Raw genomic sequence first — 55632 nt, 5'->3', positions numbered from 1 at the left:
CCGCCACCTCCACCGAGGCGCCCCGCCTCCAGCCGGTCGCCGACGCCGCGCCCGCAGCACCCCGCCTCCGCGCCGTCCCCCAGGGCACCGAGGCCCGCGGCTTCGCCCTCTACGTCGGCATCGACGAGGCCAAGGCCCGTGCCGCCGGAGTCGACCTCGGCCGCCTGGTCGAGGAGCTCAAGCGCGTCACGGCGCAGCTCGCCCCCGACGCCGAGACCTACGCCTCCGTCGCCCTCGCCCCTCAGGGCGCCGGCGGCCGCGACGTGGACGTGGTCCGCCTCGCGCTGCAGGACCCGGCCGCCGTCGCCAAGCGCCGCTCCGACGCCGAGCCCGACCCCGACCGTGCACCCGGCGGCGTCGTCATCGACATCTCCCGCAAGCGCGTCATCCTCGACGAGGAGACCACCCCCCTCACCTACAAGGAGTTCGAGCTCCTCCAGTACCTCGTGCTCCGCGAGGGCCGCACCATCGAGCGCGCCGAGCTCATCGCCTCGCTCTGGGGCGCCGCGGACGACGACGCGCCGAACGAGCGCACCATCGACGTCCACGTCCGCCGCCTCCGCGCCAAGCTCGGCCGCTACGAGGAGATCGTGCGCACCGTCCGCGGAGTCGGCTACCGCTTCGACCGCCACGCCGACGTCGCCATCCGCTACGCGTCGACGCCGTCGCCGGATCTGTTCTGAATTGCGAGGAGAACGCTTGCGTTCTCCTCGCCGCGGTCGGCTTCACCCGTTGTCTCGATTCGGAGAGCGGGTCGCGACCGGCTAGCGGGAAAAGCTGACACGCGTTTCCCGCGTTCGCCTCGAGGGCGGGACGTCCTCTCGGCCTCGACGGATGTGCGCGACCGCTCCTCAGACGTGGAGGGCTCGACGGCCCGCTGCGTGGTCGAAGCCGTGGCGGGGCGGGTCGCGCCTCACGGGGCAGGACGACGGGGCCGGGCCGCGTCGGCGGGGGACGAGGGCAGGGGGTGCTCGTCGTGTCCGTCAACGGTCAGGGATGGGCTGCGGTTCGGTGCGGACGTCGGAGGCAGCAGACGGGGCGTCCTGGGTCAGGAGAGAGTCGTGCGGAGCGCGGGCGGGCGCGGCGACGGGCGGGGCGGGGCGGCTCAGGGAGGATTCAGGAAAGAGAGGGTTGCGTCGTTACCGGGTCGTTATATAGTTCAAGTGCGTCGACCGTTTGCTGTGGCGGGAAGCGCGAGAAGTGATTGCAGGACACTCTTGGTGCAAGGGAATGAAGGCCGGCCGCTCGCCTCAGCGGCCGGCCTTCTGTCGTTCCCCCGGCCCCCTTCCTCCGACTCCCCTCCTCCCAGCACCCCGGCGTAGGCTGTACGGCGTCTGGATGTCAGGGAACCGCTTCCTGAGTGCCGTGAAGGAGGACCAGTGGGGTCGAGAGAGGCCGTCGCCGCCTGGGAGTCGCTCTTCCGCGCCCAGGTCCAGGTGATGCGCACCCTGAGCACCGAGTTCCCCTCGCGGGAGATCTCGATGAACGAGTACGACGTGCTCTTCAACCTCACCCGGCAGCCCGGTCGGCGCGCACGGCTGCGCGACCTGAACCGGCACGTCCTCCTGACGCAGCCCAGCGTCAGCAGGCTGATCGACCGGCTCGCCGCCCGCGGCTGCGTCGAGAAGAGCGAGGATCCGGCGGACGCCCGCGGCACGATCATCGCGATCACCGACGAGGGCTACGCGCTCTTCCGCCGCGTCGCGCTCACCCACATGAGGACCATCTCGGAGCAGGTCGGCGGCGTCCTCGACGAAAACGAGCTGAAGCAGCTGACCGCGCTCTGCGACAAGCTCCGCGACGGCATCGCCTCCGCCTGATCCGTCCCCGCTAGCACGGGCCGCAGCGACCGGCCAGGTCTTCGCCGCGGCGCGGGACTCGCGGATCATGGGGGTCACCATGAGTGACACCTCCCCCACCCTCGTCTGGCTCCGCGACGACCTGCGCCTGGCCGACAACCCCGCTCTGCGCGCCGCGATCGACCGTGGCGGCCCCGTCGCGGTCTGCTACGTGCTCGACGAGGAGTCGGCGGGCATCCGTCCGCTCGGGGGCGCCTCCCGCTGGTGGCTGCACGGCAGCCTCGCAGGCCTCGCCGCCGACCTGCGCGAGCACGGCGCCCCGCTGATCCTGCGCCGTGGGCCGGCCGAGGCCGTCGTCCTCCAGCTCGCCGAGGAGATCGGCGCCGGAGCCGTGCACTGGAACCGCCGCTACGGGAGGGCCGAGCGCACCGTCGACGCGGCGGTGAAGGAATCGCTCCGCAACGGCGGCCTCGAGGCCGAGAGCCACCAGGGCTCGCTGATGTTCGAGCCGTGGACCGTGCAGACCGGCGCCGGCGGCCCCTACTCCGTCTACACGCCCTTCGCCCGCGCCTGCCGCGCCAAGCCGACGCCGCGCGCGCCGCTCCCCCGCCCCCGCTCGCTCGACGGCGTCACGGGAGAGATCGCCTCCGACTCCCTCGACGACTGGGAGCTGCTGCCCACGCGTCCCGACTGGGCGGGAGGGCTGCGCGAGCGCTGGGTCCCCGGCGAGAAGGCGGCGGCCGACCGGCTGCGCGCGTTCCTCGCGGAGCAGCTCGACGACTACGCCGACGGTCGCGACCGGCCGGCGGACGACGCCACCTCGAACCTCTCCCCGCACCTGAGGTGGGGCGAGATCAGCCCCTTCCAGGTGTGGCACGCCCTGGAGGAGGCGCACGCGAAGGGCCTGCACCGCGGCGACGGCAGCGACCGGTTCCTCTCCGAGGTGCTCTGGCGCGAGTTCTGCTACCACCTGCTGTTCCACTGGCCGGATCTGGCGACCGCGAACTTCGACACCCGGTTCGACTCCTTCCCGTGGGGACGCCCCGGCCAGGAGGCGATCGACGCCTGGCACCAGGGGCGCACCGGCTACCCCCTTGTGGACGCAGGCATGCGCGAGCTCTGGAGCACCGGCTACATGCACAACCGGGTCCGGATGGTGACCGCGTCGTTCCTGATCAAGAACCTGCTGGTCGACTGGCGGGTGGGCGAGGAGTGGTTCTGGGACACCCTGGTCGACGCGGACCCGGCGAGCAACGCCGCGAACTGGCAGTGGGTCGCGGGCTCGGGAGCCGATGCGTCGCCGTTCTTCCGGGTCTTCAACCCGGTCACGCAGTCGAGGAAGTTCGACCCGGCCGGCGAGTACATCCGCCACAACGTGCCGGAGCTCGGCGGAGTCGAGGGCGCCGCCGTGCACGAGCCGTGGACGCTCGGGGACACGCTGACCGGAGGCGCGGACGGCTACCCGGCGCCCCTCGTCGACCTCAAGGAGACGCGGGCGCACGCGCTGGACGCCTTCGCGCAGATCAAGAGCGCCCCGCGCGACATCTCGCCGAGGGGCGACGACTGAGCGTCGCCGGCTAGACGCGTCCCGCCGGGCCGGTGGAGCGGCCGGACCCGGCGAGCGGGTCCTCCTCCCCGCCCTGATCGCGCAGATCGCGGGCCGGGATGCCGACGAGCACCGCCCCGTCGGGCGCGTCCTTCACCACGACGGCGTTCGCGCCCACGCTGACGTCCGATCCGAGCACGAGCGGGCCCAGGACGACCGCGCCGGCGCCGACGACCACCCGGTCGCCGAGCGTGGGGTGCCGACGCTCGCGCCGGGCCGACCTCCCGCCCAGCGTGACGGAGTGGTAGAGCATGCAGTCGTCGCCGATCCGCGCGGTCTCGCCGATGACGACGCCCATGCCGTGGTCGATGAACAGGCGTCGGCCGATGGTCGCACCGGGGTGGATCTCCACCCCGGTCGCCGCGCGCGCCGCCTGGCTGAGCAGCCGGGCGGGCAGGCGGAGGCCCCGCCGCCACCAGGCGTGCGCGACGCGGTGCACCCAGACCGCGTGCACTCCCGGGTAGGAGAGGACGACCTCCACCGCGCTCCGGGCGGCGGGGTCGCGCTCCCGGGCGGTGCGGACGTCCTCGCGGAGCAGGGCGAGGAGCTTGGGACGCTCCGGTCCGGACGGGACGCGGCGCTCCGGCCGACCGTCGCGTCCGGAGCGGGGCGTCCCGCCTCGTCTCGAGGGGCTCAGCTGCGGAGGTCCTCGTACAGGACGGTCGAGATGTACCGCTCGCCGAAGTCGCAGACGATGGCGACGATGGTCTTCCCCGCGTTCTCGGGGCGCTTCGCGACCTCGAGCGCGGCCCACATGATCGAGCCGGAGGAGATGCCGCCGAGGATCCCCTCCTGCGCGGCCATCTCGCGGGCCACCCGCACGGAGTCGTCGAGCGTCACGTCGATGATCTCGTCGTAGACCTCGCGGTCGAGGATCGCGGGGACGAAGTTGGCGCCGATGCCCTGGATCTTGTGCGGCCCGGCGGTGCCCTGGGTGAGGAGCGGGGAGTCGATCGGCTCCACTCCGATGATCTGCACGCCGGGCTTGCGCTCCTTGAGCACCTGGCCGACTCCGGTGATGGTGCCGCCGGTGCCGATGCCGGCCACGAAGACGTCGACCTCGCCGTCGGTGTCCTCCCAGACCTCCTCCGCGGTGGTGCGGCGGTGCACCTCGGGGTTGGCGGCGTTCTCGAACTGGCGGGCGAGGATCGCGCCGGGGGTCTCGTCGACGATCGCGCGGGCGCGCTCGACCGCTCCGCGCATGCCCTCGCTGCCGGGGGTGAGCACGATCTCGGCTCCGTAGGCGCGGAGGAGGACCCGTCGCTCGACGGACATCGTCTCGGGCATCGTGAGGACGACCTTGTAGCCGCGGGCGGCACCCACCATCGCGAGCGCGATGCCGGTGTTGCCGCTCGTGCCCTCGACGATCGTCCCGCCGGGGTGCAGCTCGCCGGAGGCCTCGGCCGCGTCGATGATGGCGACGCCGATGCGGTCCTTCACGCTGTTCGCAGGGTTGTAGAACTCGAGCTTGGCGAGGACCGTCGCCTGGTCGGCGCCCTCCAGCCGGTTGATGCGGACGAGAGGGGTCCTGCCGACGAGCTGGGTCACGTCGTCGTGGATGCGTGCCATGGTGTGCGCTTTCTGCCGGGGCCGGCCGCCCGGGGCCCCGGAGCGGTGGGTGGAACGGGTGCTGCAGCGCCCCTCGGAGCGGCGCTCCCCCCACGATACGGATGCATCGACCCGAGGTCAGCACTCCGGACGCGCCCGCTCCTGCGCATCACCCGCCAGCTCCTCATCTCCACCGGGAGGAGGACGCCCCGCGGGCGCACCCGTCACGTACCATGAACTCGGGGGATCGCGCGACTGCTCGCGAGGCTTCTCGCCACCCTCCCTCACATCTCCGCGGCCCGGTGCCGCGTCGAAAGGACGACCGCTCCATGGCACTTCCCACTGCATCCCGCCGCTCCGTCCGGCCGCTCGGGATGTCGCTGCGGGCGGTCATGGGGTTCATCGGGATGAGCGCCGTGGCGGGCGTCCTGATCACCGTCGGCGTCACGCCGGCTCTCGCGCTGACGGGCCTGGCGACGAGCAACACGATCGGCATGTTCCAGAACCTGCCGGGCTACCTTGACGTGGGCCAGCTGATGCAGCGCACCAACGTCTACGCGAGCGACGGGACGACCCTCCTCGCCTCCGTCTACGACCAGAACCGCGTCGAGGTCGGCTGGGACGACGTCGCGCAGTCCGCGAAGGACGCGGCCGTCGCCGGCGAGGACCCGCGCTTCTACGAGCACGGCGGCATCGACCTCCAGGGCACGCTCCGGGCCATCGCCGTCACGCTCACGGGCGACGACCTGCAGGGCGGGTCGTCGATCACGCAGCAGTACGTGAAGAACGTCCTGGTGCAGAAGGCGGAGTCGATCACCGACGAGGCCGCGCGCGACAAGGCCTACCAGGAGGCGACGGACCCGACCCCCGAGCGCAAGCTCAAGGAGATGCGCCTCGCGATCGGCCTCGAGAAGGAGGCGTCGAAGGACGACATCCTGCTCGGCTACCTCAACATCGCCCTCTTCGGGGGCACCGTCTACGGCATCGAGGCCGCGGCGAACTACTACTACGGCATCCCCGCGAGCCAGCTCTCGACCTCGCAGGCGGCCGCGCTGCTGGCGATCGTGAACAACCCGGCGAAGTTCCGCTTCGACAACCCGGGCGACGAGGCGAACGGCGCCGCCAACGGCTACGCCGCCACCAAGGAGCGCCGCGACTACATCCTCTCGGAGGAGCTCAAGCACGGCCGGATCGACCAGGCCGCGCACGACGCCGCCGTCGCCGAGCCGATCACCCCGAACATCACGGAGCCCTCGACCGGCTGCACCACCGCCGGCAACGCCGCGTACTTCTGCGACTACGTGCTGAACGTCCTCCGCAACGACTCCGTCTTCGGGGCGACCGACGACGAGCGCTATCAGCGCATCCGCCAGGGCGGCTTCGACGTCGTGACGACCCTCGACCTCGACATCCAGCAGGTCTCGCAGGCGGCGCTCAACGCCTACATCCCCTCCGTCGACCCGCGCTTCCAGGTCGGCGCGACGGCCGCCTCCGTCGAGGCGAAGACGGGCCGCGTGCTCTCCATGGTGCAGAACACGCAGTACAGCCAGGACGAGCAGTTCCTCGCCGCGAACCCCGGTTACAGCGCGATCAACCTCAACGTCGACCTCAGCATGGGCGGCGGCTCCGGCGTGCAGACCGGATCGACCTACAAGGTGTTCACGCTGGCGCAGTGGCTGAAGGCGGGGCACACCGTCAACGAGTCGTTCGCCTCCCCCACCTCCGGCTTCAGCTCCTACCCCCAGAAGTGCAACGTCGAGGGCGACGGCGGCTACTACGGCAGGTTCTCGCCTCGCAACGACGACCCGTCGGAGGACGCGAGCTCGATGAGCGCGCTCGGCGCGACCACGAACTCGATCAACACCGGCTTCATGGGAATGGCGCAGCAGCTCGACCTCTGCGACATCCGCACCACCGCCGAGTCGTTCGGGATGCACCGCGCCGACGGCCGCGAGCTCGCCAACGGGCCGGCCTCGGTCCTCGGGACGAACGAGATCGCGCCCCTGACGGTGGCCAACGCCTACGCGGGGATCGCGAACGACGGCACGACCTGCTCGGCGATCGTCATCGACCGGATCACCGACAGCGAGGGCAACGCCGTCGCCGCCCCGGCATCGGCGTGCACGCCCTCCGTGTCGCCCGAGGTCGCCCGAGGGATGCAGTACGCGATGCAGCGGGTGATGACCTCCGGAACGGCCTACGCCTCGAACCCCTTCGACGGTATCGAGCACATCGGCAAGACGGGCACCACCGACGAGGCCGCCGACGTGTGGACGGCGGGCGCCAGCAAGGCCGCCTCCCTGGCGGTCTGGGTCGGCAGCATCAACGGCTTCGCCGACAACACCAAGCAGAACCTGCGCTTCATCAGCCTGACGGGCGAGAAGGGCACCATCCGCGCCTCCAACGCCCGGCACGCCATCTGGAAGCCGATCATGACGGCGCTCGACGAGAAGTACGGCGGCGACGACTTCACGGCACCGCCGGCCTCGATGCTCGCGTACTCGCCGCGATCGGCGGCGAATTCCGAGGTCCCCGACGTCACGGGCGAGACGGTCGAGAGCGCCACGGCGATCCTCACCGCCGCCGGTTTCGTCGTCGGGATGCACGAGTCGGTCGACTCCGCGACGATCCCGGAGGGCTCCGTCGTGTCGACGACGCCGAGCGCGGAGGAGACGGCGGTCGCCGGCGGGGTGATCCCCCTCCAGGTGAGCACGGGCAAGGCTCCGGCCAATCCGAACGACATCTCGGACCTGAACGGCGACCTGATCGAGTAGAGACGTCGCCCGTCCCGTGAAGGGGCCGATCCCTCCGGGGTCGGCCCCTTCTGCTGTCGCAGGCGCCGGGCCTGCGCGGGCGCCGTCGCGCCGACTCCGGGCGGACGGGCGTCCGGCGCGGCCGTGGCGCGCCTCGTCGGGGATGTCGCAGGCCTCGCCTAGGGTGCTGGTGCAGCGAGAGGATCCATCCTGAAGCGACCGAACGTCCCCGTCTTCCAGCCCCGTCGAACCGTCCACGGGGCCCTCGGCGCGCTGTTCGGATTCGTGATCGTCAGCGTCCTGGCGGGTCTGCTCGCCTCGCTCGTGGTCGCCCCCGCCGCCGCGCTCACCGGCGCGGCGACCTCCGGCACCATCTCGGCGTTCCAGTCCCTCCCGAGCTACCTCGAGGTCGGGCGCCTGATGCAGAAGAGCGACGTCTACGCGGGCGACCCGGACGATCCGACACTGCTGGCCTCCTTCTACGACCAGAACCGGATCGAGGTGCCGGCCGACCGGATCGCCGACTCCGTGAAGGACGCGCTCGTCGCGAGCGAGGACCCGCGCTTCTACGACCACGGCGGGATCGACCTGCAGGGCACCCTCCGCGCCATCGCCAGCACCTACCTCCTCGACGGCGACACCCAGGGCGGCTCGTCGATCACGCAGCAGTACGTGAAGAACGTGCTGGTGCAGAAGGCCGAGTCGATCCCGGACGAGGCGGACCGCGACCGCGCGTACGCGGAGGCGACGGCGACCACGGCCGAGCGCAAGCTCAAGGAGATGCGGCTCGCGATCGGGCTCGAGAAGGTGTCCTCGAAGGACGACATCCTCCTCGGCTACCTCAACATCGCGCTGTTCGGAGGCACCGTCTACGGCATCGAGGCCGCGGCGGAGTACTACTACGGCATCCCGGCGGCCGACCTCTCCCTCGCGCAGTCCGCCTCGCTCCTGGCCATCGTGAACAACCCCGAGAAGTTCCGCTTCGACCGTCCGGACGACACGGCCAACGGCGAAGCGAACGGCTACGCGCAGACCCGGGAGCGGCGCGACTACATCCTCGACCGGATGCTCGAGACGGGGAGCATCGACCAGGCCGCGCACGACGCCGCGGCCGCCGAGGCGATCACCCCCGACATCACCCCGCCGTCCACCGGCTGCCAGACGGCCGGCAGCGCGGCCTACTTCTGCGACTACGTGACCCACGTCCTCCGCGACGACCCGGCGCTCGGAGCGACCGACGACGAGCGCTACGCGGCGATCAAGCAGGGCGGCATCAAGGTCTACACGACGATCGATCTCGACCTGCAGAGGACCGCGCAGGAGCTGATGGACGAGCAGGTCCCCTCCTCCGATCCGCGCTTCGACGTCGGGGCGACGGCGGTCGCCGTCCAGAACGGCACCGGGCGCATCCTCACGATGGTGCAGAACAAGCGCTACAGCCAGGACCCGGACGTGATCGCGAGCGGGCCGGAGTTCTCGGCGATCAACCTCAACGTCGACGCGTCCGCGGGCGGCGGCAACGGCTTCCAGACCGGCTCCGCCTACAAGGTGTTCACGCTCGCCGAGTGGCTCGACCGCGGGCACACCCTGCTCGAGCAGTTCGACTCGAAGCAGAAGAACTGGACCGGCTTCGCCGACAGCTGCGAGGGCACCTGGGACTACGACTCCTACAACCCCAAGAACGCCGGCGACGGCGGCTACACCGACACCCAGACGGCGCTGTACTCGACGATCTACTCGCTGAACACGGGCTTCACCGGGATGTCGCACCTGCTCGACCAGTGCGAGATCCGCAAGCAGGCCGAGGCCTTCGGAGTGCACCGCGCGGACGGGACCGCGCTCGTGCAGTCGCCGGGAGCGGTCCTCGGCACCAACGAGATCGCACCGCTCACCATGGCGACCGCCTACTCCGGCATCGCCGAGAACGGCACGACCTGCACCCCCGTCGCGATCACGGCGATCGTCGGAGCCGACGGCCGCGAGATCGAGCCGGTGGAGACGACCTGCAGCCGGGCGGTGTCGTCGAGGGTCGCGTCGGCGATGCAGTACACGATGCTCAAGGTGACCGCCGAGGGCACGGGCGTCGAGGACGATCCGAAGAACGGCATCCAGCACATCACCAAGACGGGCACCACCGACAACTCCGCCGACACCTGGGCCATCGGCGCCTCGACCGAGACCTCCCTCGCGGTCTGGGTCGGCAGCATCTCGGCACGCGCGGACGGCTCGAGGGTGAACCTCGACTCGATCGACTTCGACAGCGGCTGGGCGCCCTCGGCACGCCACCGGATCTGGAAGCCGTTGATGACGGCGATCGACTCCCGCTACGGCGGCTCCGACTTCCCGCAGGCCGACCAGTCGCTCATCGCGGCGCCGCAGGTCACCGTGCCGGACCTGTCGGGCCGGACCAGCGACTCCGCCGCACAGGCGCTGACCGCAGCAGGGCTCACTCCCGGAGCGACGTCGCAGGTCGACTCGACGCAGCCGATGAACACCGTGGCCGGCACCGGTCCGGCCGCGGGCACCCGCGTGGACAAGGGATCGGTGGTGGGCGTGCAGCTGAGCACGGGGAAGGCGCCGCCCGCTCCTGCTCCGGGCGGCTGACACCGCTGGACCGGGATGTCGCCGGTCGGCGAGGATCTGCGACGGGAACGGGTCAGGGGGAACGGGTCAGGGAAGCCGGCTCAGGGCCCGACGGCTCCGGCGGGGAGGAGCCCGAACTCGACGAGCTCGTCGTCGGTGAGCAGTCGGCTGCGGATCATGAAGCGCTTGCCCTCGGGTGCTTCGACGCTGAATCCGCTGCCCCGCCCGTCGACGAGGTCGACGGTGAGGTGGGTGTGCTTCCAGTACTCGAACTGGGAGCGGGACATCCAGAAGTCGATCGGGTCCAGGCCGTCGAGCCGGAGCGATTCGACGAGCACGTCCGAGGCGCCGGTGCGGAACATCCCGGTGGGGAAGCACATCGGGGAGCTGCCGTCGCAGCATCCGCCCGACTGGTGGAACATGAGCGGCCCGTGCAGCGCCGTCATCCGGCGGAGCATGCCGGCCGCCTCCGCAGTGACGTCGACCCTCGTGGAGGTCATGGGTGGTGCTCCTTCGCTCGTGGTGCGGAATGTCTGTGTGCGCCCGACCGCTGACGGCGGACGCTCCTCCGGGCGGCGTCTCGATACGCCGCTGCGCGGACTACTCGATCAACATGAGGGGGCGCCCCCCTCGTCCGATGCCTCGCCCGAAGGGCCGAGCACCGTTCTCCCGCGCGCCGTCAGGTGCCTCGCCCGCAGGGCCGAGCACCGTTCTTCCACGCGCCGCCAGGTGCCTCACCCGCAGGGCCGAGCACCGTTCCCCCGCGCGCCGCCAGGTGCCTCACCCGCAGGGCCGAGCACCGTCCTTCCGCGCGCCGCCAGGTGCCTCGCCCGAAGGGCCGAGCACCGAACGGCGGATCCGCGTGCCAGCGGATCCGTCTCGGTGCGAACGCTCCCCGCTCCTCCCCACCCGGCCACGTCGGCGAGCCGACCGCGGCACGGGCGACGAGGAACGAGGAGCCCGTGCGAACCGACTCAGAAGAAGCCCATCGGTCCTTCCGCGTAGGAGACGAGGAGGTTCTTCGTCTGCTGGTAGTGGTCGAGCATCACCTTGTGGTTCTCGCGTCCGATGCCCGACTGCTTGTACCCGCCGAACGCCGCGTGCGCGGGGTACTGGTGGTAGGTGTTCGACCAGACGCGGCCGGCTTCGATGGCCCGGCCGGCGCGGTAGAGCTGGGCGCCGTTGCGGCTCCACACTCCGGCGCCGAGGCCGTAGAGGGTGTCGTTGGCGATGCCGATCGCGTCGTCGAAGTCGTCGAAGGAGGTGAGGGCGAGGACGGGTCGGAAGATCTCCTCCTGGAAGATGCGCATCGAGTTGCGGCCCTCGAACACGGTCGGGTTGACGTAGTAGCCGCCGCTGAGCTCGCCGCCGAGGTCGGCGCGGTCGCCGCCGATGAGCAGCTTCGCTCCCTCCTGCTTGCCGATGTCCATGTAGGAGAGGATCTTCTCGAGCTGGTCGTTCGAGGCCTGGGCGCCGATCATCGTGGCGGTGTCGAGCGGGTTGCCCTGCTTGATCCGCTTGACCCGCTCGAGGCCGTCTCCGACGAAGTCGTCGTAGATCGAGCGCTGCACGAGCGCCCGCGACGGGCAGGTGCAGACCTCGCCCTGGTTGAGGGCGAAGAACGAGAAGCCCTCGAGCGCCTTGTCGTAGAAGGAGTCGCGTTCCGCGGCGACGTCGGCGAAGAACACGTTGGGGCTCTTGCCGCCCAGCTCCAGCGTCACCGGGATGAGGTTCTCGCTGGCGTACTGCATGATCAGGCGGCCGGTGGTCGTCTCGCCGGTGAAGGCGATCTTGCGGATGCGCGGGTGGGAGGCGAGCGGGGCGCCCGCTTCGAACCCGAATCCGTTGACGACGTTGAGCACACCGGCGGGGATGAGGTCGCCGATCAGGTCCAGCAGCACGTGGATGGACGCCGGCGTCTGCTCGGCCGGCTTCAGCACCACGCAGTTGCCTGCGGCGAGCGCCGGCGCGAGCTTCCACACGGCCATCAGGATCGGGAAGTTCCAGGGGATGATCTGCCCGACCACGCCCAGCGGCTCGTGGAAGTGGTATGCGATCGTGTCGTGGTCGATCTCGGAGACGCCTCCCTCCTGCGCGCGGATCGCTCCGGCGAAGTAGCGGAAGTGGTCGATGGCGAGGGGGATGTCGGCGGCGACGGTCTCGCGCACGGGCTTGCCGTTCTCCCACGTCTCGGCGACGGCGAGCAGCTCGAGGTTCGCCTCCATGCGGTCGGCGATCTTCAGGAGCATGTTCGAGCGCTCGGCGGGGCTGGTCTTCCCCCAGCTCGCGAACGCCTTCCAGCCCGCCTCGACGGCGCGGTCGACGTCGGCGGCGGTGCCGCGGGCGATCTCGCAGAAGGGCTTCCCGGTGATCGGGGTGATGTTCTCGAAGTACTGGCCGCTCGCGGGGGCGACGTGCTCGCCTCCGATGTAGTGGTCGTAGCGCGAGCGGAAGGAGGCGACGGATCCCTCCGTGCCTGGATTCGCGTAGACCGTGGAGCCGGGCTCCTGCGGTGCCTGCTCGGCGACCTGGTCGGCGTACAGCGTCATGTGGACCTCCATCGACGTCGTTGTCGTGGGCGCGGGGTGGGCGCCCGGTCCTGACGCTACGTCGCGGGGGGTTGCACGACGTTGCACGGGTCGACGGACCGGCGGGAGCGGCGAGGACGGAGGCCGGACCGGCCGGGCGGAGACGCGGCCGCCCGAGGAGGAGGGCCCCGCGGCCCGGACCTCAGACGCTCGCGAGCAGGCGCTGGGCGATCCGGCTCATGTAGACGCCGTAGGTCACCGTGGCCGCTGCGGCCCCCGCGCCGACCCAGGACCACACCTGCGGCCAGGCGGAGTTGTCGACGAGGACCACGACGACTCCGATCGCTCCGACCAGCGTCGTCCAGGTGGCGAGCCAGAGGTCGAGGGTCCGGCCGAAGATCCTCGCCATCGGGTAGAAGTGCAGGCCCACGATCACGGCGATGGCCGGCACGAGGAACCGCTCGAGCCCGGTGCCGGTGAGGACACCCACCGCGACACCGATCAGCACGCCCTCCGCGGCGAAGACCGCCCCGAACAGCAGACCGTTCGGCTTCGCCGCGCGGTCGGCGTCGGTGAGCTCCACCGCCATCCTCCGCCGGGCGACGAGGAGGCGGACGGCCTGCACGGCGAAGACCACGGCCGCGAGCGCGCAGACGGTCACGGCGGTCGTCGCCGCCGGAGCCGGCCAGCCGACCGTGGTGTCGCTCGCCCACCACATCGTGAAGACCGCCATCAGGAGCAGGCCCCCCGCGACTCCGCTCGCGAGGGCCCGGGGAGGTGGTGCGAGGGTGCTCATGCGTCGAGGCTAGCGAGGCGGCTCCGCGGCCGGACGGCTCCGGCGGCACTCCCGGGAGCGACCGGAACGGCTCAGCGCTGCTCCGCCTCGATCGTCTCGAGGTGCGCGGCGACACCGGCACGCCGGGGCGAGCGGGGCGGGAGGACGCGCAGGAGCTCCCGCCACACCTCCGCGTCGTCGCGGCCGTCAGGGCCCTCCGCCCAGGCGAGGAGGGTCGCGGGCGCCGCATCGGCGAGGACGCTCGCCCGCACCCGCAGGCGCAGCTCGACGGCGATCGCCCGGATCCCCGGCGCCTCGGACGAGGGCAGCGGCGCGCCCCGGTAGGCGTCCAGGGCGAGACGGTGGGAGCCGCGGTCGAGCAGGCCCAGCACCTGGCGGGCGTCGAGGTCGACCGGGCTCGCCAGGCGGTAGGGGCGCGAGAGGGGCACCAGGCGCGGGAGGGTCGGCTCGAGCGCGCGGCGCAGCCGCACCATCTCGGCGCGGACGGTGACCACCGCGTCGTCCCGGCCGTGGAGCAGGAGGGCGAGCTGCTCGGCCGAGAGCCCGGCCCGGTGCCAGGCGAGCAGGGTCAGGATCTCGGCGTGCCGGGTGCTCAGCTCGAGCGTCGCTCCGGCGGCCGTCACCAGGCCCGTCTCGCGCCCGAGGACCCGCAGGCTCGGCGCCCGGGCCGCCGCTGTGCTCCGTGCAGCGGGCCGCCGCGGGCGGAGGAGCCGCTGCACCATCAGCTCGCTCTCGACGGCGGCGGCGGTCGCCTCCATCAGCGGGAGGGTCTGCGGGGCGACGACGTCGGCGCCGCCGGTGATGTCGATCACTCCGAGGATCTCGTGCGTCTCGGGGTCGTGCACGGGGACGGCGGTGCAGCTCCACGGGTGCACGAGCGAGGCGAAGTGCTCGGCGCCGTGGATCTGCACGCCGTGATCGAGCACGAGGGCCGTCCCCGGCGCGGACGTCCCGACGTCGGGCTCGGCCCACGCCGCGCCCTCGACGAACGACATCCCCTCGGCGAGGCTCTTGAGGTGCTGGTCCCCGTCGATCCAGAGCAGCCGCCCGAGCGCATCGCCCACCGCGACCAGCACGCCGCTGTCCTCGTCGGCGTCGCGCACCAGCAGGCGGCGGATGACCGGGAGGACCGAGGCGAGCGGATGCCCGGTGCGGTACTCGCGGAGGTCGTCTCCCGAGAACGAGAGCGGTGCCGTCAGCCGGTCCGGATCGAGGCGCCGCCGCCGCGCGCGCTCCCACGACTCCTCGACCAGCGCGCGCCGCCGACCGCTGCCAGGGCGGGCCAGCCACGGGTTGGTCATGCGCTCCGCCTCGTCGTCGGGTCGGTGGGAGTCGACGCTACTCCGCGGAGCGCGGCGGCGCCTCTCTCCGCGCACCGGAACGGCGGCGCCCCCGCACCGCCAGCAGCAGCACCGCCGCCACCAGCACGGCGACGCCCAGGACGGCTCCCGTGGTCAGCCGCTCGCCCAGCACCGCCACGCCGAGGAGGGTCGCGGTCGCCGGCTCCAGGAGGGTGAGCGTCGAGACGGTCGCCGCGGGCAGCGCTCGCAGGCCGCGCGCGAAGAAGGTGTAGGCCACGGCGACCGTCACCACTCCGAGCCAGAGCACGGCCGGGATCGAGCCGGAGAGCCGCGACGGATCGCCCAGCAGCAGGAACGGGAGCGCCAGCAGCGCCGCGGCTCCGAACTGGGCTCCCATGGCGGCGACGGGGCTGAATCCGCGCTCGAGCAGCAGCTTGCCGCAGACGGCGTAGAGCGCGTAGGAGGCGCCGGCGCCGGCCGACGCGGCGAGGCCGGGGAGCGTCACGCCGCCGGATCCGCCTCCGCTGAGGAGCACCACGCCGACCGCGGCGAGCGCGGTCGAGGCGAACCAGCGCGGGCTCGGCGTCGTCCGCAGGACGAGCCACTCCAGCAGGCCGGTGAAGGCGGGAGCGGAGCCGAGGGCGACGATCGTGCCGACCGCGACTCCGTTCTGCGCGGTGCCGGTGAAGAAGGCGGGCTGGTACGCGGCGACGCCGACCGCTCCGAGCACGACGAGCAGCACGACGGCCCGGGTCGGGCGGGAGCGGCTCCGCCGGCGCAGCGCCTCCACGCCGAGGAGAGCGGCCAGCAGGGCGCCGCCGAGGACGATGCGCGCCGCCCCGAGGAGGAGCGGATCCACGCCCGCCGCTCCGAGGGCCTGGGCGGTCCCCGTCGTGCCGAAGCAGACGGCGGCGAGGAGGACGGCGCCGATCGCCGAGGTCCGGGCCCCGCTCATCCTGCCCCGCTCCCCCGGCCGCCTGACGACCGGCTCCCAGTGTCCCAGGGATGGGCGCGTGCTCTTCCGCCTCTCGCACCGGGGGCCCAGGATGGAGGGACCGGACTAGCGGAGGAGCACGACGTGGGCATCGCGGAACCGTTCGACCTCGAGGACCACCACCGCAGCGCGCACGGCGCCCTGCGCGAGCACTTCTCGGTGCGCGAGTTCGAGGAGGTGCCGCTGGACCGCGAGGCCATCGTCGCCACCGCGTACCTGCGGGCGATCGAGCACGCCACCGTGGCCCGGGTGCTCCCCCTCGCGCGCGCCCACCCCGACGAGCAGGTCCGCGCGTTCGCGTCCGTCTGGGCCGCCGAGCGGCACCGGATCGCCGACGCCCTGGGCGACGTGCTCGCGGCCTCGCCGCAGATCCGCGGCATCGACATCCGCCCGCCGGAGCCGACGGTGAGGTCACGCCCGCTCCTCGACCGCGCCGCGGCCTCCCTCGCCGGCCCCGTCGCGCTGGCCCTCGCGGTGGACGCCCGGGTCGCGGTGCACGGCTACCGCCGGCTCGCCCGGCTCTCGCTGCACCCCGAGATGGAGCGCCTCGCCGAGACGGTCACGGGCATCCTCGAGCGGCAGGCCGACTTCTTCACGGTGCACGCGGCGGGACGCCTCGGACGCCCGCTGCCGCGCCGGGTGCAGGCGGCCGGCCTGCTCGCCGTGCTGCGCCTCCCGATCGGCGAGGCCGACCTGCCGGAGGCTCTCGCCCGCGAGGGTCGGGAGCTCGTCTTCGGCCGGGACGACGGCGGACTCGACGGGATCGACGCGGGCGTCGTCGCGGCGTTCGCGCTGCCCTGCACGGCGGCCCGGCGGCTCGTGCACCCGCACCGGCCGGTGTCGATCCGTGCCGCGCACCGCCTCGGACGGCTCGCCGCCGACACCCGCGCCGCCGTCACGACCCTGCTGGAGCAGGTGCGCGAGTAGCGGCGGCGCTCAGCCCAGCAGCTCGCGCACGTCCTCGGCCGTGATCCCGCCGGTGGCCGCCGCGCCGTCGTCCGACATGACCGCGGCGAAGAGCGCGGCCTTCGCCTCCTTGAGGGCCATCACCTTCTCCTCGATCGTGTCCTTCGCGACCAGGCGGTAGACCATGACCGAGCGGGTCTGGCCGATGCGGTGCGCGCGGTCGACCGCCTGCGACTCGGTGGCGGGGTTCCACCACGGGTCGAGCAGGATGCAGTAGTCGGCCTCGGTGAGGTTGAGCCCGAAGCCGCCGGCCTTGAGCGAGATCAGGAAGACGCCCGCCGCGCCCGAGCGGAACCGCTCGATGACCTCGTCGCGCTTCTTCGTCGCTCCGTCGAGGTAGGCGTACTCGATGCCCGCCGCGTCCAGCCGCCCGCGGACCCGGCCGAGGAACCGCGTGAACTGGCTGAACACCAGCACGCGGTGCCCCTCGCCGAGGGCGTCGCCCAGCAGCTCGTCGAGCAGGTCGAGCTTGGTCGAGGGCACGCTCTCGTGCGCCTCGTCGACCAGTGCCGCGTCGAGCGCGACCTGGCGAAGCACGGTCAGCGCGCGGAAGATCGCGAAGCGGTTCTTCTCGAAGTCGCCGATCAGGCCCAGCACGCGCTGCCGCTCCCGCGCCAGGTACGTGTCGTAGACCTTCCGCTGCTTCGGGCCGAGCTCCACCTCGAGGGTCTGCTCCTGCTTGGGCGGCAGCTCCTTGGCGACGAGCTCCTTGGTGCGCCGCAGCATCAGCGGGCGGATGCGCCGCCGCAGCTGCGAGAGCTTCTCGCTGTCGGCCTCGCGCTCGATCGGCTTCTGGTAGAACTCGACGAACCCGGCGGGCGAGGGGAACAGGCCCGGAGCGACGATCGACAGCAGCGACCAGAGCTCCATCACGTTGTTCTCCATCGGCGTTCCCGTGATGGCGAGCTTGAAGGGCACGTCGAGCCGGCGCGCGAGCTGGTGCGTCGCCGACTGGCGGTTCTTGACGAACTGCGCCTCGTCGAGGAGGAGCCCCGACCACTGGATGCCCGAGTACGACTCGTAGTCGAGCCGGAACAGGGCGTAGGAGGTGACGACCAGCTCGGCCTCGCCGATGACGCTCGAGAGCGCCTTCCGCTTCTTCTTCGACGTCTCGTCGATCCCGACGACGCGGAGGTCCGGGGCGAAGCGCTTGGCCTCGCCGACCCAGTTGGGCACCACGCTGGTGGGCGCGACGACGAGGAACGGGCGCGGCGAGGTGCCCGCCTCCGCGGCCGCGGCGCGCTGCTCCTGCATCACCCGGGTGACCAGGGCGAGGGACTGCACGGTCTTGCCCAGGCCCATGTCGTCGGCGAGCACGCCGCCGAGCTGGTTGTCGTAGAGGAACGAGAGCCAGTCGTAGCCGAGCTGCTGGTAGGGCCGCAGCTCCACGGCGAAGCCCTCGGGCAGGACCCGCGACTCCAGCGCACCGGTCGCGGTGAAGCCGGAGAGCCCCTCAACGGAGCGGCGCCACGCGGCGGCCTGGGCCTCCACGACGCCCAGCTCGACCAGCTCGTCCCAGAGGGAGGACTGGAATCGGCTGATCCGCAGGGTCTCGCCGGGGTCGTCCGAGAGCTCGCGGGCCTCGGCGATCAGCTCGCGGAGGCGGCCGAACCGCTCGTCGTCGAGGGCGAAGTAGACGCCGCTCGGCAGCACCATGTACTCGTCGCCGCGGGCGAGCGCGAGGAAGATCTCGGCCAGCGGGACCGCCTCGTCGTTGACGGTGACGGAGATCTCGAGGTTGAACCAGTCGCGGCTGTCGGGCTGGGCGACGGTCTGCACGGCGACCACGGGGGCGGTCTGCGCCTCGCGGTACTCGACACGCTCGCCGATCTCCTCGATCTCGACGGTGCCGAGCTCGCGGAGCCGCTCGACCTCGCCGGTGAGGAAGCCGACGGTCTGCATGCCGCGCAGGTCGAAGGTGGGGCGCAGGCGCCTGCTCGACGGGGACACCAGGGCGGGCGTCGACTCCGGGTCGAGACCCGCTCCCACGAGGGAGTCGAGGATCCGCTGCTCGGCCTCGGGGTCGCGGTAGCCCGCGTCCTCGCCGACCCGCAGCGGGAGCCGCTCGGCGTCCACGCCGCCGCGCGCTCCCTCCACTCCGTAGCGCCACCACCACGAGCCGCGCAGGCCCGCGCCGTCGGTGTGCTCGAGGGTGAGGCCGAGGCGCGGCTCGGGCACCGCCGGCGCCTCGAAGGAGCCGTCACGGGAGACGATGTCGAACAGCCGGTGCAGCCGCTGGTAGTGCTCGGTGAGGAACGCCGACTCCTCGGCCACCGGGATGCGGATGGCCTCGCGGCTCCAGAGGAACGTGCGCGCGGAGGACAGCAGCGGCGCGGCGAACGGGATGAGCGTGACCGGGCGGGCGCGCATCTCGTCGCCGCCCTCCCACGTGTAGAGGCCGACGGCCGGGTCGCCGATGAAGCCGAACTCCTCGGGCGCCGGGTGGTCGCCGATCGCGACGAGCGAGCGCAGCTCGAGGCCGGCGGCGGTGCGCGTGACGTCGATGGAGGCGGTCGCCGTTGTGTCGAGGATCTTCAGCGGCGTCTGGTCGCGGTCGCCCATCACCAGGCCGATGCCCGCGCGGACGGCGCCGTGCAGGGCCGCCCAGATCGCCTCGCTCCGGCACTGGTCGAGGTAGAGCCAGGTGTCGGGCGAGTAGTAGCTGGAGGCGCTGTGCCCGGAGAGCAGGCCCTGCATCTCGCGGATCACGTCGATCTGGCGCTCGTCGTAGTCGTGGCTGTAGTGCAGGTAGCCGAGGTCGCGCCAGCTGGTGCCGGTGCGGACCCAGCGATCGCGGTCGCCCATCCGCACCGGGCGCACGCCCAGGCGCGGGCGCGGCTCGGGCGGCGGCCGGTAGGAGTTGTAGCGGCCGGGCGGGCGACGCACGGGCTCGCCGGGCAGCAGCTCGAACTGCAGGCCGAGCGGGATGCCGGTGTGCGAGCGCTCCGCGCCGGCGAGGAGCGGGGCGAGCGCGCTGCGCCACTCCGGGACGGCGTCGACAGCGGCCTCGCCCGGGAAGGGACCGGCCACTCCGCCCTCGCGCTCGCGGCGCAGGGCCTCGATCAGGACGGCGGCGACGTGCTTGCACTCGTGCTTGACCGGGCAGCTGCAGGCGCCGCCGAGGAGGGTCCAGTGCTCGCCCTCGTCGCGGAGCTGCACGCTCACGGCGTACGGCGAGCGCCCGGATCCGCGGACCTGGCCGAAGAGGCGGGTGCGGCCGCCGAACCACTGCAGCTCGCGCACGCGGCCCTCGTCCGCGTAAGCGGTGCCCTTCTCGACGGCGGCGGTTCCGACGAGGGCGCGGATGTCCTGCTCGGAGAAGGGCTCGTGGCCGGCGGTCACCGGCCCGGGTGCGGCCGACGGCAGCACCTCACCGGGGGGACTCTGGCGGGCCATGGACCTCACGCTCTCCGCGCTCGAACGAGCGCATCCGTCTATTCAACCCGATTCCGGAGGCGCTGCGAGCCGCGGGCCGGGATCCGTGGAGGACGCACGGCCGTCCCTACGATGGAGGGATGCCCCGTCTGGCCGTCGTCTCGGCGCACACCTCCCCGCTCGAGCAGCCGTCGACGGGCGACGCGGGCGGGATGAACGTGTACCTCGCGGCGGTGCTCCCGGAGCTGGCTGCGCTCGGCTGGGAGATCGAGGTGCTGACCCGCGGCGAGGGCGTCCGCATGCTCGCGCCGGGTGTGCGAGTGGTCGGCGTGCCGGTGCCGGCGGGCGACAAGTACGCGCTGGCGGCCGCGGCGCCGCAGTTCGCGCGCGCCGCGGAGGGGGCCGACGTCGTGCACTCCCACTACTGGGTGTCGGGCCTCGCGGGGGCGCTCACCGGCAGGCCGCACGTGCACTCGATGCACTCGGGCTCGCTCGCGAAGAACGCCCGGCTCGCCCCGGGCGACGTCGCGGAGCCGCAGCAGCGGATCGACGCGGAGCACTCCGTGCTCGCCTCCGCCGACGCGATCGTGGTGGCGGGCGCCTCGGAGCGGGAGGACGTCGTCAGCGGGTACGGCGCGGATCCGGACCGGGTGGTCGTGGTGCCGCCCGGAGTCGACGCGCGGTTCCGCCCGGGCGGCGGCGAGCGCTCCGGAGTCGTCCTGATCGGCCGGGTGCAGCCGCTCAAGGGGCAGCTGCTGGCGGTCGAGGCGCTCGCGGCGATGGCGCCGGCGGAGCGGCCGGTGCTGCGGCTGGTGGGCGGGGCGGCACCGGGCCGGGAGTCGTACCTCGACGCGGTGCGCGCCGTGGCGGCTCCGCTGGGAGACCGCGTGCTGATCGAGGGGGCCGCCGACCGCGACCGGGTGGCGGAGCGGCTCCGGAGTGCGCAGCTGGCGCTCGTGCCCTCGGCGGCCGAGACCTTCGGGCTGATCGCGCTCGAGGCGGCCGGCAGCGGCACTCCCGTGCTCGCGCGCAGGACGACCGGCCTGGTGGACGCGGTGCGCGACGGCGGGAGCGGCGTGCTGCTCGACTCCGACTCCCCCGCGGCGTGGGCCGAGGCGATCCTGACCCTGCTGGGCTCGCCCGGTGAGCTGGCGCGTCTCGGCCGCGGCGGCGTCGACTGGGCGGCCGCCCACTCCTGGCCGGCCGCCGCCGCCCGGCTGGACGCCGTCTACCGCGGCCTATCGGCCCGCTGAGGGAACCCCGGACCGTCGAGGGACCCCGCTCCGCCGGATTACCTCGACGGGTCGGGGCTCCCTCGGTGCAGGGAGGGGGTCAGTCGGCGATGGCGGGGGCCCCGGGGTCGAGGCGGGCGCCGCGGGTGGAGCGGTACCAGGGCGCGAGGCGGTCGGGCGAGACGGCGACCATTGCGGCGCCCGTGAATCCGGCGTCGTTGCCGAAGCGGGCGGGGACGATCTCGGTGCCGATGTCGAGGAAGCGGGCGAACTCGTCGAAGACGTGCGCCGCCGCGCCGCCGATCACGAACAGCTGCGGCGAGAGCAGCATCTCGAGGTGCCGGTAGTAGACGCTGAGGCGACCCGCCCACTCCTCGAGGGTGATGCCCTCGCGGCGGACGGCCGAGAAGCCGACCTTCGGCTCGAAGTCGGGACCGTCGATGTGCAGGTGACCGAGCTCGGAGTTGGGGATCACCACGCCCTCGTGGACGAGCGCCGTCCCGATGCCGGTGCCGAGGGTGGTCAGCAGGAGGAGGCCCTCGCGTCCGCGCATGGCCCCGAACTCGCGCTCGGCGACCCCCGCCGCGTCCGCGTCGTTGACGACGACGACGTCGACCCCGGTCGCCTCCGAGAGGAGGGCCTGCGCGTCGAGCCCGACCCAGCGCTGCGAGACGTGGGTGGTCTGGCGGACGACGCCGCCGCGGACGATCCCGGGGAAGCCGACGCCCACGGGCGTGCCCGCGATCGGCGAGACGTCCCGGACGATGCCGGCGATCGCCTCGGCGAAGTCCTCGGGCTCCTTGCCCAGCGGGTTCGCGACCGCGAAGCGCCGAGCCGCCCGCTCGCCGGTGGTGACGTCGACGAGGGACGCCTTGATCGACGTCCCCCCGATGTCGACGCCGACGGCGAAGCGCGGGAGGAGGCCGTCGTGGGGCTGGGTCACGGATGCTCCGTCTGCAGTGGTGGGCGAGTGCGGGGACTCGCGAAAACGGTCGGCCCGTCGGATCCGGGATCGCGACGAGCCGAAGGCGATTCTACGAGCCGTCAGGTGCGCGCGGGCTCCGAGAGGGCGCGGAGGACGAAGTCGATCACCGGCTCGTAGAGGTGGACGGCCAGCCCGTCGTCGATCGGGACGACCACCTCGATCGAGCCCTGCGCCTCGGCGACGAATACCGCCGGGTCGTTGCAGTCCGCGATCGCGATGACCGGCAGCCCCCGCCGGCCGGCCGCGCCCGCGAAGCCGTGGTCGGCGACGACCAGGTCGGGGCGGACGCCGAGCTCGTCGAGGCGGTCGAGCAGCGCTTCCATCGGCTCCGGCGAGTGCGTGTGCTGCAGCCCTCCCCCGCGGTAGACGCAGGTGACCCCGCCGGTGCACCACAGGGCCTGGTGCTCGTCCGCGAGAGGCACGCGGATGCCGTCGGGGGCGGCGAACGGGAGCGCGTTCACGTCGATCACGCGGGCGCCCCGCTCCGTCGCGGCAGCAGCGAAGCGGCGGTAGACGTCCATCAGGGTCGCGGGGTGCGCGGTGGCGAACAGGAGGAGCGCCCCCTCGCGGACAGCGGCGGCGAACCGCTCGCGGTAGCGGGCGAGCCCCGCGACCGTCAGGCGGGCGTCGATCCGGTCCTGCCCGCTCTCGAAGGAGGGGTCGGTGCTGATCCCCACGCGCTCCCCCATCAGCGCGAGCAGTCTCTCGAACGTCCAGTCCTCGGCCACGTCCACCCCGTAGAGGTGCGCGGGCTCGCGGGCGGCGAGGCCGCGCAGGTTGCCGAGGTTGCTCGCGCGGCCGGTGAGGACGTCCCCGGCGAGGAGGGAGGAGTCGAGGTACGCCTCGAGCTCGGAGTCGGGACGCGGCATGCGGGACCTCTCGATCGACGGGGAGCTCCCAGGCTACGGGCAATTCAGGTGTTGACATCCGATCCGTCACCGATATATCGTTACTCCATCGCCGACAGATCGGGAGCAGCCGCTCCCGACGGGCGACCGGATCCGATCGAAAGGGATCCCCTCACGACAGAGAGCAGCACACCCATGAACTCCAGGACCTTCTTCTCCGACGACCGCCGCGACTCCTGCGACGGCGACCACTCCTCCCGCCACGAGCACCCCGGCCGCGGACAGCGCCGCGGACCCGGCGGTCACGGCCGCGGCTTCGGGCCCGGCTTCGGCTTCGGCCCGGGCTTCGGCCCCGGCTTCGGCGGCCCCTTCGGCCGCGGCGGAGGACGCGCCCGACGCGGTGACGTCCGCGCGGCCCTCCTCTCCCTCCTCTCCGAGAAGTCCTCGAACGGCTACGGCCTGATCAAGGCCATCGCCGAGAAGACGAACGGATCGTGGCGTCCCAGCCCCGGCTCCGTCTACCCCACCCTCCAGCAGCTCGTCGACGAGGGCCTCATCACGGCCGTCGGCGAGGGCCGCGGCACCGAGTACCAGCTCACGGACGCGGGCGGCACCTACGTGCGCGAGCACGCCGACGAGCTCGACGCGGCCTGGGAGGCCACTCCCGGCGCGAGCGACGCCGATCGCGCCTTCATGGAGAACGTCGGCAAGCTGATGGGCGTCGTGCAGCAGTTCCGCGGAGCGACCGAGGCGCAGCGCGCCGCCGCGTCCGCTAAGCTCGACGAGACCCGTCGCGCGCTGTATCTCATCCTCGCCGACTGACCTCGGCTCCCCTCCCGCGATCCGTCGCGGGAGCCCCCGGACGGACGGGACCCCTCGCCTCGGCGACGGGGTCCCGTCCGTTCCTCTGTCTCGGGAGCCGGCGCCTCAGCGGGCGGCGGACAGACGGGCCAGTCCCTCGTCGAGGGTGACCGAAGGGCTCCACTGCAGATCGGCGCGCGTGCGGCGCTGGTCGAACCAGTGCGCGGTCGAGAGCTGCTCGGCGAGGAAGCGGGTCATCGGCGGCTCGTCGGCGCCGGGCCGCACGGCCCACACGCGCTCGACGAGCGAGCCCGCGGCGCGGGCGACGGAGGCGGGGACGGACCAGCGCGGCGGCTCGACGCCCGAGGCGCGGCAGATCCCGGCGAGCAGCTCGGCGACCGGGCGCGGCTCGCCGTTGGTGACGACGTAGGAGCGGCCGTGCACCTCCTCCGCCCGCCCGAGAGCGGCGACGATCGCCGAGGCGGCGTTGTCGATGTAGGTGGAGTCGATCAGCGCCTGGCCGTGCCCGAGGAGCGGCAGACGGCCGGCGCGCGCCCGCTCGACGATGCGGGCGACGAGCTGGGTGTCGCCCGGACCCCAGACCAGGTGCGGGCGCACGGCGACCACCGCGAAGCCGGGGGCGTCGGCAGCGAGGGCCAGCAGCTCGGCGCGGGCCTTGGTGCGCGCGTAGTCGCCGCGGGCCCGGTCCGGATCGGCGGGTTCGGCGTCGTCGCCGGTGATCGAGGAGCCGGAGTGGGCGACGGAGGGCGACGAGATCTGGACGAAGCGGCTCACGCCGGCGCGGGCGGCGGCGGCGAGCAGACGCCGGGTGCCGTCGATGTTCACACGGTCGAAGTCGCCCGGATCGCCGGCGAGCGAGACCTTCGCGGCGAGGTGGACGACGCCCTCGGCCGCGTCGACGGCCTCCTCGACCGCGCGCGGATCCGTCAGCGAGCCACGCGCCTCCTCGACGCCCGCGACCCCGGAGGGCCGGCGCTGGAAGGTGCGGACCTCGTGCCCCTGGGCGACGAGGCCCGCGGCCACCGCACCGCCGAGCAGGCCGCTCGCGCCGGTGACCAGGACCCTCACGGCGCCACCATCCGGCCGCCGGCGAGCACGCCCTCGGCCCAGCGCGAGAGCGCGGCCCGGTCGATCTTGGAGTTGTGGCGGATGTCGGTGGGCAGCGCCGGGACGACCAGCACCGCGGCGACGGGCCGGTCGACGGCCGCGCGCACCTCGGCGGCGAGGGCCTCCTCGGCCAGCACCACGCGGCGCGCGCCCGAGCGCAGCTCGACCACGGTGACCAGCTGCGCGACTCCGCGCGGGCCGGCTCCGACGATCGCGGCGCGGGCGACCGAGGCGACGCGCGCCTCGATCCGCTGCTCCGGTCCGACCGGCGTGACCACACCGTCGGGCGTGACGACAACGTGCGGCACCCTGCCCTCGACCCAGAGGCGGCCGGCGGAGTCGATCCGCCCGACGTCCCCGGTGCGGTGCCAGCGCTCACCCGGGACGGCGCCGACGCGGGCGGCACGGTCGGTGAGCCAGAGGCGCTCGTAGTGGTCCTCGACGTGACCGGCCGAGACGACGATCTCGCCGGTCGTGCCGGTGATCTCCTCCGGCTCGTCCGCGGCGCGGCCGTCGGCGTCGAGCGGGGCGATCCGCAGCCGGACGCCCGCGGCGGGCACGCCCACGCAGACGCCTCCGCGCGGATCGTCGTCGGACGCGGCCTCGCGGATGCCCTCCAGCGACGCGTCGGTGAGCAGCAGCCCCTCGGTCATGCCGTAGGGAGTGCGAGCGGAGGCGTTCGGCATGAGCGCCTGCGCCTCGCCGAGCAGTCCCGCCGAGACGGGGGCGCCGGCCGAGAGGAAGGTGCGCACGCCGGCGAGGGCGCGGTGGTCGTCAGTGCCGAGCGCGCCGGCGGTGGCCACGACGTTGGCCAGTGCGGCCGGCGAGAGGAACAGCACGGTCGCGTCGACCCGGGCGGCGGCCGCGGCGACGGCGGCCGCGGTGAGCGTCCGGGGCGCGGTGACGTCCATGTCCGGAGTCGCGGAGCGCGTGCCCAGCGCGGGGCCCAGCAGAGCGAACGGCGCGAAGCCCGCGACGAGCCCTGTGCCCGGTCCGATCCCGTACTGGCGGGCGAGCGCGTCGCGGACGCCGGCGAGCTGGCGGTGCGTGTAGACGACGCCCTTGGCGGGGCCGGTCGAGCCGGAGGTGAACAGGATCGCGGCCACGGCGTCGGCGGCGGGCGCCTCGCCCAGCGCCTCCGGGTCGGCGGCCAGCTCGGCGCGGCCGAGCTCGATCAGCTGCCCGAGCGAGGTGTCGACCCCGAGGGCCGAAGCGGAGGCGCGGGGCAGGGTCTGCGTCGAGACCCGGCCGCCGGGCCAGCGGAGGGCCCGCGCGACGGTGAGGCCGGGCAGGGCGCCGACCACCAGATCCGGCCAGGCACCGCGGACCGCGCGGGTGAGACCGCGCAGGCCCAGGCCCGCGTCGGCGACGACCACGACGGCTCCGATGCGCAGGCACGCGTAGAGCAGCGCCGTCAGGTCGGCACCGGGCGGCACGAGGAGCGAGACGCGGTCGCCCGGGGAGACGCCGGAGGCGCGGAGCCCGGCGGCGAGCTCGCGGACCCGCTGCGAGAGCAGGCGCCACGAGACCGAGCGGGGCCCGCCGCCTCCGGGAGGCGCCATCTCGACCAGGGCGAGCGAGTCGTCCTGCGCGTTGCGGTCGAGGTGCGCCCAGAGCGGCTCGACCGGCGCGGTCGGGCGGCGGACGTCGGGGGCGGGGTCGCCGCCGAACGGCTCCTCGCCGTCGGAGAGGTCGCCCAGCCAGGTGAGGACGGCGGACGAGTAGTCGACGTCCTCGGCCACCAGGTGGCCCGCTCCCTCGTAGCGGTGGACCTGCGCGTGCGGGAGGCGGTCGACGAGGTCGTCGAGGTAGCGGTCGGAGAAGATCGGGTCCAGCGGGCCCCAGAGCATCAGGGCCGGCGTCGTCAGGGCGCTGACGCCCTCGGCGATGCGCTGCAGCTCCGGGTCGCTCGGGTGGGCGGAGTCGACCGGGATGTCGGCGACGAAGCCGCCCACTCCGCCGCGGCGCGACGCGGACCGGTAGGGCGCGCGGTACCCCTCCTTCACCGCGGAGGGCAGCGCCGGGTGCCCCAGCGCGAGGGTCGTCTCGAGGAAGGCCGGCGTGCCGACCGTCGAGGCGCCGAGCACACCCGAGGCGAGCGCGAGCCGGAGCGGGGCCGGGATCGGCTCGTCGGCGCTCTGGTGGATCGCGGTGTTCAGGAGCATCGTGGCGCGCAGCTGCTCCGGGTGGTCGACCGCCCAGCCCAGCGAGACGACTCCGCCCCAGTCGTGGCCGAGGGTGACCACGTCGTCGAGGCCGAGCACGTCGGTGAGGTTGGAGAGCTCGCGCACGCGGTCGGCGAGCGTGTGCAGGGCGCCGGTCCGCTCGGAGAAGCCCATCTCGAGCTGGTCGACAGCGACCACCCGCCAGGCGGGGCCTCCGCTGCGGGCCGACTCGAGCGTGGCGGCCGCGAGGCGGCGCCAGAGGTAGGACCAGGTGGGGTTGCCGTGCACGCAGAGGACGGTGCCGACGGGCTCCGTGCCGAGGGCCTCGCCCGTGTCGAGCAGGTGCCAGCGGCGCGGCACGCCCTGGGCGTCCGGAGCGTCGACGAGGCGCGACCACGCGGGATCGAGCCCGTCGAGCCCGGCCGGGGGCAGCTGCGCGGCGGCCGTGGAGCCGAGCGCTCCGCGGATCCGCTCGGCCGGGTGGGGCGCGGTCACCAGGCGATCTCGAGCATCGCGGTGTTGATGCCCGAGCCCACTCCGATGAGCAGCACCCGGTTGCCCGGCTGCAGGGTCTCGGCCTCCTGGGCCAGGGTGATCGGGATCGACGCCGGGCCGACGTTGCCGAGGGTGGGGTAGGTCGTGGGGACGCGGCTGCGGTCGATGCCGACCGCCTTCACCAGGGCGTCGGTGTGCACGTCCGACACCTGGTGCGTGATGTAGCGGTCCATCCCGCTCCAGTTCCAGTCGCGGGTGGCCTCCTTCCACGCCGAGAGGACGAGCTCCATGCCGCCCTTGAGCAGCGCCTTCGCGTCCGTGAACATGCCGTCGACGCTGCCGACGCAGAGCTCGTTGAACTGCGTGGCCGCGCGGGTGATGCCGCCGAGGATGCGGTGGCCCTTGGGGTGCTCGTCGGCCGGGCCGAGGACGGCCGCGGCGGCGCCGGAGCCGAGGGTCAGGCTCGCGAACTCGCTCATGAAGTCCTTGCGCTTGACGCCCTCGCGGCTCAGGCGCTCGATGGTGTTGACCTGGATCTCGTCGGCGTCCTCGCCGTCGATGATGAGCGCGTAGCGGATCTGGCCGGAGTCGATCAGCTGCGCGGCGAGGGTCATGCCGTTGACGAAGCCGAGGCACGCGTTCGCGATGTCGAAGTTGATGGCCGACGAGGGCAGGCCGAGCCCGTGGTGCAGGCGCACGGCGACCGAGGGCTCGAGGTGCTTGCGGGTCACCGACGTGTTGATGATCAGGCCGATCTGGTCGGCGCGGACGCCGGCCTCGGCGAGAGCGCGCTTGCCCGCGTCGATCGCCGCTCCGTCGAAGCCCTGCTCGGTGCCCCAGTTGCGGCGCTCGTGCACTCCGGCGACGCGCTGGAGGAGCCCGGTGGGGAGCCGCAGGCGCTTGAGCGCCGGAGCGAGCCGCGCCTCGATCTCGGCCGAGGTGGTCACGCGCGGAGCCAGCGTGGTCGCGACGGACAGCAATGCGACGTTGCGGTGCGTGGTCGTTGCGTTTCCGTCCAACGGAACTCCCTGTCGAGTTGTCGATCCTGGCATGTGCCTCCGTGATTTTACGCTGTCGTTCAGGCTGCGCTTCCTGGACGCCCGCTGGGCGGTCGCGGAACGCGTCCTCGGCGGCCGGGCGGGGGCTCCTCCCCCGGAACGACGGGCGAGGAGCCGCCGAGGCCACACGCGACGCGCGGTGTCAACCCACCCGCCGGGGCGTCAGGTCCCCATCGCCCACGGCTCGCGATCGCCGCGGAGGCGGGCGGCGAGCGCCATCGCCTGCTCGTCGGTCAGGGTCGCGACGTAGTCGACCACACCGCGCCCCCGGCCGAGCCGCTGCAGCGCGGCCGGGTCGGAGGTCGGCCGGCCGCGCTCGTCCGACGGGAGCCAGTCGGGGTGGTCGGCGCGCAGGCGGAAGTAGCCGTCGGTCGCGAGCTCGATCAGGTCGAGCAGCTTCTGCGGGGCTCGCGAGCCGTCGCGCGGATCCTCGAGCCAGGCGTCGAGGTGGGTCACCAGCGTCTCGAGCACCTGCGACTGGCCGCGCTGGTAGGTGGCGAAGTCCGGCCGGTCGATCACGAAGCGGGTGTGCACGAACTTCAGCACGGCCACGTCGTGCCAGGCGTCGGGGAGGAGGGAGAGGTGGCCCGAGCGCACGTTCGGCTCGGCGAGCACCACCACGGAGCGCTGCAGGCGGCCGATCCAGGAGGAGACGAAGGCCTCGATCGCGCGCTCGGTGCGCGTCGATCCGTCGAACGGGAGCGCGAGGAGCCCCTCGACCAGCTCGGTCGACACCCGCTCCACGGAGGCGCGGAAGTGCTCGTCGCTCGCGATCCACGGGTCGCGGGCCACGAGCCTCCGGCGGAGCATCTCGAGCGAGTGCCCGGGGGCGCGCGCCCACAGCTCCTCGGCGTCGAGGGCGGCGAGCGCGTTCTGCTCGCGGAGGAACGCGCGGAACTCCACGGCGACGGCCGCCTGCTGCAGCACTCCCGCGCGGTAGAAGTCGTCGAGGTCGTGCAGCGAGTAGGCGATGTCGTCGGCGACGTCCATCACCGAGCACTCGAGGGTCTGCTGCCAGGGGGCGATCGCGGCGAAGCCGGAGCGGGCGTCGAGCAGGTCGTCGAGGTCGAGGGTGTACGCCGAGAACTTCGGCGGAGCGGTCTCCCACCGGCTGGCGGTCGAGCCGCGGGGCAGCTCGGTCGGGTCGGCGGAGTCGATGCCGGGGCGGTGGACCGTCCGCCCCCACGGGTACTTGAGCACGGCGGCTCGGGAGGCGGCGGTGAGGTTCAGCCCCACCTCCACCGTCTCGCAGACGTCGAGCTCGGAGAGGATCCGGAACGACTGCGCGTTGCCCTCGAAGCCCTCCGCGAGCCCCAGCCGCTCGCGCGCGAGGCGGTCGAGCGCCTGCTCGCCGAGGTGGCCGAACGGAGGGTGGCCGAGGTCGTGCGCGCTGGCCGCGGCCTGCACGACCACCGGGTCGCAGCCGCCGAGCCGCTCGACCAGCTCGCGCTGGGCGGGATCGGTGGTGGTCAGCTGCATCGCGATCGCGCGGGCGACCGCGGTGACCTTGATCGAGTGCGTGAGCCGGTTGTGCACGACCTGGCCGACGCCCGAGGGCGAGATGACCTGGGTCACCGCGGAGAGGCGGGCGAAGTAGGGCGAGAAGCGGATCCGCTCCAGGTCGACGCGGTACTCGGGGTACTCCTCGCCGGTGGCGAACCGGTCGACGGGCTCGGGGATGCGCCGGTCGCGGCGGTGGTCGTGCGGGGCCGAGGCCCGCGGGGCCGTCGTCTCGGGGAGTGCCGGCTCGCTCATGGCTTCACCCTAATCAGGGGCGCGGGGGCGGAGGGACCGCGCCGCTCCGGCGGTCGGCGTCGCTCCTCCGGTCGGCGTCGCTCCTGCGGCGAGACACCGCGTCCGCCGGCGAGGCACCGCGGGGACGGCGGCGCCTCGGGGAGCGCACGAACACCTCGGCGGTCCGGTGGGCGAGGCCGGCGCCTCGGCGGACGCCGGGACGCCCCGCGGCAGCCCGGCCGACGGGCGAACAGAAGACGGGGGGCGCGGACTCCCGTCAGGCGGACTGCTCGCGCGGAGCGACGGCGAGGTGCACGGCCGCGGCGACGACCGCGCCGAGGACGTAGGCCGCGATGTCGAGCCAGGAGAAGGTGGTGCCGACGACGAGGCGGAGCGGCGCCCACAGCTCGACCAGGCGCGCTGCGACTCCGATCGCCTGCAGCTGCTCCATCGCGATCGACCAGGCCAGCGCGATCCCGGCAGCCGTCACGCCCGGGATGCGCGGCAGGAGCACCGCGATCAGCAGCGCCACCAGGACGACGTAGGCCACTCCGCCGGCGAGGTCGGCGAGCAGCCCAGTGAGCACGAACCGCAGCGCCAGGCCCAGGCCGAGCACGGCGACGGCCGCGAGGGCGAAGCGGAACCGCGCCTTCACCGGTCACGCTCCTCGAGGGCGCGCTGGAGGCGGTCGAGAGCGAGGAGGAACGTGCGGTCGTCGGCCACGCGCCAGCCGAGGGCGGCCGGGGCGGCGACGACCAGGGGCACGAGGACGGTGCGCGGGCGCCGCCTCGCCGCACGCAGGACGGCGGAGGCGGGCGGCGGCGCGAGGACCGCCAGGACCAGCGCGCGGACCCGGTGGGCACCCGAGGGCGAGGTGCCGACGCCCACCGAGACGATCCGATCCCACTCGGCGATGCGCAGGGCGTCCGCGCGCTCGGCGGCGAGCTCGAGTCCGTCGCGGCCGACGGCCAGCACTGCGGCGGCGGCGGCCGGAGCGGCGGAGGCGGGTGCCGCGATCCGGCGCAGCGCCCGGGCGAGCTCGGGAGTGCGCAGGACGGCGAACCCCTCGGTGACCGCGGCGAGCGCCGCCAGCCGGCGCTGCCGCTCCGGGGCGGCCTGGCGGACCCGGGCCCGGACGGCGGCCGGGGCGGGCAGGGGCGCGGCGAGCAGCGCCGTCGGCTCGAACCGCGTGCGCGGGGGCAGCGGGACCGCCGGCGGCGTGCGCGGCGGGGGCTCGCCCCAGTGCGGCGTCGATGCGGGATCCATGCGCCCCTCCCTCCTCGCGCGGCTCCGAGCCGCCCCTGAGATCATCCCTCCTCCGCCCTCCCGCCTTGCCGAGAGGGCCCGGCGGGCTTACCATGGAGTACCCCCCGGGGGTATGCCGCGACCGGCGTGCCGACCGGACGCCCACCGGGCCGATCGACCGGATCGGACCGGACGCACCACACAGGAGGACCCATGAGCACCAGGATCGACCTCGGCCTGACCGCGAGCGGATCGACGGGAGGGTGCGGCTGCGGCGGAGGCGGCGCCTGCGCGTGCGGCGGCCACGGCGGCGCCGGCCGCTCCGACGCCGGCCACGCGGCGCAGGGTTCCCTGTCGGCCGCGTCCGTGCAGAGCTTCGGCGTCGCGGGCATGACCTGCGAGCACTGCGTCCGCAGCGTCACCGAGGAGCTCGCCGCCTACCCCGAGGTCTCGGCGGTCGACGTGTCCCTCGCCCCCGACGGGGTCTCGACCGTCACGGTCGGCTCCTCCCGGCCGCTCGGCCGCGAGGAGATCGCCGCCGCCGTCGCCGACGCGGGCTACCGCCTCGCTCCCCTGAGCTGACGTGGCCGAGACCACCGGCACCCCGCTCGAGCTCGCCATCGGAGGGATGACCTGCGCCTCCTGCGTCGCGCGGGTCGAGAAGCGCCTCGACGCGCTCCCCGGCGTCCACGCGACCGTCAACCTCGCCCTCGAGCGCGCGACGCTGACCCTCCCGCCCGGCACGACTCCGGCCGACGCGATCGCCGCCGTCGAGGCCGCGGGCTACAGCGCGACGGTCCCCTCCACCGGCGAGGCGGCTCCCGCGGAGGAGCAGGAGGAGCAGGAGGAGCAGAGCGACGACGACCGCGAGCGGCGCGCCCTGCGCACCCGGCTCCGCGTCTCCGCCCTGCTCGCCGTACCGGTGGTCCTGTTCTCGATGATCCCGCCACTGCAGTTCGCGAACTGGCAGTGGCTGTGCCTCGCCCTCGCCTCGCCGGTCGCGGTCTGGGGCGCGCTCCCCTTCCACCGCAACGCCTGGCGGGCGCTGCGGCACGGCTCCACCACCATGGACACCCTGATCAGCCTCGGTGTCAGCGCCTCCTTCGCCTGGTCGGTCTGGGCTCTGTTCCTCGGCGACGCGGGGCGGCCCGGCATGAGCATGCCGTTCGAGCTGCTGGGCAGCCGCTCCGGCCACGACGAGATCTACCTCGAGGTCGCCGCCGCCGTCCCCGTCCTCGTGCTGGCCGGCCGCTACCTGGAGGCGCGGTCGAAGCGCGACGCCGGTGCGGCGCTCCGGGCGCTCCTCCGCCTCGGCGCGAAGGACGCCGTGCGCGTCGCCGCCGACGGACAGGAGGAGCGCGTGCCCGCGTCCTCGCTCGCCGTCGGCGACGTCCTCCGCGTGCGCCCCGGCGAGACCGTCGCCGCCGACGGCACCGTGCTCGAGGGCTCGAGCGCGATCGACGCGAGCATGCTCACCGGCGAGAGCGTGCCGGTCGAGGTCGGCCCCGGCTCGACCGTGACCGGCGGAGTTCTCAACGCCCACGGCCTGCTCACCGTCCGCGTCGACCGCGTCGGCTCCGAGACCACGCTCGCGCGGATGGGCCGTCTCGTCTCGGACGCGCAGGCCGGCAAGGCGCGCATCCAGCGGCTCGCCGACCGCGTCTCCTCCGTCTTCGTGCCGGTCGTGGTGGTGCTCGCCCTGGCCACCCTCGCCGGCTGGCTGATCGCCGGCGCCGACCTCGCCGCCGCCGTCTCTCCCGCCGTCGCCGTCCTCGTCGTCGCCTGCCCGTGCGCGCTGGGCCTGGCCACCCCGACCGCCGTCCTCGTCGGCACCGGCCGCGGCTCCCAGCTCGGGATCCTCCTCCGCGGGCCGGAGGTGCTCGAGGCCGGGCGCCGGATCGACACGGTCGTGCTCGACAAGACCGGCACGCTCACCACCGGCGCCTTCCAGGTCGTCGAGTCCAGCGACGACGAGAGCCTGCGGATGCTCGCCGCCGTCGAGCGCGGGTCGGAGCATCCGCTCGCCGCAGCGATCGTGGCCGGGGCCGCGCACCTCGACGTCCCCGAGGCGACCGGATTCCGCTCCAGCACCGGGTTCGGCGTGCGCGCCCGGGTCGAGGGCCGCCTGGTCGTCGCCGGCCGGCTGCGCTGGCTGGAGGAGCAGTGGGGCTTCGCGCCGGGCGGTCTCGCCGAGCGCGCCGAGCGAGCGACCGCCGAGGGCGGCACCGTCGTCGGCGTCGGCTGGGAGGGGGCGCTTCGCGGCTTCGCGGTCCTCCGCGACGAGCCGAGGCCGGAGGCGTCCCGCACCGTCCGCGCCCTGCGCGAGCGGGGCCTGCGGGTGATGGTGCTGACCGGCGACAACCCGCGGGCGGCGCAGGCCGTCGCCTCGGCCGTCGGCATCGACGAGGTCGTCGCCGAGGTGCTGCCGGAGGAGAAGCTCGCCGTGATCGAGCGCCTCCGTGCGGAGGGCCGCCACGTCGCCTTCGTCGGCGACGGTGTGAACGACGCCGCCGCGCTGGCCGCCGCGGACGTGGGGATCGCGATGGGCGCCGGATCGGACGCGGCGATCGAGGCGAGCGACATCACGCTCGTCGGCGACGACCTCGGCCGAGTGCCCGACGCCCTGCGCCTCGGGCGCCGCACCCTCGCGGTCATCCGGGGCAACCTCTTCTGGGCCTTCGCCTACAACGTGGCCGCGATCCCGCTCGCGGTGGCCGGACTCCTGGGGCCGCTCGTGGCCGGCGCCGCGATGGCGTTCTCGAGCGTCTTCGTCGTGCTGAACAGCCTGCGGCTGCGGTCGTTCCGCTGAGTCCCGGCGGGCCGTCCGGAGTTCCCTCGCGGAGCTCTTGACGGCCCGCCCGCGGATGGCGAGGGTGAGCGCATGAGCCTCTTCATCACCTGCCCGGTCGACGACGTCGAGCGCGCCACCGCCTTCTACACCGCGCTCGGCTGGACCCTGAACACCGAGATGTCCCGCGAGGACGTCTCCTGCTTCGCGATCGGTCCCGACACGTCCGTCATGCTGGCGAGCCGCGCCATGTACGAGAGCGTCGGCGCCACCGAGGAGCTGATCGGCGCCCCCGGCACCCCCTCGAAGGTGACCGTCTCGTTCGACCTCGACAGCCGCGCGGCCGTCGACGAGCTCGTCGAGCGGGCCGCCGCCGCGGGAGGCCGGATCGGCGACACCGACGACTACCCCTTCATGTACCAGCGCCAGTTCGACGACCTCGACGGCTACCACTACTCCCCGTTCTCGATGAAGCCGGGCGGCGACGCGGCGGAGTGACGGGGCCGCGCGGACTCACTCCGCGTGCCGCAGGCGGTGCCGCCGGACCGCGGCCCGGTTCGCGCAGCGGACGGAGCAGTACCGCTGCCGGCCGTTCCGCGTCACGTCGACGACGACGTTCCGGCAGTGGTCGCCCGGCGCCCGACCGGCCTCGCACCGCAGGAGGCGGCTCATCCCCCGGGTCGTCAGGTGCAGCGCCGTGCCCACCGCGATGACGGCGTGGAGGACGTGCGCCAGGGACTGGTCCTGGTCGCGGTAGTGCAGGTGCCAGCCCTCGTCGTCGTGGTCGGTCAGGCGCGGATACGCGGCGATCGCGGCCATCTGGCGGTTCAGCGACGTCGCCCGGTCGCTCGGAGTCGGCGCGTCGACCACTTCCAGCCACTCGTCGATCACGTCGCGCGTCCGGGCGTGGTCGTCCGGGCCGGACTCGAAGGCCATCGTCATGCCGTATTCGCGCGTTCGAGCCTCGATGCCCTCGCGGTCGGACGGCCAGTCGTTCGCGAGGGAGGCGGCGAGCAGGACCGCGTACTCGCCGTAAGGGTTGAGCTGCATAAGACCATGACAGCACAGTGGCTCCCATGCGCACCTCCACACCCTCCCCGCACCCCTCCGAGCCGCTCGCCCCCGCCGTCGATCCGCACGAGCACGGCTGGACGACCGAGTCGGCCCACCGGACCAGCGAGGGCGTCGTCGTGTACGTCCGCTGCGTCGGCTGCGGGACGCGGCGCGTGGACGTGCGGACCGGGCACCAGGATCCCCCTGCCGCTCTCAGCCGCGTCCTGCCCGCCTCCGACCACCGCTCGCGGGGTGGAGCAGCGAGCGGCCGCGGGAGGATGAGGGCATGATCGCCGACCTGACCCTCCCCTGCGACGCCGGCCCCGAGGAGAGGAGCCTCCTCCTCCGCCGCGCGGTGCTCGACGACCTCCCCGCGCTCGTCCGGCTCCTCTCCGACGACCCGATCAGCGCCGGGCGCGGAGACGTCGCCGCCGAGGAGGACGGGGCCGCCTACGAGTCCGCCTTCCGGAGCATCGCGCAGGACCCGGGCAACGATCTCGTGGTCGCGATCGACCGCACCGGAGCCGTGGTGGGCACGCTGCAGCTGACCGTGATCCCCGGGATGGCGCGCCGCGGCAGCTCCCGCCTGCTCGTCGAAGCGGTCCGGGTGGCGAGCGCCGAGCGGTCGGCGGGGATCGGCACGGCCCTGATGCGCTGGGTGCTGGACGTCGCTGCGATCGAGCTCCGCACGCCGCTCGTCCAGCTGACCTCGGACGCCGCCCGCACCGACGCCCACCGCTTCTACCTGCGCCTGGGCTTCGTCGACTCGCACGTGGGCTTCAAGCGCCGCGTCGAGCTGCCGGGCTCGTAGCGGCGGTGCGGGCAGCCCGTCCGGACGCCTGATCGGCGTGTCCCCGCAAGCACGACCGGCGCAGGAGGGGACGCCCCGAGCGGAGGCCCGGACGGCACTGCTCGCCTCTCCCCGGCCGACGTGATTGGCTGGCCCGATGAGAACCGAGACCCGTCAGGGCGTCCCCCTCCTGCTCCTCGACGACGACGGAGGCGCGCTCTCGACCCCGGACGACGCGATCGCGCTGATCGGCGAGACCTACGGCGGCGACGTCGAGACGATCGTGGTGCCCGTCGGCCGGCTCGACCCCGAGTTCGTCCGCCTGCGCTCCGGCATCGCCGGCGAGTTCGTGCAGAAGTTCGTCTCGTACGGCAAGCGGCTGGTGATCCTCGGCGACGTCAGCGGGCCGGTGGCGGAGTCGAGCGCGCTGCAGGCCTTCGTCGTCGAGTCGAACCGCGGCGACCACCTCTGGTTCGCCGCCGACCTCGAGGCGCTCGACGCCCGCCTCCGCAGCTCCGGCACCGCGACCGAGCCCGGCGCCGACGGCGGAGTGGAGCCGACGCCCGGCCCCGCCCGCTGATGCCCCTGCTCCAGCCCGGCCCCGACGGCTCTCCACCCGAGGTCGACGGTCCGGTCCGCCTCCTCCTGCTCGCCGACACGCACCTCCCGAAGCGGGCGAAGGCCCTCCCGGACGAGGTGTGGCGCGCGGTCGACGAGGCCGACCTGGTCGTGCACGCGGGCGACTGGGTCGACGAGGCGACACTGGACGCGCTGGAGGAGCGGGCGGCGCTCCTGCTGGCCGCGTGGGGCAACAACGATCCGGAGCCGCTGCGCGCCCGCCTGCCCGAGGTCGCGCGCGCCCGCGTCGCCGGCCTCGACGTCCGCGTGGTGCACGAGACCGGAGCGGCGACCGGCCGCGAGACCCGCGCCGACGCCGCCCATCCGGGTGCCGACGTGCTCGTCTTCGGGCACAGCCACATCCCCTGGGACACCGTCTCCCCGGCGGGTCTCCGCCTGCTCAACCCGGGCTCCCCGACGGATCGGAGGCGCCAGCCGGCCTGCACCTTCCTGACGGCCATCGCCGACGACGGAGTGCTCCGCGACGTGCACCTGACCGCCCTGCCGCTCCGGGCACGAACCATTCCCGGCGGCGGCGCAAGGGGGTCACAGAGCATTTAGGTCGGCCTAAGCTCACCTGGATGAGCAGCTCACACGACCACCCCGACTCCGCGCACCTGCGCCCGGAGGGTCTCGACGACGCCACCGTGGCGGCGCTCGGGAAGCTCTCGGAGGCGCTCGAGACGGTCGAGCACGCCCGCGGTCTGCTCTACGGCTTCCACCGGCTCACCGGCGCGGCCGACCTCGCTCTGGGCGAGGCCGTCGACGCGCTGCGCGAGGCCGGCCACGCCGCGACCGCCGAGCGGATCGAGGCCGAGCTCGTCGGCCGCAACGTCATCGAGGGGCGCTGGACCTTCCAGATCGTCGAGGACTACGACGACACCTACTACGCCGCGTTCCGGGAGCAGGAGCGCGCCGCGCGCGACGAGCTCGCAGGCGGACGCCGCCACCTCTTCGAGTCCGAGATGAAGGAGGACCGCCGCTCCGGCGGCCGCCGCCACCACGAGTCGCGCCCGGAGGCGGGCTCGTGAACGCCGTCATCCGGATGCACGCCTCGTCGCTGCGGGTCAAGGCGGTCACGCCGGGCCGCGGCGGACGCGGCACGCCTCCCGAGCCCGAGGCGACGATGCGGCGCACCACGCTCAGCATCGACGGCCGCCGCTTCCTCCTCGCCGTCTCCCTCGACACCGAGGAGCTCGAGAAGCGCCTGGTCGAGGCCGTGCGCAACCGCGGCGACATGGTGAGCTTCACGGTCGCCGGCGAGCGGGAGGTCTGCGTGCTGGTCTCCCCGGGCGTCGCGGTCATCCTCGAGCACGAGGACGTCCCGGTCGAGGATCCCGACGCCGAGGACGCGCCGATCCTGTACGACGACGTCGAGTACCTGACCTGATCCGTCGGCGGCCGGTCCCGGCCGCCGGTCCGGGCGCGGCCTCTCGACTCGGGTCGTCCGTCCGCTCAGACCGCCCCGGTGCTCGCCCACAGGTGGAACGCCGCGTGCGCCCGGTGCGGCCGCCATGCCTGCGACGCCGCCTCCGCCTCCGCCGTGCTCACCCGGCCGAGCGCCTTCCGCAGCACCAGGTCGCCGGCGGGAAAGGCGTCCGGATCGCCGAGGAACCGGAGCGCGAGGTAGTCGGCCGTCCACGGCCCGATGCCCGGGATCGCGAGGAGCGCGCGCCGCTGCTCCGGCAGGTCGCCCGCGCGGTCGAGCACGGGTCCGGCGGCGAAGGCCTCGGCGACGGCCCGGACCGTCCGCGCCCGGGCGTTGGTGATCCCGATCGCCGAGCGCAGCGCCTCGAACTCCGGCGCGAGCAGGGCGGCGGGTTCGGGGAACGCCAGCAGACCGCGCTCCCCCGGGGCGCCGAAGGCCGCGGCGGTCCGTCCGCCGAAGGTCCGGGCCGCGGCGACGGACACCTGCTGGCCGAGGACCGCCATCACCGCCGCCTCGAACGCCTCCGGGTACTGCGTCGCGCGCAGCCCCGGTCGGGCCGCGACGGAGCGGGCGAGCAGCGGGTCCCGCGAGAGCTCGGCGCCGATCGCCACGACGTCGGAGTCGAGGTCGAACCAGGCACGGACGACCGCGGCCGCCGGCGTCAGCACGTCCGGCTCCGCCTCCACCCGCAGCCCGGTCTCCGTCACCTCGAGCGCGATCGGCCGCGGCGCCCCGTCGAGGGTGAGCAGGCGCTCCAGGCGCCGGCCGTCGGCCGAGACCCGCTCCACTCCGGGGAGGGCGTGGTTGCGGAGGAGGCTCGCGGCGCCGGCGGAGTCGAAGGGCCCGAGGGCCGGCAGGTCGAGGGAGGACGTCTCGTTCAGGGGAGCAGGACCGTCTTGCCGCGCGCGCGGCCCGACTCGACGAGGGCGAGCGCGGCGGCCGCCTCGGTCAGCGGGAAGGAGGGCCCGAGCACGACCTCGAGCTCCCCGCGACCGGCGCGGTCGAGCAGGCCCGGCCGGGCGGCGTCGCGGAGCGCGGTGCCGGGATCGGCTCCCGGTCCGCCGCCGAGCAGCAGGATGCCGCCGAGGCGGGCGGCGTGCTCGAAGCCGGCGACGGTGGCGATGCGCGAGCGGTCGGCGACCAGAGCCACCGAGGCGTCCAGCGCCTCGTCGGTGCCCGCCGTGTCCAGCGCGACGTCGACGCCGCCGGGGGCCAGGAGGCGCACGCGCTCCTCCAGCCCGGCGCCGTAGCGGACCGGCTCCGCGCCGAAGCGGCGGACGACCTCCTCGCCGCGCTCGCTCGTGGTGCCCAGCACCCGTGCTCCGCGGGCGACCGCGAGCTGCACCGCGAGCGAGCCGACGGCTCCGCTCGCCCCGTGCACCAGGACGGTGTCCCCGGAGGAGACGCGGGTGGCCTCGACGAGGTGCTCGGCGGTCGTCCCGGCCAGCAGCAGGCCCGCGGCCGCCGCCCAGCCGAGCCCGGCGGGCTTGGGCAGGACCGCGCTCGCGGGCGCGACCAGCTCGGCGGAGTAGCCGCCGGAGACCCGGAACGCCACGACCTCGTCGCCCACGCGGATCTGGCCGAGCGGCCCCTCGGCCCCCTCGCCGACCGCGGTCACGACTCCGGAGACCTCGCTGCCCGGCCGGACCGGCACCCGACCGCGCCCGAACATCCCGCGCAGGAGCTTCGCATCGGCCGGGTTCACGCCCGCGGCGCGCACCGCGATCCGCACCCTGCCGGGCGTCGGCTCCCCCGGATCGACCTCGACGGCGCGCAGCGCCTCCGGCCCGTCGAATCCCTCGGCCTGCATCGCGACGACCATGCGTCCGCCTCCCGTCCCCGGGCGCCTGCGCACCCGAGCGCGACGCTAGCAGCAGCGTCCGATCCCCGGACCCCCTGCGGAGAGCGCGGCAGCCGACCGAGAACGCCCGTTCTGGTAGCGCCTACCATGGAGGGATGTCCCCGATCCTCGACGAGCGCCCTCCCCGCGAGGCGATCCTCGCGGCCGCCGACCGGCTCTACTACGAGCGCGGCATCCAGTCCGTGGGGATGGACGAGCTCCGCACGGCCGCGGGCGTCTCGCTGAAGCGCCTCTACTCGGAGTTCCCGAGCAAGGAGTCGGTGGTGGTCGCCGTCCTGCACGGCCGGCACGAGCAGTGGACCCTCGGCGTGACCACCCGGGTCGCCGCGGCGGACGGACCTCGCGGCAAGCTGCTCGCGATCTACGACTTCCTCTTCGACTGGTTCTCCGAGGACTCGTTCCGCGGCTGCGGCTTCATCAACGCCTTCGGGGAGCTCGGCTCGTCGAACCCGATGGTCGCCGAGATGGCGCGCGACCACAAGGAGACGTTCCAGCGCTTCCTCGCGACCCTCGCCGAGGAGGCGGGTGGCGGCGCCGAGCTCGCCGCGCAGCTCGCGATCCTCGCCGAGGGCGCCCAGACCACCGCGGCCATCGCCGGAACCCCGGAGGCCGCCCTGCACGCGCGTCGCGCCGCCGAGATCCTCATCGACGCGGAGACGCGCCCCGTCTGAGGCGCGCCGCGCTCGGGATCAGGCCTCGCCGCCCCCGGGCGGGCCGACCACCAGCAGCGCCGCGAAGACGACGGCGACCAGAGCCAGGACCAGCGCCCCGGCGAGCACGGGCCGCGCGAGCGCCCAGCGGAGGAGCCGGCTCGTCACGCGCCGGTCGCGCGGGTCGTCCGTGGCGTGCGTCCGCCACGGGCCCTCCAGCAGGCCGCGGCGCTCGAAGCCGCGCTCCAGCGGGACCGTCGCGTAGGGCACGACCGCGCTGACGACCGCGAGCGCCGTCGCGCCCGCCGACCACCGCTGGTTCACCGCGAGCACCAGGGCCGCGGCTCCGTAGGCGAGGAACGCGAACCCGTGGATCGGCCCGGCGACGCTCACCGGCCAGTCGCCGGCTCCGGCCGCGTACTTCAGCAGCATCCCGACGATCAGGAGAGTCCAGGTCACCGCCTCGACGATCGACAGCAGGCGGAAGAGGCGGCGCGGGCTCATGGGATCGGCTCCGTTCGGTCCGCGGCGACGCGGCTCGGGGTCGGTCGAGGGTCGCCCGGAGCCTACGGGAGCACGCTCGCGAGGAACCTGAGCGGACGAGGACCGCTCGGGGCGCTCAGCCCAGCCAGCCGGTGAGCGAGAGGGCCGTCACCGCGCCGACCAGGCCCGCGGCGACGAGGGCGACCGTGCCCGTGACTCCGCTGCGGGAGGGGGCTGCGGCGGGGCCGCCGGCCAGGCGCGCCCAGAGCCGGCGTGCCACCTCCTCGACGGAGGGGCGGTCGGCCGGATCGAGAGCGGTCATCGCGGTCAGCAGCTCGCGCCACTCCGCCGGGACCGTCTCCGGGACGACGGGCGCGTGGTGGAGGCGCTGGATCGAGATCTCGAGCGTCGTGCCGATGTAGGCCCTGCGGCCCGAGACGGCCTCGAGGAGGACCAGCCCGAGCGAGTAGACGTCGGACGCCGGTCCGACCGGGCCGGAGCCGAGGCTCTCGGGGCTGAGGTACGCGGCGGTGCCCACCAGCACGTCGGAGCGGGTGAGCCGGGCGTCGTCGACCGAGCGGGCGATCCCGAAGTCGCTGAGCTTGGCCTCGTGCGCGGAGAAGCCGGATGCGGTGGCGCGCGAGCGGACGAGGACGTTCTCGGGCTTCACGTCGCGGTGGAGGACGCCCTGCGCGTGCAGGTGCGCGAGAGCGTCGGCCACTTGAGCGCCGACCTCCGCGATGAGCCGCGGATCGCCGGAGCCGAACCAGTCGGCCGCCGGGTCGCTGCGGTCGAAGTACTCGAGGACGAGGAACGCGAGGTCGCCCTCCTCGCCGGGGATCTCGCCCTGGTCGAGGACGTCCACCACGGAGGCGTGACGCGAGTCGATCAGGAAGCGGATCTCGCGCTCGCGACGCGCCCGCTCGTTGGGGGTATCCGGGACGCCGCGGTGGACCTTGACCGCGACCTGGCGGGCGAGGCGGAGGTCGCGGGCGCGGTAGACGACGGCGCTGCCGCCCTCCCCCACCCGCTCGAGCACGAGGTAGCGACCGGCCAGGGTGGAGCCGACCAGCGGATCCACGACGTCGGCGGGGAGCGGCTGCAGGCGGTCGAGTTCGTCCAGCACGGGCAGCTCCCTTCGCGAATGAGTCACTAGCTCGTCTAACTAGTAGTCCCTTCGTAGTGGTCGCCGCCCTTCCAGGCAAGCACCTCGGGGGAGGTTGGCTTGTCTAGATGTTCTTGCTACGAGACTGTCTAGACTGTTCGGCATGGATGAGGTCACGCTGAAGCGACCCGGGGCCTTCTGGTTCTCGGGTGAGGCGACCGAGCCCGGAGCGGTGGAGGTCCTCGCCGCGATGCGCGCCTTCCGCACGGCGGAGGCCGCGATGCGCCGACGGACCCGCGGATCCATGGGCATGGGCGAGAACGACCTGCTGGCCGTGCAGTTCCTCATGCGCCGCCAGCAGAAGGGCGTGCACGTCAGCCCGAAGGACCTGGCCTCCTACCTCGGCATCTCCTCCGCCTCCACGACCGTGCTGATCGACCGGCTGGTCAAGAGCGGGCACGTGGTCAGGGAGCCGCACCCGAGCGACCGCCGGGCCATCCGCATCGTCGCCACCCCCACCTCCCACCGCGAGGTGCGCGAGACGCTCGACGAGATGCACCGCCGCATGCTCGAGGCGGCCGAGACGCTCAACCCCTCCGAGGCCGGGACCGTCATCCGCTTCCTGCAGACGATGCGCGACATCGTCGAGCGCCCGGCCGACTCCGAGACGGTCGACGCCGCCCAGGAGCTCGCGGGCGAGCCGATCGGCGAGTACGCCGACGGCGTGCTGGAGCAGCGCCGCGCCTGACCGGCGTCCCCGCGGCCGTGGCCGCGCGTCCCCAGGAGTTCACTCCGAGGGTCTTCTGCCGCGCCCCGGATCCGTCGGAGAATCGAGTCGTCCGGCGGCGATGGACAGAAAACGCACTCCGCGACGTAAGTAGCTAGCTCAACTAGTAGGAAGTCTTTCTAGCGATATAGAGTGACGGACGTCAGCCACTCGCACGTCAGATCGGAGCACACCATGGGCAACATCCTGTACGGCACTCCCCCCGCCGCCATCGAGGTCGAGGACCGCGCCCTCGCCCACCTCCAGATCGTCATCATCAACAAGTTCCGCCGCGACGAGCGCTTCCTGCTCACCCTCGACGCGAGCCCCCAGGCCGGCACCGGCCGCCGCGGCGTGTGGATGCATCCGACCATCCCGATCCAGTTCGAGTTCAAGGGCAGCCGCCAGCCCACGATCAACCCGGAGTGGGTCGAGGCCCTCATGGAGCGCGCCAACAGCGGCGCCGGCCTCCGCATCGTGCCCGAGCCGACGAGCAACGCCGCCGTCCCGCTGCGCCGCGCCGAGCCCGCCGCCTGACCCTCCGCGCCGGAGCCGCTCCCGATCAGGCGCCGCCGCCGCACACCGACACGACCCGCCTTCCCGCCCGGGAGGCGGGTTCCGTCGTCTCCGGGCCTGAGAACCCCGGGAGCGCGCTCGCAAGTGGTTGACATTCCGCGCCACGGTCAGGGTCGCAGTCTTACACTGCTCCTGCGGCACGGGGTCGTTCCGGCGGGCTCGTCCCTGCTGTCGCACGCATGACCGGCCGCCGGCCGCTCGGGCCCCCCTCTCGAGCGACCGGCGGACGGCTGCGCGGCGCACCCGAAGCGCCGTCCGCGAGGTCCGCCGGAACCAGGAGCGGCCAGATGACCCACGGAACGAACAGCCTCACCACCACCGTCGACGAGGTGCGCCCGGGCGACCTCTTCTGCGCCGTCGTCGCCCACGAGACCGAGCAGTGGCGCGTCGTCGCCGTCCTCGGCATCCGCGTCCTCGCCGAGCGGGTCTCCGGAGGAGACCGCCGCAGCTTCACGCTCCGCTTCGTGCGCCACCAGCTCTCGCCGGACGTGCTCATCGCGAGGGGCGCCGCAGCGAACCGCTAGGGGATCAGGCGCTCCGCGCGGTAGCGGTCGAAGAGCGCCGTGAACGAGTCGACCGTCCGGTGGAACGCCGTGAAGCCGGCGAGGCGGGACTTGCCGATGTCGGTGACGACCTCGAGGTTCCGGCCGAGGTCGGCGTCGGTGTGCCACCAGGAGGCGACGCGGGAGAGGTCGGGCTCGATCAGCCCGTGCTCGTCGACGAGGCGCCGCCAGACGGGCTCGGCACCGGCCATCTGCTGCTCGAGCGGCTGCGGCTCCTCCCCCGGGCCGACCGGCTCGACGCCGAAGTGCTCCGCGATCCGGGTCCACATCCAGCGCCAGCGGAAGACGTCGCCGTTGACCACGTTGAAGGCCTGGTCGCGGCCCGCCTCCGACGTCGACGCCCAGAGCATCTGCTCGGCGAGGATCGTCGCGTCGGTCATGTCGGTGAGTCCGTTCCACTGCGTCAGCGAGCCGGGGAACACGAGCGGGGTGCCCTCGGCACGGTGGATCGACGCAGCGACCGCGAGGGTCAGCCCCATGTTCATCGCGTTGCCGACGGCGTGCCCGATGACCGTGTGCGAGCGGTGCACCGACCAGGTGAACCCGGCGCGCCCGGCCGCGGCGAAGAGCTCGTCCTCCTGCGCGTAGTAGAAGTTCGGGGCGTCGAGGCGCTCCTCCTCCTCGTGGAACGGGGTGTCGGGCATCGCGCCCTGCCCGTACGCCTCGAACGGGCCGAGGTAGTGCTTGAGGCCGGTCACCAGCGCGACGTGCTCGACGGGAGCGTGCGCGAGCGCGGCGAGGAGGTCGCGGACCATGCCGCCGTTGACCGCGATGTTCTCCTCCTCCGTCGCCTGGCGCGACCAGGCGGTGAAGAAGACGTGCGTGGGGCGCTGGTCGGCGAGCACGCGGGCCAGGTCCTCGGCGGAGCGCAGGTCGGCGGCGAGCGGAGTGACGCCGGGGCGCGCGTCGATCGGGCGGCGCGAGAGGGCGGTCACCGGCCACCCCTGCTCGGTGAGCAGGTCGACGAGGGCGGAGCCGCCGATGCCCGTCGCACCGACGACGAGGGCGCTGCGGGGGTCGGACGGGGGGACGGGAGTGGTGGAGGACATCCCCTGGGCCAACAGCCCCGGGGGCGAGGCATTCCCCGATCCGGGCGTCACGGAGGGACACCGGAGGTCACGGAGGGACACCGGGCGTCACGGAGGGACACCGGGCGTCACGGGCGGACCGCGGACCGGGCTCCTCCCCTACCGTCGAGCACGAGCCGCCCGGGGTGGGCGCAGCGGAACAGGAGCCGACGATGACCGCGACCGACGTGCGGGCCGTGCCCGAGGTGGACTACGAGGAACTGGCGGGGCGGTTCCGGCCGCTGTTCGCCGAGATCGCGGCGGGGGCGGCGGCGCGGGAGAGCGCGCGCGAGCTGCCGGTCGCGCAGATCCGAGCGCTGGCGGACGCCGGGTTCGGCGCGGTGCGCGTGCCACTGGAGTCCGGCGGGGCCGGCGCGAGCCTCCCCCAGCTGTTCCGCCTGCTGACGGAGCTGGCCGCCGCCGACTCCAACCTCCCCCAGGCGCTCCGCGGCCACTTCGCCCTGGTCGAGGACCGGCTGCTCGCGACCGACGGGACCCGCGAGCGCTGGCTCCGGCGCTTCGCCGACGGCGAGCTCGGCGGCAACGCCTGGACCGAGGTCGGCACGGTCGCGATCGGCGACGTGCAGACGAAGGTCGCTCCGGTCGAGGGCGACCCGACGCGGTTCACGGTGACCGGCACGAAGTACTACTCCACCGGCAGCGTCTTCGCCGACTGGATCGACACCTTCGCCCAGCGCACCGACACCGGGCAGAAGGTGATCGCGATCGTCGACGCTCGCCAGGCGGGCGTCGAGCACGCCGACGACTGGGACGGCTTCGGCCAGCGCACCACCGGCTCGGGGACGAGCACCTTCACGGAGGCGGTGGTCGCGGCCGAGGACGTGATCGACTTCGAGACCCGGTTCCGCTACCAGACCGCGTTCTACCAGGCGGTGCTGCTGGCCGTGCTGGCGGGCTCGATCGCGGGGGCCGAGCGCGAGATCGCAGCCGAGGTGCGGGCGCGGACGCGGATCTTCTCGCACGGGAACGCCGAGTCGTTCGCGGCGGATCCGCAGATCCTGCAGGTGGTGGGGCAGGTCTCGGCCGCCGCCTATGCGGGAGCGGCGATCGTGGAGCGCGCGGCGGTCGCGCTGCAGCGGGCGCACGACGCGGCCCTCGACGGCGACCCGCTCGAGGACGAGCGGCAGAACGACCTCGCCGAGCTCGAGACGGCGCAGGCCCAGATCGTCCTGACGCAACTGGCCACCCGGGCGACCTCCGACCTCTTCGACGCGCTGGGCGCCTCCGGGGTGAGCACCCGCAAGAACCTCGACCGGCACTGGCGCAACGCGCGCACGGCAGCGAGCCACAATCCGTGGGTGTTCAAGGCGCGGATCGTCGGCGACCACGCGGTCAACGGCACCGTGCCGCCGCGGGTCTGGGCGATCGGCGCGGGGCCGAAGCGGTAGTCGCCTCTGCGCCGGCCGGGGGCGGTGGACAGCCGGCGAGGGCGGAGGAGAGGATCGAGGGGGCGGCGATGCGGCCGCCGCGGACGAGGGGGCTCGCGATGATCCGGACGACGACCGCGAGGGGCGCCGGTGCGCTGCTCGCCTGCGGGGCGGGGCTGCTCGCGCTGAGCGGCTGCACGGGAAGCGCCGACGAGGGGACGGCCCCGACGACCGCTCCACCGCTGGTCTCGAGCGCTCCGACGCCGAGCAGTGCCGTCCCGACCGCGAGCGCCGGCAGCGCGACTCCGCTGCCCACCGCGACCCCGGCCACCGCCCTGCTCCCCTGCGAGGACCTGCTCACGGCCGAGGAGGAGGCGTCGCTCGCCGAGGACGGTCTCGCCCTCTCGCCCGAGACGACGGTCTACGACGTCGACTACCCCGTCGTGCAGGAGATCGCCGAGGACGGGGTGCTCTGCCGGTGGAGCGGCCAGGGCGACGTGTCGGTCGTGGTCGGGCAGCTGGCGGTCCCGGACGCGGAGTGGCCGGATCGGAGCGCCGCGCTCCTCGCGAACGGGTTCACCGCCGACGACACCGCGGCGCCGGGCTTCCTCGACGGGCCCGACGGACCGGACGAGAGCTACCCCGGCCGCGGCGTCCTCCACCGCGACGGCGTCCTCTACTACGTGAGCTACTCCGGGATCGTCGGCTCGATCGTGCCGCTCTCCGACTGAGGCGGCGGATCGACGACCCAGGGCGGGCGCCCGTGGTCGGCGCTGCTCCCCGTCGTCAGCTGCTCACCGTGGTGGTCGAACGACAGCGGAGCTCCCGCCTCGGCGCACTCACGGCCGATCAGGTCCATGGCGTTCCAGAAGTACTCGCTCGCTCGTCGATCCCCGGAGATCGCGGAGAGCAGATTGCTCGTGGCGAGACGAGCAGCGTCGGATGCGATCGAGTTCGAGGAGCTCTCGTCGAAGCCCTCGAGGGCTTCGCGAAACGGTGGACGCAGAACGGGATCGAGTTCCGGCGCGTAGTCGTTCCACGTGCGCTCGAGCGGGGCGCAGGGAGCGGCCTCCTGATCGCCTCCCGGCTCGGTGCAGCCCGCGAGGAGCAGCACGGATACGAGTACCGCCGATGAGGCGGTCGTGCGATCCACCATCGTTCATCGCTCGATGTACATCGTCCCCGTCGTGACCCAGACCGCGCAGGCCTTCTCGCGATATTCCGGGGCACTGGTCTCGACGATGTGATCGCAGATCGAGACGCCGGTGTACCACTTCACGCACCCCCCTTGAAACTCGTACTCGCAGTTCTTGTTCGGCTGAATCGGAGCGGCCGAGGCCACCTGCGCCCCGAGAACCGACGTCAGCGCCGGCGCGACGACAGCGAGACCGGACCCGAACCACAGAGAACTCTTCATGACGCCTCCTCATTCGCCGGCAGATCCATCGGGTCCTGGGACCGTATCCATCGCGGAGAGGGTGTCGGACGGTCGGCGCGAACTCGACACTTCGAGGCGCGGGCCAGGCCCTCGAGAAGGGGTAGCGTCGACAGGTGCGATTCCCGTGGCGTTCCCGAGACAGCGAGCGACTGCCGCGGGACGTGCTCGTGCTGGGGGTCGTCGCCTTCTTCGTGATGCTGGGGTTCGGCGTCGTCGTGCCGGTGCTGCCGACCTACGTGCGCAGCTTCGGCGTCGACTACACGGCGGTCGGCGCGGTCGTCTCGGCGTTCGCGCTGATGCGGCTGGTCGCGAATCCGTTCGTGGGGCCGCTCGTCGACCGGTTCGGCGAGCGGGTCGTGCTCGCCGTCGGCATCGGCATCGTCGCGCTCTCCTCGGCGCTGGTCGGCTTCGCCTCCGACTACCCGCACCTCCTCCTGCTGCGCGGAGTCGGCGGCATCGGCTCCGCGATGTTCTCCGTCGCGGCGATGACGCTCCTCCTGCGCACCGCGAGCCCGGAGCGGCGCGGCCGCTCGATCGGCTTCTACCAGGGCGGTTTCCTGCTCGGCGGCATGGCGGGCCCCGCGGTGGGCGGCGTGCTCACGGCGATCTCGCTCACCGCCCCCTTCTTCTTCTACGCCGGCACGCTCGCGATCGCGGGGCTCGTCGGGCTGATCCTGCTGCAGCGGCCGGAGCGCGACGCGGCACCGTCCGCCGCGGCGAGGACGAAGCCCCTGCGCGAGGTCGCCCGCGACCGCCGGTACCAGAGCGCGGTGCTGGCGAACTTCGCCCTCGGCTGGTCGGCGATGGGCGTCCGCGCGACGCTCGTCCCCGTGCTCGTCGTCGAGGGGCTCGGCGGGCAGCCCGCCTGGACCGGCATCGCGTTCGCGATCGCCGCGGTGGTGCAGACGATCGCGCTAGCGCCCGCCGGCCGCTTCGTCGACACGGTCGGCCGGCGCCCGGCGCTGATCGGCGGATTCTCCGTCGCGGCGGTGGCGATGCTGGCGATGCCGTTCGTCTCGGAGCTGTGGCTGCTCGTCGTGCTGCTCTGCGTCTACGGAGCGGCGGCCGCCTTCATGGGCACGGCCCCGGGTGCGCTGGTCGGTGACGCCGCGGGCGAGCGCGGCGGCAAGCCGGTCTCGGTGTTCCAGGCCGCGTCCGACCTGGGCGGCGTGATCGGGCCGCTGCTCGCAGGCGCTCTCGCCGACGCCGCATCGCCGACCGCGGCCTTCGCCTCCGCCTTCGTGCTGCTGGCGGCGAGCGCGCTGCTCGGCCTGCGGATCCCGCGCTCGCGGATCGCCTAGCTGTTCCGCCCGCGGGCGTCGACGGGCCAGACGGCGCCGCCGCCGTCGCGGAGGAGGACGCGGTACTCGTCGGCCAGGTTCACCGCGACGCAGACGTGGTTCGGCGCGATCCGCACCCGCGTCCCCACGGGCAGGTCGACACCGGTGATCGTCGCATGGTGCTCCGAGAGCACCGGGATGCGCGCCTCCGGGTGCTCCGGGAGGCGGCCGAAGCCGCTCGAGGCCGCGCCACGATCGGAGGAGAGCACCTTGCTGCCCGCGTCGGCGATCAGGTGGTCGCCGCGGCGGGACACGATCGTGGCGAGGACGGTGACGGCGATGTCCTCGGGCGTCATCGTGCCGATCTCCCACTGCTGGGCGTCGCCGAGGGCCGAGACCCCGGGGCGCAGCTCCGTGAGCACCGAGGAGTCGGCGAACGCGGCCGACGGGGTCGAGCCTCCGCTGACCACGCGGGCCTCGACTCCGGACGCCGCGAGCGACGCGACCGCCTCGGCGAGCGCGCGCGCCTCGTCGCGGGCGGCCGCCGCTCCGTTGCCGGCCGCGTAGCTGTGGCCGGGGAAGGTGAAGACGCCGGCGACGTCGAGCCCGGCCGAGACGGCGGCCGCGGCGATCGCGCCGGCTTCGGCGGGGAGCACGCCGCTGCGGTGGTGGCCGGAGTCGATCTCGACGACGACCTCAAGCCCCTCGCGCTCGGGCAGGGCCGCGGCCAGGCGCTCGGCCGACTCCGCCGAGTCGACGCCGACCCGCACACGGGCGCTCACGAGGACGTGGCGGAGCCGCCCGGCGCGCTCGGCGTCGAGCCAGAGCGGGTAGGCGATGAAGAGGTCGCGGATCCCTCCCGCGGCGAAGACCTCGGCCTCCGAGACGGTCGCGACGGTGAGGCCGACGGCCCCCGCGGCGAGCTGGCGGCGGGCGATCTCGAGCGACTTGTGCGTCTTCGCGTGGGGGCGGAGCGCCAGGCCCCGCTCGCGGGCAGCCGCGGCGACGGCGGCGATGTCGCGGTCGAGCACCGCCTCGTCGAGCACCAGCGCCGGAGTGGCGAGAGCATCGAGCGCGGCGGAGCGGGCGGAGGAGTCGGCGGCGGCGGTATCGACGGTCACGCGCCGAGCCTAGGCCGCACCACCGGCCCGCGTCCCGCCGTGAGGGCGGCCTCGGGCCGGTCCGCCGCCCGGTCATCGCGCCCCGCGGAAGGCCCCGCGGAGGGATCCCGTCGAGCGCGACACCTCGTCGACCTCGGAGGCGGCCGCGCCGCTCCGACACCGTCTTCCGGATCGCCCACCTCTCCGCCGGAACGCTCGCGTCGACGCTTCAGGGCTTCGGCGTGGTCGGGCAGAGCCCTCCCGTCCACTGACCGTTCATCCGCCGCGGGATGCGGGAGGACCCCGGCGCTGCCAGGCTGAGCGGATGACTCCGCAGTCCTCCCGCCTCCGGCCCTTCGGCCCGTCCGGCGCCACCGTCACCCGGCTGACCCTCGGCACCTCCTGGCGCCCCGAGCGCGTCGCCGACCTCGACCGGGTGCCTGCCCTCGAGCGCGTCCTCGACTCCGACGCCGCCACCCGCGCCGTCTCCGTCGTCGACACCTCGAACGAGTACGCCGGCGGCCACAGCGAGCGCCTGATCGGCGAGGCCCTGCAGGCCCGCGGCGGCGTCCCCGAGGGGATCACCGTGGTCACCAAGCTCGACCGCGACCCGAGCACCGGCAGCTACTCGGCCGAGCGGATGCGCCGCAGCCTCGACGAGAGCCGCGAGCGCCTCGGTATGGACGTCCTCCCCCTGCTCTACCTGCACGACCCGGAGCGCATCTCGTACGACGAGGCCTTCGCCGAGGACGGCCCGGTCCGCGCGCTCGTCGCGATGAAGGAGGCGGGCGTCGCCCTCTCGATCGGGATCTCGGGCGGACCCGCGCCGATGCTGCGCCACTACGTCGACACCGGCCTGTTCGACGCCGTGATCACCCACAACCGCTTCACGCTCGTCGACCGCTCCTCCGAGGAGCTGATCGACGCGTCCGTCGACCGCGGCGTGATCGTGGTCAACGCGGCGGTCTACGGTGGAGGCGCCCTCGCACGCTGGCCGGAGCCGGTCGCCTCCTACGCCTACCGGCCGGCGCCGCGCGAGATCGTCGACGCTGTCGCGGCGATGGGAGCGGCCTGCGACCGGGCGGGCGTGCCGCTCGCCGCCGCCGCGCTGCAGTTCTCGACGCGCGACCCCCGCGTGACGACGACGGTCGTCGGCGCCACCTCCGCCGAGCACTACGACTCCTTCGTGGCCGACGACGCGCTCGAGATCCCCGACGCGCTGTTCGAGGAGCTGGAGTCGCTCGCTCCGCCGAGCACCGTCTGGCAGGACGCGCCCGGGGCGACCTGGCCGCGCTGATCCGGGCATAGCCGGGCTCTCCTCCCGGTTGGAGCACGTGACCCCCTCCGCGAGATGCCGCCGGCGTGCGCCCTCACCGGCGTATCGCCTACCGAAGCGGCGTTCCGCGGAGAAGCACGACAGGAGAGACATGACCGACACCGCCTTGTTCCAGCCGCTGACGCTCCGCTCGAGGACCGCGCGCAACCGCCTCTGGGCGGCACCGATGTGCCAGTACTCGGTGGAGGCGCAGGACGGCGTGCCCACCTCGTGGCACCTCGTGCACCTCGGCGGGCTCGCGCGCGGCGGATCGGGCGTCGTCATCGCGGAGGCCACCGCCGTCGTCCCCGAGGGGCGGATCAGCCCCTGGGACACGGGGCTGTGGAACGACGAGCAGCGCGACGCCTGGGCTCCGATCGTCGATTTCGTGCACGGGCAGGGCGCGCTCGCCGGCGTGCAGCTCGCCCACGCGGGCCGGAAGGCGTCGACCTACCGCGAATGGAGCGGACGCGGATCCGTGCCGCTGGAGGACGGCGGCTGGCCGACCGTCGCTCCCTCGGCCGTCGCGTTCGAGGGCTACGCGGAGCCGCGCGAGCTGGCCGCGGAGGAGCTGCCCGGCCTCGTCGAGGCGTTCCGCGCCTCCGCCCGCCGCGCCGCGGACGCCGGCTTCGACGTGATCGAGCTGCACGCCGCGCACGGGTACCTGCTCCATCAGTTCCTGTCGCCGCTCTCGAACACCCGCGAGGACTCCTACGGCGGCTCGCTCGAGAACCGGGCGCGCCTGCTGCTCGAGGTCGTCCGCGCGGTCCGCGCCGAGATCGGGGAGCTCGTTCTGCTCGTCCGCTTCTCCGCGACCGACTGGGCCGAGGGCGGCTGGACGCTGGAGGAGACGATCACCGTCTCGGAGTGGGCGCGCGCCGAGGGCGTGGACCTCTTCGACGTGTCGACCGGCGGACTCGTGCACGCCAGCATCCCGGTGGCGCCGCTCTACCAGGTGCCGTTCGCGCGCGACCTGCGGAAGGCGACCGGTGCGCCGGTCGGCGCCGTGGGACTCATCACCACGGCGGAGCAGGCGGAGGGCGTGGTCGCGAACGGCGACGCCGACGTCGTGCTGCTCGCCCGCGAGCTGCTGCGCGACCCGAACGCTCCGGTGCGGATGGCGCACGAGCTCGGCGCGGACCTGCCGGTGCCCCCGCAGTACACCCGGGCCTGGCGCTGAGCCTTCAACCGCGAGATGCCACCTGTGCGCACGCCTCGCGGCGTGTCGTGTGCACAAGTGGCATCTCGCGGAGGAGAGCGGTCGGGCTCCCCGGAGGAGAGCGTCAGCTCTCGGAGGGCTCCTCGGGAGCGTCCTCCTCGGGGTTGAAGTGCGAGTCTCCGGAGACCCCCACCGCCAGCCCGTCCTCGGAGTGCGGGATGGTCTCGTCGTCGCCGAGACCGTTCGCCTTCTTCTCGCCCTCGGACGAGGTGGCTGCGTCGGTCACGGCTCAGGCCTCGACGTCGCCGCGCCAGGCACCGTCGGGGGTGCCCTGCTTCTCGATGTACTCCTTGAAGTTGTTCAGGTCCTTCTTCACAGCGTGGCTGCCGGCGCCGACGAGCGAGCCGAGCGTCTCGAGGAAGCCCTTCGGCTCCCAGTCGAGCTGCACGGTGACGCGGGTCTCGGTGTCGGAGAGCTTGTGGAAGGTGACGACGCCCGCGTGGTCGGTCTCGCCGCCGGTGCTGTTCCACGCGACGCGCTCGTCGGGGTGCTGCTCGGTGATGTTCGCCTCGAACTCGCGCTCGACGGGGCCGACCTTCACCTTCCAGACGGTGAGGGTGTCGGTGACCTGCTGGATCGACTCGACCTCGTCGAGGAAGCGCGGGAACTCCTCGAACTGGGTCCACTGGTTGTAGGCGACGGACACGGGGACGTTGACGTCGACGGTCTCGATGATCTGCGGCACGGTGGTGCTCCTTGCTGTCTCACTCGGTGTGCGGCGTTCCGCTGCTGCGGTCGTCACGCTCGACGTTAGGCGGGAGCCGCCTGGGAGCGCACCGGGTTGCGGACTGCCCCGAACGTGGTAAGCGGAGGCGGTGCTGCGGTGCGCGCGCCGGGACGGCTCCGGCGGGCGCCGGGACGCCGCCGTGCGCGCTGGGACGGCCGCGGGAGGGCGGCGTCCGGACGGCACGGCGGCGTCTCGGGAGCGGCAGGCCGGAGCAGGCCGCGGTCAGCTGTCCTGCGGGTCGCCGCCGAGCTGGCCGATGGCGGGGAGGGGGCCGCCGTCGTCGGCGCCGGTGCGGCGCCAGCGGGCGATGGCGTTGCCCAGGTGGTAGATCACGAGGGCGGCACCGGCGCCGAGGACGATGCCGCCGAGTTCGAAGCCGCCGGAGGAGAACGAGAAGCCGGCGATCGCGATCACGAGGGAGACCGCGGCGGTGTACTGGTTGACCGGGCGCGAGAAGTCGACGCGGTTGTCGATCCAGATCTTGATGCCGATCACGCCGATCAGGCCGTAGAGCGCGGTGGTGGCGCCGCCCAGGACTCCGGCCGGGATCGAGTTGAAGACGGCGCCGACCTTGGGCGAGAGGCTGAGCAGGATCGCGGTGACGCCGGCGACCCAGTAGGCGGCCGTCGAGTACACGCGGGTGGCCGCCATCACTCCGATGTTCTCGCCGTAGGTCGTGGTGCCGGAGCCGCCGAAGGCACCGGAGAGGGTGGTCGCCACACCGTCCGCGATCAGGGCCCGGCCGGTGCTGGCGTTGGCGGAGGCGTCGGTCATCGTCGCGACGCCGCGGACGTGGCCGACGTTCTCGGCGATGAGGACGAGCACGACAGGCAGGAACATCGCGATGCCCGACCATGTGGATCCGGAGGCGAAGTCGGGGAAGGTGAACGGCGGAAGCCCGAACCAGTCGGCCGCACCGACCGCGGAGTAGTCGATCTCGTTCCGCAGCAGGGCGACGACGTAGCCGATGACCACGCCGAGGAAGATCGAGACGCGGCCGAGGAAGCCTCGGAGGAACACGCTCGACAGGATGATCGCGGCGAGCGTGATCGTCCCGGTGATCGGCGCCTGCTTGAAGCTGAGGTACGCGGTCGGAGCCAGGTTGAACCCGATCAGGGCGACGATCGCGCCGGCGACGACCGGGGGCATCAGCCTGTCGATCCAGCCCAGGCCGACGACCTGCACGAGGACGCCGACGGCGGCCAGGAGGAGGCCCACGGCGACGACTCCGGCGAGCGCCGACCCCGTCCCTCCGACGGTGGTCGCGGCCGTGACGGGCGCGATGAACGCGAAGCTCGAGCCGAGGTAGCTGGGGAGCCGGTTGCGCGTGATCAGGAGGAACAGCAGCGTCCCGACTCCGGAGAAGAGCAGGGTCGTGGCGACCGGGAACCCGGTGAGCACGGGCACGAGGAACGTCGCACCGAACATGGCGACGACGTGCTGGATTCCGATGGCGATCGTCGCCGGCCAGGCGAG

General features: G+C 73.7%; 54 protein-coding genes (2 of these 54 cut by a window edge). 26 read left to right on the top strand and 28 right to left on the bottom strand.

All coding sequences use genetic code 11. The features are described 5' to 3' along the window. The 3 genes from C5C36_RS05740 to C5C36_RS05730 form a co-directional block, all read left to right on the top strand. Positions 1 to 683: the 3' portion of a winged helix-turn-helix domain-containing protein gene (locus C5C36_RS05740; RefSeq protein ID WP_104224849.1), read on the top strand. It extends 31 nt beyond the left edge of the window; 683 of the gene's 714 nt are visible here — the last part of the coding sequence; its start codon lies beyond the left edge, outside the window; it ends in the stop codon at positions 681 to 683. A gap of 756 nt (positions 684 to 1439) precedes the next feature. Next, positions 1440 to 1820, top strand: a complete 381-nt coding sequence (locus C5C36_RS05735) for a MarR family winged helix-turn-helix transcriptional regulator (RefSeq protein WP_104257198.1) — start codon at positions 1440 to 1442, stop codon at positions 1818 to 1820. Between the two features lie 79 nt (positions 1821 to 1899). Next, positions 1900 to 3366, top strand: a complete 1467-nt coding sequence (locus C5C36_RS05730; RefSeq protein ID WP_104309415.1) for a deoxyribodipyrimidine photo-lyase — start codon at positions 1900 to 1902, stop codon at positions 3364 to 3366. 10 nt (positions 3367 to 3376) lie between these two features. Here the strand turns inward: C5C36_RS05730 and epsC are convergent, their stop codons facing one another. After that, a complete protein-coding gene (gene epsC / locus C5C36_RS05725) occupies positions 3377 to 3943 on the bottom strand; it encodes a serine O-acetyltransferase EpsC (RefSeq protein ID WP_104224204.1) in 567 nt (188 codons plus the stop codon). Positions 3944 to 4038: 95 nt separating this feature from the next. After that, a complete protein-coding gene (cysK, locus tag C5C36_RS05720; protein WP_104237779.1) occupies positions 4039 to 4974 on the bottom strand; it encodes a cysteine synthase A in 936 nt (311 codons plus the stop codon). 308 nt (positions 4975 to 5282) lie between these two features. Between cysK and C5C36_RS05715 the strand changes: the two genes are divergently transcribed. Next, positions 5283 to 7727: a penicillin-binding protein gene (locus C5C36_RS05715; protein ID WP_181028729.1), complete on the top strand. Its 2445-nt coding sequence runs from the start codon at positions 5283 to 5285 to the stop codon at positions 7725 to 7727. Between the two features lie 264 nt (positions 7728 to 7991). Continuing rightward, the gene (locus tag C5C36_RS05710) at positions 7992 to 10310 is read left to right on the top strand and encodes a transglycosylase domain-containing protein (RefSeq protein ID WP_104237781.1); all 2319 of its coding nucleotides are present in this window, start codon (positions 7992 to 7994) and stop codon (positions 10308 to 10310) included. Between the two features lie 80 nt (positions 10311 to 10390). On the opposite strand, the gene C5C36_RS05705 is transcribed toward C5C36_RS05710, so the two are convergent. The 5 genes from C5C36_RS05705 to C5C36_RS05685 all read right to left on the bottom strand — a co-directional run bounded on the left by C5C36_RS05705 (position 10391) and on the right by C5C36_RS05685 (position 15869). Continuing rightward, complete coding sequence (locus C5C36_RS05705) at positions 10391 to 10789, bottom strand: DUF779 domain-containing protein (RefSeq protein WP_104309405.1); 399 nt, start codon at positions 10787 to 10789, stop codon at positions 10391 to 10393. 474 nt (positions 10790 to 11263) lie between these two features. After that, entirely contained in the window at positions 11264 to 12838 is a 1575-nt protein-coding gene (locus C5C36_RS05700; RefSeq protein WP_104309404.1) for an aldehyde dehydrogenase family protein, read from the bottom strand. Positions 12839 to 13019: 181 nt separating this feature from the next. Next, the gene (locus C5C36_RS05695; RefSeq protein WP_104309403.1) at positions 13020 to 13613 is read right to left on the bottom strand and encodes a hypothetical protein; all 594 of its coding nucleotides are present in this window, start codon (positions 13611 to 13613) and stop codon (positions 13020 to 13022) included. A 71-nt stretch (positions 13614 to 13684) separates the two neighbouring features. Next, positions 13685 to 14914 (bottom strand): GAF domain-containing protein, encoded by a 1230-nt coding sequence (locus C5C36_RS05690; RefSeq protein WP_104261463.1) that lies wholly within the window; start codon positions 14912 to 14914, stop codon positions 13685 to 13687. 37 nt (positions 14915 to 14951) lie between these two features. Further along, a complete protein-coding gene (locus C5C36_RS05685) occupies positions 14952 to 15869 on the bottom strand; it encodes a DMT family transporter (RefSeq protein WP_104309402.1) in 918 nt (305 codons plus the stop codon). A 123-nt stretch (positions 15870 to 15992) separates the two neighbouring features. Between C5C36_RS05685 and C5C36_RS05680 the strand changes: the two genes are divergently transcribed. Then, positions 15993 to 16835 (top strand): hypothetical protein, encoded by an 843-nt coding sequence (locus tag C5C36_RS05680; RefSeq protein ID WP_104309401.1) that lies wholly within the window; start codon positions 15993 to 15995, stop codon positions 16833 to 16835. A 9-nt stretch (positions 16836 to 16844) separates the two neighbouring features. Here the strand turns inward: C5C36_RS05680 and C5C36_RS05675 are convergent, their stop codons facing one another. Continuing rightward, complete coding sequence (locus C5C36_RS05675; RefSeq protein ID WP_104224188.1) at positions 16845 to 20270, bottom strand: DEAD/DEAH box helicase; 3426 nt, start codon at positions 20268 to 20270, stop codon at positions 16845 to 16847. Between the two features lie 119 nt (positions 20271 to 20389). On the opposite strand from C5C36_RS05675, the gene C5C36_RS05670 reads away from it, so the two are divergent. Beyond that, positions 20390 to 21502: a glycosyltransferase gene (locus C5C36_RS05670; RefSeq protein ID WP_104309400.1), complete on the top strand. Its 1113-nt coding sequence runs from the start codon at positions 20390 to 20392 to the stop codon at positions 21500 to 21502. A gap of 79 nt (positions 21503 to 21581) precedes the next feature. Here C5C36_RS05670 and C5C36_RS05665 read toward each other — a convergent pair whose 3' ends face one another. Both C5C36_RS05665 and C5C36_RS05660 read right to left on the bottom strand, forming a co-directional pair. Beyond that, positions 21582 to 22424, bottom strand: a complete 843-nt coding sequence (locus C5C36_RS05665; RefSeq protein WP_258061252.1) for an ROK family protein — start codon at positions 22422 to 22424, stop codon at positions 21582 to 21584. Between the two features lie 101 nt (positions 22425 to 22525). Continuing rightward, the gene (locus C5C36_RS05660; RefSeq protein WP_104309399.1) at positions 22526 to 23335 is read right to left on the bottom strand and encodes a phosphatase; all 810 of its coding nucleotides are present in this window, start codon (positions 23333 to 23335) and stop codon (positions 22526 to 22528) included. 174 nt (positions 23336 to 23509) lie between these two features. Between C5C36_RS05660 and C5C36_RS05655 the strand changes: the two genes are divergently transcribed. Then, positions 23510 to 24136 (top strand): PadR family transcriptional regulator, encoded by a 627-nt coding sequence (locus C5C36_RS05655; RefSeq protein ID WP_104224185.1) that lies wholly within the window; start codon positions 23510 to 23512, stop codon positions 24134 to 24136. A gap of 105 nt (positions 24137 to 24241) precedes the next feature. Here C5C36_RS05655 and C5C36_RS05650 read toward each other — a convergent pair whose 3' ends face one another. The 6 genes from C5C36_RS05650 to C5C36_RS05625 form a co-directional block, all read right to left on the bottom strand. Next, entirely contained in the window at positions 24242 to 25204 is a 963-nt protein-coding gene (locus C5C36_RS05650; protein ID WP_104224184.1) for an NAD(P)-dependent oxidoreductase, read from the bottom strand. After that, positions 25201 to 27903 (bottom strand): alpha/beta fold hydrolase, encoded by a 2703-nt coding sequence (locus C5C36_RS05645; protein WP_258072207.1) that lies wholly within the window; start codon positions 27901 to 27903, stop codon positions 25201 to 25203. Before C5C36_RS05645 ends, C5C36_RS05650 begins: the two co-directional genes overlap by 4 nt. After that, on the bottom strand, positions 27900 to 28955 hold the full coding sequence (locus tag C5C36_RS05640) for a 3-oxoacyl-ACP synthase III (RefSeq protein ID WP_104225938.1): 1056 nt from the start codon (positions 28953 to 28955) through the stop codon (positions 27900 to 27902). Before C5C36_RS05640 ends, C5C36_RS05645 begins: the two co-directional genes overlap by 4 nt. A 168-nt stretch (positions 28956 to 29123) precedes the next feature. Beyond that, positions 29124 to 30716: a deoxyguanosinetriphosphate triphosphohydrolase family protein gene (locus tag C5C36_RS05635; RefSeq protein WP_104224182.1), complete on the bottom strand. Its 1593-nt coding sequence runs from the start codon at positions 30714 to 30716 to the stop codon at positions 29124 to 29126. Positions 30717 to 30972: 256 nt separating this feature from the next. Then, positions 30973 to 31350, bottom strand: a complete 378-nt coding sequence (locus C5C36_RS05630; protein WP_104262387.1) for a DUF2809 domain-containing protein — start codon at positions 31348 to 31350, stop codon at positions 30973 to 30975. Continuing rightward, entirely contained in the window at positions 31347 to 31961 is a 615-nt protein-coding gene (locus tag C5C36_RS05625) for a hypothetical protein (RefSeq protein WP_104262386.1), read from the bottom strand. The genes C5C36_RS05630 and C5C36_RS05625 overlap by 4 nt, the downstream gene beginning before the upstream one ends. A 192-nt stretch (positions 31962 to 32153) precedes the next feature. Between C5C36_RS05625 and C5C36_RS18000 the strand changes: the two genes are divergently transcribed. The 3 genes from C5C36_RS18000 (at position 32154) to C5C36_RS05610 (ending at position 35226) form a co-directional block, all read left to right on the top strand. Continuing rightward, positions 32154 to 32522 (top strand): heavy-metal-associated domain-containing protein, encoded by a 369-nt coding sequence (locus C5C36_RS18000; RefSeq protein WP_104233449.1) that lies wholly within the window; start codon positions 32154 to 32156, stop codon positions 32520 to 32522. 1 nt (position 32523) lies between these two features. Beyond that, positions 32524 to 34749 (top strand): cation-translocating P-type ATPase, encoded by a 2226-nt coding sequence (locus tag C5C36_RS05615; protein ID WP_258068953.1) that lies wholly within the window; start codon positions 32524 to 32526, stop codon positions 34747 to 34749. Between the two features lie 72 nt (positions 34750 to 34821). Further along, positions 34822 to 35226 carry a VOC family protein gene (locus C5C36_RS05610; protein ID WP_104247008.1) on the top strand — a complete coding sequence of 135 codons (405 nt, stop codon included), beginning with the start codon at positions 34822 to 34824 and terminating at the stop codon, positions 35224 to 35226. A gap of 15 nt (positions 35227 to 35241) precedes the next feature. Here C5C36_RS05610 and C5C36_RS05605 read toward each other — a convergent pair whose 3' ends face one another. Further along, entirely contained in the window at positions 35242 to 35778 is a 537-nt protein-coding gene (locus C5C36_RS05605; RefSeq protein WP_104262385.1) for a CGNR zinc finger domain-containing protein, read from the bottom strand. A gap of 26 nt (positions 35779 to 35804) precedes the next feature. Here C5C36_RS05605 and C5C36_RS05600 point away from each other — a divergent pair, with 26 nt between their 5' ends. From C5C36_RS05600 to C5C36_RS05575, 6 genes are all read left to right on the top strand, one after another. Beyond that, positions 35805 to 36071, top strand: coding sequence for a hypothetical protein (locus tag C5C36_RS05600; protein WP_104247006.1), 267 nt, complete (start codon positions 35805 to 35807; stop codon positions 36069 to 36071). Then, a complete protein-coding gene (locus C5C36_RS05595) occupies positions 36068 to 36592 on the top strand; it encodes a GNAT family N-acetyltransferase (RefSeq protein WP_104262384.1) in 525 nt (174 codons plus the stop codon). Before C5C36_RS05600 ends, C5C36_RS05595 begins: the two co-directional genes overlap by 4 nt. A gap of 136 nt (positions 36593 to 36728) precedes the next feature. After that, positions 36729 to 37151: a DUF4180 domain-containing protein gene (locus tag C5C36_RS05590; RefSeq protein WP_104262383.1), complete on the top strand. Its 423-nt coding sequence runs from the start codon at positions 36729 to 36731 to the stop codon at positions 37149 to 37151. Then, complete coding sequence (locus C5C36_RS05585; protein ID WP_104262382.1) at positions 37151 to 37750, top strand: metallophosphoesterase; 600 nt, start codon at positions 37151 to 37153, stop codon at positions 37748 to 37750. The genes C5C36_RS05590 and C5C36_RS05585 overlap by 1 nt, the downstream gene beginning before the upstream one ends. A gap of 20 nt (positions 37751 to 37770) precedes the next feature. Further along, complete coding sequence (locus C5C36_RS05580) at positions 37771 to 38220, top strand: hypothetical protein (RefSeq protein ID WP_104224173.1); 450 nt, start codon at positions 37771 to 37773, stop codon at positions 38218 to 38220. Further along, on the top strand, positions 38217 to 38579 hold the full coding sequence (locus C5C36_RS05575) for a hypothetical protein (RefSeq protein ID WP_104224172.1): 363 nt from the start codon (positions 38217 to 38219) through the stop codon (positions 38577 to 38579). Before C5C36_RS05580 ends, C5C36_RS05575 begins: the two co-directional genes overlap by 4 nt. A gap of 65 nt (positions 38580 to 38644) precedes the next feature. On the opposite strand, the gene C5C36_RS05570 is transcribed toward C5C36_RS05575, so the two are convergent. Continuing rightward, positions 38645 to 39475: a DNA-3-methyladenine glycosylase gene (locus C5C36_RS05570; protein WP_258068961.1), complete on the bottom strand. Its 831-nt coding sequence runs from the start codon at positions 39473 to 39475 to the stop codon at positions 38645 to 38647. A 20-nt stretch (positions 39476 to 39495) separates the two neighbouring features. Next, positions 39496 to 40440 carry an NADP-dependent oxidoreductase gene (locus C5C36_RS05565; RefSeq protein WP_258068947.1) on the bottom strand — a complete coding sequence of 315 codons (945 nt, stop codon included), beginning with the start codon at positions 40438 to 40440 and terminating at the stop codon, positions 39496 to 39498. Between the two features lie 134 nt (positions 40441 to 40574). On the opposite strand from C5C36_RS05565, the gene C5C36_RS05560 reads away from it, so the two are divergent. Beyond that, positions 40575 to 41150 carry a TetR/AcrR family transcriptional regulator gene (locus tag C5C36_RS05560; RefSeq protein ID WP_104224170.1) on the top strand — a complete coding sequence of 192 codons (576 nt, stop codon included), beginning with the start codon at positions 40575 to 40577 and terminating at the stop codon, positions 41148 to 41150. Positions 41151 to 41168: 18 nt separating this feature from the next. Here the strand turns inward: C5C36_RS05560 and C5C36_RS05555 are convergent, their stop codons facing one another. Together C5C36_RS05555 and C5C36_RS05550 are read right to left on the bottom strand one after the other, a co-directional pair. Further along, the gene (locus C5C36_RS05555; protein WP_104225947.1) at positions 41169 to 41633 is read right to left on the bottom strand and encodes a DUF3817 domain-containing protein; all 465 of its coding nucleotides are present in this window, start codon (positions 41631 to 41633) and stop codon (positions 41169 to 41171) included. Positions 41634 to 41748: 115 nt separating this feature from the next. Beyond that, the gene (locus C5C36_RS05550; protein WP_181133777.1) at positions 41749 to 42738 is read right to left on the bottom strand and encodes a serine/threonine-protein kinase; all 990 of its coding nucleotides are present in this window, start codon (positions 42736 to 42738) and stop codon (positions 41749 to 41751) included. 142 nt (positions 42739 to 42880) lie between these two features. Between C5C36_RS05550 and C5C36_RS05545 the strand changes: the two genes are divergently transcribed. The 3 genes from C5C36_RS05545 (at position 42881) to C5C36_RS05535 (ending at position 44583) form a co-directional block, all read left to right on the top strand. Then, positions 42881 to 43465: a MarR family winged helix-turn-helix transcriptional regulator gene (locus tag C5C36_RS05545; RefSeq protein WP_104224167.1), complete on the top strand. Its 585-nt coding sequence runs from the start codon at positions 42881 to 42883 to the stop codon at positions 43463 to 43465. A gap of 213 nt (positions 43466 to 43678) precedes the next feature. Then, the gene (locus tag C5C36_RS05540) at positions 43679 to 44020 is read left to right on the top strand and encodes an ATP-dependent DNA ligase (RefSeq protein ID WP_104224199.1); all 342 of its coding nucleotides are present in this window, start codon (positions 43679 to 43681) and stop codon (positions 44018 to 44020) included. 326 nt (positions 44021 to 44346) lie between these two features. After that, entirely contained in the window at positions 44347 to 44583 is a 237-nt protein-coding gene (locus C5C36_RS05535) for a hypothetical protein (protein ID WP_104225949.1), read from the top strand. On the opposite strand, the gene C5C36_RS05530 is transcribed toward C5C36_RS05535, so the two are convergent. After that, positions 44580 to 45671, bottom strand: coding sequence for an SDR family oxidoreductase (locus C5C36_RS05530; RefSeq protein WP_104309397.1), 1092 nt, complete (start codon positions 45669 to 45671; stop codon positions 44580 to 44582). The two genes, C5C36_RS05535 and C5C36_RS05530, sit on opposite strands and share 4 nt — an antisense overlap. A 191-nt stretch (positions 45672 to 45862) precedes the next feature. On the opposite strand from C5C36_RS05530, the gene C5C36_RS05525 reads away from it, so the two are divergent. Together C5C36_RS05525 and C5C36_RS05520 are read left to right on the top strand one after the other, a co-directional pair. Next, positions 45863 to 47098 (top strand): acyl-CoA dehydrogenase family protein, encoded by a 1236-nt coding sequence (locus C5C36_RS05525; protein ID WP_104233459.1) that lies wholly within the window; start codon positions 45863 to 45865, stop codon positions 47096 to 47098. Between the two features lie 98 nt (positions 47099 to 47196). Next, positions 47197 to 47808 (top strand): hypothetical protein, encoded by a 612-nt coding sequence (locus C5C36_RS05520; protein WP_104309396.1) that lies wholly within the window; start codon positions 47197 to 47199, stop codon positions 47806 to 47808. Here the strand turns inward: C5C36_RS05520 and C5C36_RS05515 are convergent. After that, the gene (locus C5C36_RS05515) at positions 47766 to 48233 is read right to left on the bottom strand and encodes a hypothetical protein (RefSeq protein WP_146085310.1); all 468 of its coding nucleotides are present in this window, start codon (positions 48231 to 48233) and stop codon (positions 47766 to 47768) included. The genes C5C36_RS05520 and C5C36_RS05515 overlap by 43 nt on opposite strands. Positions 48234 to 48236: 3 nt before the next feature. After that, on the bottom strand, positions 48237 to 48494 hold the full coding sequence (locus tag C5C36_RS05510) for a hypothetical protein (RefSeq protein WP_104309394.1): 258 nt from the start codon (positions 48492 to 48494) through the stop codon (positions 48237 to 48239). A gap of 134 nt (positions 48495 to 48628) precedes the next feature. Here C5C36_RS05510 and C5C36_RS05505 point away from each other — a divergent pair, with 134 nt between their 5' ends. Then, the gene (locus C5C36_RS05505; protein WP_244229579.1) at positions 48629 to 49816 is read left to right on the top strand and encodes an MFS transporter; all 1188 of its coding nucleotides are present in this window, start codon (positions 48629 to 48631) and stop codon (positions 49814 to 49816) included. On the opposite strand, the gene C5C36_RS05500 is transcribed toward C5C36_RS05505, so the two are convergent. Further along, entirely contained in the window at positions 49813 to 50916 is a 1104-nt protein-coding gene (locus tag C5C36_RS05500; protein WP_104287716.1) for an alanine racemase, read from the bottom strand. The two genes, C5C36_RS05505 and C5C36_RS05500, sit on opposite strands and share 4 nt — an antisense overlap. 304 nt (positions 50917 to 51220) lie before the next feature. On the opposite strand from C5C36_RS05500, the gene C5C36_RS05495 reads away from it, so the two are divergent. Together C5C36_RS05495 and C5C36_RS05490 are read left to right on the top strand one after the other, a co-directional pair. After that, complete coding sequence (locus tag C5C36_RS05495) at positions 51221 to 52192, top strand: aldo/keto reductase (protein WP_104249740.1); 972 nt, start codon at positions 51221 to 51223, stop codon at positions 52190 to 52192. Between the two features lie 130 nt (positions 52193 to 52322). After that, positions 52323 to 53390 (top strand): NADH:flavin oxidoreductase/NADH oxidase, encoded by a 1068-nt coding sequence (locus tag C5C36_RS05490; RefSeq protein WP_104309393.1) that lies wholly within the window; start codon positions 52323 to 52325, stop codon positions 53388 to 53390. Positions 53391 to 53493: 103 nt separating this feature from the next. Here the strand turns inward: C5C36_RS05490 and C5C36_RS17530 are convergent, their stop codons facing one another. The 3 genes from C5C36_RS17530 to C5C36_RS05480 all read right to left on the bottom strand — a co-directional run. Continuing rightward, entirely contained in the window at positions 53494 to 53655 is a 162-nt protein-coding gene (locus tag C5C36_RS17530; protein WP_167299017.1) for a hypothetical protein, read from the bottom strand. Positions 53656 to 53658: 3 nt separating this feature from the next. After that, positions 53659 to 54114: an SRPBCC family protein gene (locus C5C36_RS05485; RefSeq protein ID WP_104224157.1), complete on the bottom strand. Its 456-nt coding sequence runs from the start codon at positions 54112 to 54114 to the stop codon at positions 53659 to 53661. 264 nt (positions 54115 to 54378) lie between these two features. After that, positions 54379 to 55632: the 3' portion of a uracil-xanthine permease family protein gene (locus C5C36_RS05480; protein ID WP_104309392.1), read on the bottom strand. 72 nt of this gene lie beyond the right edge of the window; only the last 1254 of its 1326 coding nucleotides appear in the window; its start codon lies off the right edge, out of view; the stop codon is at positions 54379 to 54381.

The sequence above is a fragment of the Rathayibacter sp. AY1G1 genome, assembly GCF_002932095.1.
GTDB lineage: Bacteria > Actinomycetota > Actinomycetes > Actinomycetales > Microbacteriaceae > Rathayibacter.
Note: the sequence above shows the minus strand (reverse complement) of the source record. Positions and strands in the feature narration are given on the sequence as shown.

Coding starts and splice junctions, on each gene's coding strand:
- C5C36_RS05655 (WP_104224185.1), top strand. CDS start 23,510: ATGAACTCCAGGACCTTCTTCTCCGACGACCGCCGCGACTCCTGCGAC.
- C5C36_RS05605 (WP_104262385.1), bottom strand. CDS start 35,778: ATGCAGCTCAACCCTTACGGCGAGTACGCGGTCCTGCTCGCCGCCTCC.
- C5C36_RS05735 (WP_104257198.1), top strand. CDS start 1,440: ATGCGCACCCTGAGCACCGAGTTCCCCTCGCGGGAGATCTCGATGAAC.
- C5C36_RS05695 (WP_104309403.1), bottom strand. CDS start 13,613: ATGAGCACCCTCGCACCACCTCCCCGGGCCCTCGCGAGCGGAGTCGCG.
- C5C36_RS05555 (WP_104225947.1), bottom strand. CDS start 41,633: ATGAGCCCGCGCCGCCTCTTCCGCCTGCTGTCGATCGTCGAGGCGGTG.
- C5C36_RS05530 (WP_104309397.1), bottom strand. CDS start 45,671: ATGTCCTCCACCACTCCCGTCCCCCCGTCCGACCCCCGCAGCGCCCTC.
- C5C36_RS05635 (WP_104224182.1), bottom strand. CDS start 30,716: ATGAGCGAGCCGGCACTCCCCGAGACGACGGCCCCGCGGGCCTCGGCC.
- C5C36_RS05685 (WP_104309402.1), bottom strand. CDS start 15,869: ATGAGCGGGGCCCGGACCTCGGCGATCGGCGCCGTCCTCCTCGCCGCC.
- C5C36_RS05545 (WP_104224167.1), top strand. CDS start 42,881: ATGGATGAGGTCACGCTGAAGCGACCCGGGGCCTTCTGGTTCTCGGGT.
- C5C36_RS05595 (WP_104262384.1), top strand. CDS start 36,068: ATGATCGCCGACCTGACCCTCCCCTGCGACGCCGGCCCCGAGGAGAGG.
- C5C36_RS05515 (WP_146085310.1), bottom strand. CDS start 48,233: ATGGTGGATCGCACGACCGCCTCATCGGCGGTACTCGTATCCGTGCTG.
- C5C36_RS05560 (WP_104224170.1), top strand. CDS start 40,575: ATGTCCCCGATCCTCGACGAGCGCCCTCCCCGCGAGGCGATCCTCGCG.
- C5C36_RS05590 (WP_104262383.1), top strand. CDS start 36,729: ATGAGAACCGAGACCCGTCAGGGCGTCCCCCTCCTGCTCCTCGACGAC.
- C5C36_RS05660 (WP_104309399.1), bottom strand. CDS start 23,335: ATGCCGCGTCCCGACTCCGAGCTCGAGGCGTACCTCGACTCCTCCCTC.
- C5C36_RS05565 (WP_258068947.1), bottom strand. CDS start 40,440: ATGGTCGTCGCGATGCAGGCCGAGGGATTCGACGGGCCGGAGGCGCTG.
- C5C36_RS05585 (WP_104262382.1), top strand. CDS start 37,151: ATGCCCCTGCTCCAGCCCGGCCCCGACGGCTCTCCACCCGAGGTCGAC.
- C5C36_RS05520 (WP_104309396.1), top strand. CDS start 47,197: ATGATCCGGACGACGACCGCGAGGGGCGCCGGTGCGCTGCTCGCCTGC.
- C5C36_RS05715 (WP_181028729.1), top strand. CDS start 5,283: ATGGCACTTCCCACTGCATCCCGCCGCTCCGTCCGGCCGCTCGGGATG.
- C5C36_RS05610 (WP_104247008.1), top strand. CDS start 34,822: ATGAGCCTCTTCATCACCTGCCCGGTCGACGACGTCGAGCGCGCCACC.
- C5C36_RS05625 (WP_104262386.1), bottom strand. CDS start 31,961: ATGGATCCCGCATCGACGCCGCACTGGGGCGAGCCCCCGCCGCGCACG.
- C5C36_RS05510 (WP_104309394.1), bottom strand. CDS start 48,494: ATGAAGAGTTCTCTGTGGTTCGGGTCCGGTCTCGCTGTCGTCGCGCCG.
- C5C36_RS05525 (WP_104233459.1), top strand. CDS start 45,863: ATGACCGCGACCGACGTGCGGGCCGTGCCCGAGGTGGACTACGAGGAA.
- C5C36_RS05670 (WP_104309400.1), top strand. CDS start 20,390: ATGCCCCGTCTGGCCGTCGTCTCGGCGCACACCTCCCCGCTCGAGCAG.
- C5C36_RS05600 (WP_104247006.1), top strand. CDS start 35,805: ATGCGCACCTCCACACCCTCCCCGCACCCCTCCGAGCCGCTCGCCCCC.
- C5C36_RS05580 (WP_104224173.1), top strand. CDS start 37,771: ATGAGCAGCTCACACGACCACCCCGACTCCGCGCACCTGCGCCCGGAG.
- C5C36_RS05705 (WP_104309405.1), bottom strand. CDS start 10,789: ATGACCTCCACGAGGGTCGACGTCACTGCGGAGGCGGCCGGCATGCTC.
- C5C36_RS05690 (WP_104261463.1), bottom strand. CDS start 14,914: ATGACCAACCCGTGGCTGGCCCGCCCTGGCAGCGGTCGGCGGCGCGCG.
- C5C36_RS05730 (WP_104309415.1), top strand. CDS start 1,900: ATGAGTGACACCTCCCCCACCCTCGTCTGGCTCCGCGACGACCTGCGC.
- C5C36_RS05640 (WP_104225938.1), bottom strand. CDS start 28,955: ATGCCAGGATCGACAACTCGACAGGGAGTTCCGTTGGACGGAAACGCA.
- C5C36_RS18000 (WP_104233449.1), top strand. CDS start 32,154: ATGAGCACCAGGATCGACCTCGGCCTGACCGCGAGCGGATCGACGGGA.
- cysK (WP_104237779.1), bottom strand. CDS start 4,974: ATGGCACGCATCCACGACGACGTGACCCAGCTCGTCGGCAGGACCCCT.
- C5C36_RS05540 (WP_104224199.1), top strand. CDS start 43,679: ATGGGCAACATCCTGTACGGCACTCCCCCCGCCGCCATCGAGGTCGAG.
- C5C36_RS05700 (WP_104309404.1), bottom strand. CDS start 12,838: ATGACGCTGTACGCCGACCAGGTCGCCGAGCAGGCACCGCAGGAGCCC.
- C5C36_RS05495 (WP_104249740.1), top strand. CDS start 51,221: ATGACTCCGCAGTCCTCCCGCCTCCGGCCCTTCGGCCCGTCCGGCGCC.
- C5C36_RS05535 (WP_104225949.1), top strand. CDS start 44,347: ATGACCCACGGAACGAACAGCCTCACCACCACCGTCGACGAGGTGCGC.
- C5C36_RS05675 (WP_104224188.1), bottom strand. CDS start 20,270: ATGGCCCGCCAGAGTCCCCCCGGTGAGGTGCTGCCGTCGGCCGCACCC.
- C5C36_RS05490 (WP_104309393.1), top strand. CDS start 52,323: ATGACCGACACCGCCTTGTTCCAGCCGCTGACGCTCCGCTCGAGGACC.